At 49.0% G+C, this 57,204-nt stretch carries 58 protein-coding genes and 1 riboswitch (2 of these 59 only partly in view); of the genes, 23 read left to right on the top strand and 35 right to left on the bottom strand.

Annotation, left to right across the window (positions count from 1 at the left end; all coding sequences use genetic code 11):
• On the top strand, positions 1–159 hold the 3' portion of the coding sequence (locus J6600_RS05690; protein WP_007409123.1) for a hypothetical protein. The gene continues 60 nt to the left of window position 1, outside the view; only the last 159 of its 219 coding nucleotides appear in the window; its start codon lies beyond the left edge, outside the window; the stop codon is at positions 157–159.
• Positions 160–187: 28 nt separating this feature from the next.
• On the opposite strand, the gene J6600_RS05685 is transcribed toward J6600_RS05690, so the two are convergent.
• From J6600_RS05685 to J6600_RS05670, 4 genes are all read right to left on the bottom strand, one after another.
• Entirely contained in the window at positions 188–379 is a 192-nt protein-coding gene (locus J6600_RS05685) for a ComZ family protein (RefSeq protein ID WP_003155061.1), read from the bottom strand.
• 12 nt (positions 380–391) lie between these two features.
• A complete protein-coding gene (locus J6600_RS05680; RefSeq protein ID WP_072177123.1) occupies positions 392–1,345 on the bottom strand; it encodes a BMP family ABC transporter substrate-binding protein in 954 nt (317 codons plus the stop codon).
• Positions 1,346–1,435: 90 nt separating this feature from the next.
• The gene (locus J6600_RS05675; RefSeq protein ID WP_032863798.1) at positions 1,436–2,002 is read right to left on the bottom strand and encodes a Rossmann-fold NAD(P)-binding domain-containing protein; all 567 of its coding nucleotides are present in this window, start codon (positions 2,000–2,002) and stop codon (positions 1,436–1,438) included.
• An 82-nt stretch (positions 2,003–2,084) separates the two neighbouring features.
• Entirely contained in the window at positions 2,085–2,819 is a 735-nt protein-coding gene (locus tag J6600_RS05670) for a lipase family protein (RefSeq protein WP_209388093.1), read from the bottom strand.
• Positions 2,820–3,079: 260 nt separating this feature from the next.
• Between J6600_RS05670 and J6600_RS05665 the strand changes: the two genes are divergently transcribed.
• Complete coding sequence (locus J6600_RS05665) at positions 3,080–3,265, top strand: YjzD family protein (protein ID WP_007409129.1); 186 nt, start codon at positions 3,080–3,082, stop codon at positions 3,263–3,265.
• A 36-nt stretch (positions 3,266–3,301) separates the two neighbouring features.
• On the opposite strand, the gene J6600_RS05660 is transcribed toward J6600_RS05665, so the two are convergent.
• From J6600_RS05660 to J6600_RS05615, 10 genes are all read right to left on the bottom strand, one after another.
• Positions 3,302–3,481, bottom strand: a complete 180-nt coding sequence (locus J6600_RS05660) for a YjzC family protein (RefSeq protein WP_003155070.1) — start codon at positions 3,479–3,481, stop codon at positions 3,302–3,304.
• 75 nt (positions 3,482–3,556) lie between these two features.
• A complete protein-coding gene (gene argF / locus J6600_RS05655; protein WP_209388092.1) occupies positions 3,557–4,528 on the bottom strand; it encodes an ornithine carbamoyltransferase in 972 nt (323 codons plus the stop codon).
• Positions 4,516–7,611, bottom strand: a complete 3,096-nt coding sequence (locus tag J6600_RS05650; RefSeq protein WP_209388091.1) for a carbamoyl-phosphate synthase (glutamine-hydrolyzing) large subunit — start codon at positions 7,609–7,611, stop codon at positions 4,516–4,518. Before J6600_RS05650 ends, argF begins: the two co-directional genes overlap by 13 nt.
• Positions 7,604–8,662, bottom strand: a complete 1,059-nt coding sequence (locus J6600_RS05645) for a carbamoyl phosphate synthase small subunit (protein ID WP_095060858.1) — start codon at positions 8,660–8,662, stop codon at positions 7,604–7,606. Before J6600_RS05645 ends, J6600_RS05650 begins: the two co-directional genes overlap by 8 nt.
• Positions 8,663–8,732: 70 nt before the next feature.
• A complete protein-coding gene (locus tag J6600_RS05640) occupies positions 8,733–9,890 on the bottom strand; it encodes an acetylornithine transaminase (protein WP_106067873.1) in 1,158 nt (385 codons plus the stop codon).
• A complete protein-coding gene (gene argB / locus J6600_RS05635; protein WP_209388090.1) occupies positions 9,887–10,663 on the bottom strand; it encodes an acetylglutamate kinase in 777 nt (258 codons plus the stop codon). Before argB ends, J6600_RS05640 begins: the two co-directional genes overlap by 4 nt.
• Positions 10,664–10,677: 14 nt before the next feature.
• Positions 10,678–11,895 (bottom strand): bifunctional ornithine acetyltransferase/N-acetylglutamate synthase, encoded by a 1,218-nt coding sequence (argJ, locus tag J6600_RS05630; RefSeq protein WP_209388089.1) that lies wholly within the window; start codon positions 11,893–11,895, stop codon positions 10,678–10,680.
• A gap of 22 nt (positions 11,896–11,917) precedes the next feature.
• On the bottom strand, positions 11,918–12,955 hold the full coding sequence (gene argC, locus J6600_RS05625; protein ID WP_014417398.1) for an N-acetyl-gamma-glutamyl-phosphate reductase: 1,038 nt from the start codon (positions 12,953–12,955) through the stop codon (positions 11,918–11,920).
• Positions 12,956–13,121: 166 nt separating this feature from the next.
• Positions 13,122–13,664, bottom strand: a complete 543-nt coding sequence (locus J6600_RS05620) for an MFS transporter (protein ID WP_003155082.1) — start codon at positions 13,662–13,664, stop codon at positions 13,122–13,124.
• Positions 13,661–15,097, bottom strand: a complete 1,437-nt coding sequence (locus J6600_RS05615) for an FAD-binding oxidoreductase (protein ID WP_209388088.1) — start codon at positions 15,095–15,097, stop codon at positions 13,661–13,663. The genes J6600_RS05620 and J6600_RS05615 overlap by 4 nt, the downstream gene beginning before the upstream one ends.
• Positions 15,098–15,302: 205 nt before the next feature.
• Between J6600_RS05615 and fosM the strand changes: the two genes are divergently transcribed.
• Positions 15,303–15,725 carry a FosM family fosfomycin resistance protein gene (fosM, locus tag J6600_RS05610; RefSeq protein WP_209388327.1) on the top strand — a complete coding sequence of 141 codons (423 nt, stop codon included), beginning with the start codon at positions 15,303–15,305 and terminating at the stop codon, positions 15,723–15,725.
• 108 nt (positions 15,726–15,833) lie between these two features.
• Here fosM and J6600_RS05605 read toward each other — a convergent pair whose 3' ends face one another.
• Together J6600_RS05605 and J6600_RS05600 are read right to left on the bottom strand one after the other, a co-directional pair.
• On the bottom strand, positions 15,834–16,142 hold the full coding sequence (locus tag J6600_RS05605; protein WP_003155088.1) for a metal-sulfur cluster assembly factor: 309 nt from the start codon (positions 16,140–16,142) through the stop codon (positions 15,834–15,836).
• A 62-nt stretch (positions 16,143–16,204) separates the two neighbouring features.
• Positions 16,205–16,972 (bottom strand): prolyl oligopeptidase family serine peptidase, encoded by a 768-nt coding sequence (locus J6600_RS05600; protein ID WP_007409140.1) that lies wholly within the window; start codon positions 16,970–16,972, stop codon positions 16,205–16,207.
• Positions 16,973–17,092: 120 nt separating this feature from the next.
• Here J6600_RS05600 and J6600_RS05595 point away from each other — a divergent pair, with 120 nt between their 5' ends.
• From J6600_RS05595 to J6600_RS05585, 3 genes are all read left to right on the top strand, one after another.
• Positions 17,093–17,905 (top strand): Cof-type HAD-IIB family hydrolase, encoded by an 813-nt coding sequence (locus J6600_RS05595; protein ID WP_007610550.1) that lies wholly within the window; start codon positions 17,093–17,095, stop codon positions 17,903–17,905.
• 85 nt (positions 17,906–17,990) lie between these two features.
• Complete coding sequence (locus J6600_RS05590; RefSeq protein ID WP_003155094.1) at positions 17,991–18,140, top strand: hypothetical protein; 150 nt, start codon at positions 17,991–17,993, stop codon at positions 18,138–18,140.
• A complete protein-coding gene (locus J6600_RS05585) occupies positions 18,140–18,337 on the top strand; it encodes a DUF3813 domain-containing protein (RefSeq protein ID WP_003155097.1) in 198 nt (65 codons plus the stop codon). Before J6600_RS05590 ends, J6600_RS05585 begins: the two co-directional genes overlap by 1 nt.
• A 36-nt stretch (positions 18,338–18,373) precedes the next feature.
• On the opposite strand, the gene J6600_RS05580 is transcribed toward J6600_RS05585, so the two are convergent.
• A complete protein-coding gene (locus tag J6600_RS05580; protein ID WP_017417434.1) occupies positions 18,374–18,835 on the bottom strand; it encodes a BsuPI-related putative proteinase inhibitor in 462 nt (153 codons plus the stop codon).
• A gap of 14 nt (positions 18,836–18,849) precedes the next feature.
• The gene (locus J6600_RS05575) at positions 18,850–19,692 is read right to left on the bottom strand and encodes a YitT family protein (RefSeq protein ID WP_007610547.1); all 843 of its coding nucleotides are present in this window, start codon (positions 19,690–19,692) and stop codon (positions 18,850–18,852) included.
• A 125-nt stretch (positions 19,693–19,817) separates the two neighbouring features.
• On the opposite strand from J6600_RS05575, the gene J6600_RS05570 reads away from it, so the two are divergent.
• Positions 19,818–20,669 carry a DegV family protein gene (locus J6600_RS05570; protein ID WP_014417393.1) on the top strand — a complete coding sequence of 284 codons (852 nt, stop codon included), beginning with the start codon at positions 19,818–19,820 and terminating at the stop codon, positions 20,667–20,669.
• A 48-nt stretch (positions 20,670–20,717) separates the two neighbouring features.
• Positions 20,718–20,840 carry a hypothetical protein gene (locus tag J6600_RS05565; RefSeq protein WP_003155105.1) on the top strand — a complete coding sequence of 41 codons (123 nt, stop codon included), beginning with the start codon at positions 20,718–20,720 and terminating at the stop codon, positions 20,838–20,840.
• A 48-nt stretch (positions 20,841–20,888) separates the two neighbouring features.
• Here the strand turns inward: J6600_RS05565 and cypC are convergent, their stop codons facing one another.
• The 4 genes from cypC to J6600_RS05545 form a co-directional block, all read right to left on the bottom strand.
• Positions 20,889–22,139, bottom strand: a complete 1,251-nt coding sequence (cypC, locus tag J6600_RS05560; RefSeq protein WP_061862063.1) for a CYP152 family fatty-acid peroxygenase CypC — start codon at positions 22,137–22,139, stop codon at positions 20,889–20,891.
• Between the two features lie 132 nt (positions 22,140–22,271).
• On the bottom strand, positions 22,272–23,921 hold the full coding sequence (locus tag J6600_RS05555; protein WP_209388087.1) for a methyl-accepting chemotaxis protein: 1,650 nt from the start codon (positions 23,919–23,921) through the stop codon (positions 22,272–22,274).
• Positions 23,918–24,895, bottom strand: coding sequence for a BMP family lipoprotein (locus J6600_RS05550; protein WP_209388086.1), 978 nt, complete (start codon positions 24,893–24,895; stop codon positions 23,918–23,920). The genes J6600_RS05555 and J6600_RS05550 overlap by 4 nt, the downstream gene beginning before the upstream one ends.
• 171 nt (positions 24,896–25,066) lie before the next feature.
• Positions 25,067–25,963 (bottom strand): CvfB family protein, encoded by an 897-nt coding sequence (locus J6600_RS05545; protein WP_209388326.1) that lies wholly within the window; start codon positions 25,961–25,963, stop codon positions 25,067–25,069.
• Between the two features lie 99 nt (positions 25,964–26,062).
• On the opposite strand from J6600_RS05545, the gene J6600_RS05540 reads away from it, so the two are divergent.
• The 4 genes from J6600_RS05540 to J6600_RS05525 all read left to right on the top strand — a co-directional run bounded on the left by J6600_RS05540 (position 26,063) and on the right by J6600_RS05525 (position 30,081).
• Entirely contained in the window at positions 26,063–26,554 is a 492-nt protein-coding gene (locus tag J6600_RS05540; RefSeq protein WP_012117263.1) for a YajQ family cyclic di-GMP-binding protein, read from the top strand.
• A 100-nt stretch (positions 26,555–26,654) separates the two neighbouring features.
• A riboswitch (SAM riboswitch) is annotated at positions 26,655–26,776 on the top strand.
• An 89-nt stretch (positions 26,777–26,865) separates the two neighbouring features.
• A complete protein-coding gene (locus J6600_RS05535; protein WP_014417388.1) occupies positions 26,866–28,707 on the top strand; it encodes a bifunctional homocysteine S-methyltransferase/methylenetetrahydrofolate reductase in 1,842 nt (613 codons plus the stop codon).
• Positions 28,708–28,789: 82 nt separating this feature from the next.
• Complete coding sequence (locus tag J6600_RS05530) at positions 28,790–29,230, top strand: GNAT family N-acetyltransferase (protein WP_209388085.1); 441 nt, start codon at positions 28,790–28,792, stop codon at positions 29,228–29,230.
• A gap of 224 nt (positions 29,231–29,454) precedes the next feature.
• Complete coding sequence (locus J6600_RS05525) at positions 29,455–30,081, top strand: pentapeptide repeat-containing protein (RefSeq protein WP_209388084.1); 627 nt, start codon at positions 29,455–29,457, stop codon at positions 30,079–30,081.
• 7 nt (positions 30,082–30,088) lie between these two features.
• On the opposite strand, the gene pdxR is transcribed toward J6600_RS05525, so the two are convergent.
• A complete protein-coding gene (gene pdxR, locus J6600_RS05520) occupies positions 30,089–31,531 on the bottom strand; it encodes a MocR-like pyridoxine biosynthesis transcription factor PdxR (RefSeq protein ID WP_209388083.1) in 1,443 nt (480 codons plus the stop codon).
• Between the two features lie 125 nt (positions 31,532–31,656).
• Between pdxR and J6600_RS05515 the strand changes: the two genes are divergently transcribed.
• Together J6600_RS05515 and J6600_RS05510 are read left to right on the top strand one after the other, a co-directional pair.
• A complete protein-coding gene (locus J6600_RS05515) occupies positions 31,657–32,265 on the top strand; it encodes a LysE/ArgO family amino acid transporter (RefSeq protein ID WP_014417385.1) in 609 nt (202 codons plus the stop codon).
• 53 nt (positions 32,266–32,318) lie between these two features.
• A complete protein-coding gene (locus J6600_RS05510; RefSeq protein WP_209388082.1) occupies positions 32,319–32,813 on the top strand; it encodes a DinB family protein in 495 nt (164 codons plus the stop codon).
• A 45-nt stretch (positions 32,814–32,858) separates the two neighbouring features.
• Here the strand turns inward: J6600_RS05510 and iolX are convergent, their stop codons facing one another.
• From iolX to J6600_RS05495, 3 genes are all read right to left on the bottom strand, one after another.
• Entirely contained in the window at positions 32,859–33,890 is a 1,032-nt protein-coding gene (gene iolX, locus J6600_RS05505; protein WP_017417427.1) for a scyllo-inositol 2-dehydrogenase, read from the bottom strand.
• Between the two features lie 224 nt (positions 33,891–34,114).
• On the bottom strand, positions 34,115–35,140 hold the full coding sequence (locus J6600_RS05500; RefSeq protein ID WP_209388081.1) for a LacI family DNA-binding transcriptional regulator: 1,026 nt from the start codon (positions 35,138–35,140) through the stop codon (positions 34,115–34,117).
• A gap of 35 nt (positions 35,141–35,175) precedes the next feature.
• The gene (locus J6600_RS05495; RefSeq protein WP_025649568.1) at positions 35,176–36,039 is read right to left on the bottom strand and encodes an AraC family transcriptional regulator; all 864 of its coding nucleotides are present in this window, start codon (positions 36,037–36,039) and stop codon (positions 35,176–35,178) included.
• Between the two features lie 122 nt (positions 36,040–36,161).
• Here J6600_RS05495 and J6600_RS05490 point away from each other — a divergent pair, with 122 nt between their 5' ends.
• The gene (locus J6600_RS05490; RefSeq protein ID WP_003155121.1) at positions 36,162–37,529 is read left to right on the top strand and encodes an MATE family efflux transporter; all 1,368 of its coding nucleotides are present in this window, start codon (positions 36,162–36,164) and stop codon (positions 37,527–37,529) included.
• A 35-nt stretch (positions 37,530–37,564) separates the two neighbouring features.
• On the opposite strand, the gene J6600_RS05485 is transcribed toward J6600_RS05490, so the two are convergent.
• Together J6600_RS05485 and asnB are read right to left on the bottom strand one after the other, a co-directional pair.
• Positions 37,565–38,305, bottom strand: a complete 741-nt coding sequence (locus J6600_RS05485; protein WP_110124631.1) for a squalene/phytoene synthase family protein — start codon at positions 38,303–38,305, stop codon at positions 37,565–37,567.
• An 85-nt stretch (positions 38,306–38,390) separates the two neighbouring features.
• Positions 38,391–40,232: an asparagine synthase (glutamine-hydrolyzing) gene (gene asnB, locus J6600_RS05480; protein WP_209388080.1), complete on the bottom strand. Its 1,842-nt coding sequence runs from the start codon at positions 40,230–40,232 to the stop codon at positions 38,391–38,393.
• Between the two features lie 175 nt (positions 40,233–40,407).
• Between asnB and J6600_RS05475 the strand changes: the two genes are divergently transcribed.
• On the top strand, positions 40,408–40,950 hold the full coding sequence (locus tag J6600_RS05475) for a DUF2777 family protein (protein ID WP_209388079.1): 543 nt from the start codon (positions 40,408–40,410) through the stop codon (positions 40,948–40,950).
• A gap of 200 nt (positions 40,951–41,150) precedes the next feature.
• Here J6600_RS05475 and J6600_RS05470 read toward each other — a convergent pair whose 3' ends face one another.
• Both J6600_RS05470 and J6600_RS05465 read right to left on the bottom strand, forming a co-directional pair.
• Complete coding sequence (locus tag J6600_RS05470; RefSeq protein WP_003155128.1) at positions 41,151–41,507, bottom strand: YisL family protein; 357 nt, start codon at positions 41,505–41,507, stop codon at positions 41,151–41,153.
• A 93-nt stretch (positions 41,508–41,600) separates the two neighbouring features.
• Entirely contained in the window at positions 41,601–42,506 is a 906-nt protein-coding gene (locus J6600_RS05465) for a fumarylacetoacetate hydrolase family protein (protein WP_202729492.1), read from the bottom strand.
• A gap of 217 nt (positions 42,507–42,723) precedes the next feature.
• Here J6600_RS05465 and J6600_RS05460 point away from each other — a divergent pair, with 217 nt between their 5' ends.
• The 7 genes from J6600_RS05460 (at position 42,724) to J6600_RS05430 (ending at position 45,078) form a co-directional block, all read left to right on the top strand.
• Positions 42,724–42,939, top strand: a complete 216-nt coding sequence (locus tag J6600_RS05460; RefSeq protein ID WP_014417374.1) for an aspartyl-phosphate phosphatase Spo0E family protein — start codon at positions 42,724–42,726, stop codon at positions 42,937–42,939.
• Positions 42,940–43,128: 189 nt separating this feature from the next.
• A complete protein-coding gene (locus tag J6600_RS05455; RefSeq protein WP_003155135.1) occupies positions 43,129–43,350 on the top strand; it encodes a spore germination protein in 222 nt (73 codons plus the stop codon).
• A gap of 12 nt (positions 43,351–43,362) precedes the next feature.
• A complete protein-coding gene (locus J6600_RS05450; protein WP_007409164.1) occupies positions 43,363–43,599 on the top strand; it encodes a spore germination protein GerPB in 237 nt (78 codons plus the stop codon).
• Between the two features lie 35 nt (positions 43,600–43,634).
• On the top strand, positions 43,635–44,252 hold the full coding sequence (gerPC, locus tag J6600_RS05445) for a spore germination protein GerPC (RefSeq protein WP_014417373.1): 618 nt from the start codon (positions 43,635–43,637) through the stop codon (positions 44,250–44,252).
• Positions 44,249–44,425, top strand: coding sequence for a hypothetical protein (locus tag J6600_RS05440; RefSeq protein ID WP_003155141.1), 177 nt, complete (start codon positions 44,249–44,251; stop codon positions 44,423–44,425). Before gerPC ends, J6600_RS05440 begins: the two co-directional genes overlap by 4 nt.
• The gene (locus J6600_RS05435) at positions 44,425–44,820 is read left to right on the top strand and encodes a spore germination protein GerPE (RefSeq protein ID WP_014417372.1); all 396 of its coding nucleotides are present in this window, start codon (positions 44,425–44,427) and stop codon (positions 44,818–44,820) included. Before J6600_RS05440 ends, J6600_RS05435 begins: the two co-directional genes overlap by 1 nt.
• A 39-nt stretch (positions 44,821–44,859) precedes the next feature.
• Positions 44,860–45,078 (top strand): spore germination protein, encoded by a 219-nt coding sequence (locus J6600_RS05430; RefSeq protein WP_003155143.1) that lies wholly within the window; start codon positions 44,860–44,862, stop codon positions 45,076–45,078.
• 43 nt (positions 45,079–45,121) lie between these two features.
• Here the strand turns inward: J6600_RS05430 and J6600_RS05425 are convergent, their stop codons facing one another.
• The 5 genes from J6600_RS05425 to addB all read right to left on the bottom strand — a co-directional run.
• Complete coding sequence (locus tag J6600_RS05425) at positions 45,122–45,415, bottom strand: hypothetical protein (protein WP_017417418.1); 294 nt, start codon at positions 45,413–45,415, stop codon at positions 45,122–45,124.
• Between the two features lie 15 nt (positions 45,416–45,430).
• Positions 45,431–48,823: an exonuclease subunit SbcC gene (sbcC, locus tag J6600_RS05420; protein ID WP_209388078.1), complete on the bottom strand. Its 3,393-nt coding sequence runs from the start codon at positions 48,821–48,823 to the stop codon at positions 45,431–45,433.
• The gene (gene sbcD, locus J6600_RS05415; protein ID WP_209388077.1) at positions 48,820–49,992 is read right to left on the bottom strand and encodes an exonuclease subunit SbcD; all 1,173 of its coding nucleotides are present in this window, start codon (positions 49,990–49,992) and stop codon (positions 48,820–48,822) included. The genes sbcC and sbcD overlap by 4 nt, the downstream gene beginning before the upstream one ends.
• Positions 49,993–50,056: 64 nt before the next feature.
• Positions 50,057–53,761 carry a helicase-exonuclease AddAB subunit AddA gene (gene addA, locus J6600_RS05410; protein ID WP_209388325.1) on the bottom strand — a complete coding sequence of 1,235 codons (3,705 nt, stop codon included), beginning with the start codon at positions 53,759–53,761 and terminating at the stop codon, positions 50,057–50,059.
• Positions 53,748–57,204, bottom strand: partial view of a helicase-exonuclease AddAB subunit AddB gene (gene addB, locus J6600_RS05405; protein ID WP_209388076.1) — the 3' portion only. Its footprint extends 44 nt past the window's final position; 3,457 of the gene's 3,501 nt are visible here — the last part of the coding sequence; the start codon falls outside the window, past its right edge; the stop codon is at positions 53,748–53,750. Before addB ends, addA begins: the two co-directional genes overlap by 14 nt.

The following is a 57,204-nucleotide window of genomic DNA, read 5'->3' as shown; positions in this document are numbered from 1 at the left end:
GAAAACCCGGAGCAGCCTCAGGCTGAAAACGAAGAAGAGATCGATTACAACCACGTGATGAATCAGCTGGGGTCCATCATGAACTCTCTGGATCAATTAAAGCCCGTATTTAAAGACTTCGCGCCGATGGTGTCCGCTATAAAGAAAAAAATCATGTGAAAAGCCACTTCATGAAAAGTGGCTCTCTTTATTTATTCAGCTCCCCGGCATCAGATCTGCCAAGCTCATACGCTTCCGCCATGACCGATGTAAACAGGTCCATAAACGGCTGAATCATTTCCATAGACAGATCTATGCCGGATTTCTCAAGCTCCGCCTTTGCTTCCGGCAGGTATTTCATTGCGATCTGCATAAATTCAAGAGACTTTTCATGCTGCATGTGTATCCACCTCTATTCATTTGACGGCAGTTCATTTGTTCGGTTATACGTTTTGACAAGGTCTGAGATTTTGTCTTGAAATGCTTTGTCCACCAGAGGGCTGAACGTCCCCATTTCAACGACTCCTTCCCTGAAATCAAAGTTGTGATCTCCGCTCTTGAGCGTACCTTTATTATATTGCTCGGCAATTAATGTATAGGCTTTATCTACGTTTTGCACCGTGCTTGTCAGCACCGTGTTTTTGCCGAGATTCGATTGCTCGGCGACATAGCCGATGGCGTAAAGCCCGTCTTTTTTGATTTGCTGAATGACAGGAACATTATACCCGTCTCCGGCCGGATATACAACATCCGTGCCTTCCGCTTTTAACTTCTCGTAAAGATGCAGCGCTTCATTGCCGTTATCCCAGTGGTCCGTAAATTCAGTATTGACGGTGATATCAGGCTTTTCATATTTCGCCCCTTTGATAAAGCCGTCTACTTCAGGCTGCCACAGAAAGGAGGCGATGACACCTACCTCATTGGTTTTTGACATATGGGCGGCCGTCATTCCCCCGAAAAAGCCCATTGCTTCTCCCATCAGGTGAACGCTTGTGACATTATCGCTTTTCGCCGTTCCGTTTGCGACGACGAATTCCATGTCGGGATAATCCTTACTGATCATATTGAAAATTTCCTCGTATTCATTTCCGTGCCCGTATAAAAGATTGACTCCTTTTTTATGAAAATCATCTATCGCTTTTAAAATATCTTCATCGGATCTGATATTTTCTTTATAATAAACGTCAACGTTAAATTCAGATTGTATCGCTAATAAACCTTTGTAACCTTTTGTCCCCCATACCAAGTCACTGATGGTATCGGGAAAAAGCATTCCGACCTTCTCAATTTTTCCTTTAAACGGAGTTTGTGCGCATCCGCTCAATAAAAGGAGGACAGAAAAGGTCATGACAAGCCTGGTGATCAAGCCATGTTCAACCCCTTTTCAAACTCATAACATGTATAAATTGATATACGTTTATTGTAGCGGTAATGCACATAACATGGAAGGTATTTCTTAAAAAATGTCGAATATTGATGAAAATTGTCTTTTCCACTCTTTAATTTTTTCTTCCGCTTCCGTTTTTTGTGTTTTTTCTTTTATTTCCAGGGTAATAATCTGGTTTTCGTCTTCTGTACCGTCAGCCTCAAGCTGATTCATCAGCCCGCAGACTGCGTCTTCTAAATAGATCCTGCTTTCGCCATCTTCTTTTGCTTCTGTCCAAGGACCGTAAAGGGGAGGAAGAATAATCGCTTTTGCCGTATCCCGCTGACCGTTTTTTTCCCAGTCTCCGTGATCCTCACTGTAAACAATCCAATATAAAGGCTCAGCCCTTTCTTCAGGCAGACACCCGCTCCCGTATTGAACGCAGATACGATCGTATTCCTTTTCACCGATTTCATCTATTATTTGAAAAAGCCCGTTTCTCGCGAGCCACATTAAACGTTCTTCTAAATACAGCTGCCTCGTTTTGTCCTCCGGTTCTGCCAAAATGACATCAACATGCACACCCTCATCCATCAACCGTTCGCACAATGAAAGGCCGAGAAATTCATCTGCTCCAATGATCAACGCTGTCTTCATCACATCTGCCGCCTTTCCGGTTTTTCATTCACACACAAGCCAAACAGCCCTCTGAAAAGAGATGGCTGTTGTATTCTATTCATTACAGGTCTTTTTCATGACTGCGGAAAAACCGGCAGATGGCTCTGTACATACGCGCAGGGTTCTCAAGCAGGTGATACGTGATATCAGTCTTGCTTCCGGTCTTTTCCCGGGCTTCTTTATACGCGTTCGCATGCAGGGTGTACGGGTACGGCGCTCCGGTCGTTCTTTGCCATATATGTACCGGCGCGCGGGTGCGGCAGCCGGTAATGGTCTGATAGCTCAGTGAGCTTGCCTCTTTTTCAGAAACACCGAAGCTTTGTGCCGTTTCCCTCAGAAACTGCTTATAAAAAAACTTATTTTCTTTCTCTGATTCAAAATGGGCTTGAAGATCAAGACAAGGATCTAACATTGCGGCTGAACGGATATGCTCCGGTGAAGACTGCAGCAATTGATCGGCGATGAGGGCGCCCATGCCTTCTGCGAGCAAGTGTATTTTCGGATTGAGGGTTTCTTGTTTCAGCACATAATGAATCAGCTGTCTGGCGTAAAGGGCGGCTTTTTCCGAACCCCAATGCCGTCCGTATAAATTGCTGTTGAAAATGGTGTACCCTCTGTCAAGCATCGTATTTAACAGCTGGTTTCTCCCTTCATGTTCGAGCCAAAAGCTTGAGTCCCGGCTGACAAAGTGGGTTCTGTCCCCCAGAATAAAGATACAGAAGCCGTTCGGCCGATACGGCAGATGGATGACGTTCAGCTCAGATCCGAAATTGAAGAATCTTTCCGTTATCCCCATGCCTGCCCGCCTCCTTTTACTCCTAATCTCTCTATTGGCTATCATATGTAAGAAGAATGAAAACGGATCGGATAAACTCCTATTTGCTGCTATGTTTTGGCTATTATCCCGAGCACGGGAACCGAATTTTCCTTCAGACGGCCTGACAGGCGGGCAAATGTCAGTTTCAGGCGCGCTTTTTGATGAGAAAATGACCTTCCGCCCGCGCTTTATGTATGGTATGATACAACGTAGAATAAAATGAAGGACGAGGTGGAAACGTGCGGTTTATTATCGGTTTTATTTGGACGTTCCTTTTAACACATATGGCCTGTTATTTGGTCGCCTCCATGAACAGCGCGGCGTACAATTTCAAGCAATCATCCGTTATTGCCGTAGTTATTGCGGTGCTTGTCTTTGTTCTTGCGGAGATCATGCCTGTCAAACAGGATGCAAGCCAGCATTAAATAAAAAAACCTGCTATTCAGCAGGTTTTTTTGTGTTCACGGTTTTCGTTGATACGTCCACAATCTGTTGTGGTTTGAAGTTTCAGGGAACATTTCTCCCACTGTGAGCTTGATTTTTTGCGGATTTTTGACCATGCTTCCCGTTTCGCCGATTTCAACGTACACACCGTTATTCGGCGCTTTTTGTCCCGGGCGGAATTGATGCTGCTGTCCCACGTCATTTCCTCCTTTTTCTTTTTTATGTAGTATGCGCTTGTATGCGGAGAAATATCAAAAACCGCTGAATGAGGTTCAGCGGTTTTTTTGTTCATCCTGTTTGTAAAGAAGAGCTTTCAGGAGCGCTTTTTGCGCGTGAAGCCGGTTTTCCGCCTGCTGGAATACCGCAGAGTTCGGGCCGTCGATAATCTCGGACGTGACCTCCTCCTCCCGATGCGCGGGCAGGCAATGCAAAAATGTATAGTCGGGTTTGGCGAGACTGACGAGTGAGGCGTTGACTTGATACGGGGCAAACACGTTCAGCCGCTGCTGCGTCTCTTCCTCCTGCCCCATGCTCGTGAAGACGTCGGAGTAAATCACGTCTGCATCCCGCACCGCTTCCTGCGGATTTTCGGTAAGTGTGATTTTCGCTCCGGAAACAGCCGCCGCTTCTTTTGCGGCATTCACAGCCTCTTCTTCGGCTTCATAGCCTTTCGGCGAAGCAACCGCAATGTCACAGCCCATTTTTGCGCAGCCGATCATTAGTGAATGCGCTACATTATTTCCGTCACCGATATAGGCGGCTTTTACTCCTTTTAATTTTCCTTTTATTTCTTGTATCGTTAACAGATCCGCGAGTGCCTGACACGGGTGATACCGGTCGGTCAGCCCGTTTATGACAGGAATATCTGCATGCTCAGCAAGCTCTTCGACTTTTTCATGTTCAAAGGTGCGGATCATTATGGCATCAACGAATCCGGACAGCACCTTCGCCGTATCCGCGACCGTCTCCCCCCGCCCAAGCTGCAGGTCGCTGCTTGAAAGAAATAGTCCCGTTCCCCCGAGCTGGGCCATTCCCGCTTCAAAAGACACACGTGTGCGGGTTGAAGATTTTTCAAAAATCATCGCCAATGTTTTCCCTTGGAAAATCGGCTGTATCGAATGTTGTTTTAATAATGAAGCTTCTGTCAAAAGCGCATTGATGTCTGACGGGCTGACATCTTTTAAGGAAAGAAAATCTTTGCCGTACAAATGGGTTAATGTGTTTTCCGCTTTTATTGTGTGCATGATGCCACTTCCTTTTGATAAAGATCTTTGAGCGATACAGGCTGAGGTTTGCCGGAGCCGCTTGCTAAAAATGCCTTTACGGTTTCCGGTTCAGTAAAGACCGTCACACCGTGCGTCATGGCTTCAATCCGTTGTTTACGCGCTTCTTCAGAGTGATTGAAATTGATGTGGACCGCTTTATCCTTTCGCTCTGCCCATGCCGGGAACGCATCTTTGCATACGGTAAATCCCGCCTCTTGAGCGTGACGTTCCAATTCCGCATCACAGCCTTCCAGATAGATGCTGCCTTTTTTCTCCCAGACGTGCGCGTAGATTTTTTTCAGGGCGCTTTCTGCGTCAAACGCGACACACATGCCTTCTCCGGTCGACTTCATTTCCGGCCCGGGCTTTACGTCCACATCCTGAATGGCGTGCGAAGAAAAAACCGGGAATTTCACTGCCGTTCCGTGCTGATTTTGAACCTCGGGCTTGATGTCTTTAAGGGAAGCGCCGGCCAGCAATCTGGCGGCAAGCGGGATCATCGGCACCCCCATCACCTTAGACACGACAGGAACTGTGCGGCTTGCCCGCGGGTTCACTTCAAGAACGAGAATATCCCCTTTGTCATCAATGACAAACTGAATGTTCATGATGCCTTTAAAAGCCAGTTTTACCGCGATTTTTTCGGCGGCCTCTTTTATATTCCGCTGCATATCAGGTGTGACAGACGGACCCGGAAGAATCGCAAAACTGTCGCCCGAATGGACGCCGGCGCGCTCAATGTGCTCTGTGTAAGTCGGCACGAATACTTCATGTCCGTCGGAAATCAGATCGATCTCCAATTCTTTTCCTGTAATGTACTGATCGATCAAAATCGGATACGGCATGCCCGCTTCATTTTCCAGCAGTTCTGACATTTGCGCTTCTGAATCAACGATGATCATGCCCATCCCACCGATGACATAAGACGGACGGATCAGCACGGGGTAGCCGATTCGGCTTGCTTTTTCCGTTGCTTCTTCTTTTGAATAAGCGGTTTCGCCTTTGGCATGTTTCAGGTCAAGATCATCAAGCAGCTGATAAAACAGATCCCGATCCTCCAGCGCATCAAGGGTTTCAAAGGATGTTCCGAGCAGCGGAATGCCCGCTTTTTCCAGCGGTTCAGCGGCATTGATCGCGGTCTGCCCCCCAAATTGGACGATGGCAAAATCAATGTTTTCATGTTCCGCCACGTTCAAAATATGTTCTGTCGTCAGCGGTTCAAAATAAAGCCGGTCGGCGATTTCATAATCCGTGCTTACTGTTTCCGGATTGTTATTGATCATAATCGTTTCATACCCCAGCTTTTGCAGGGTCAGAACGCCGTGGACGGCGCTGTAATCAAATTCCACTCCCTGACCGATGCGGATCGGGCCTGAGCCGATGATGAGGGCGCGTTTTTTCTCTTTTCGGCTGATATCTCCGTCACTTTCCCCTAGATAGGTGGAGTAGAAATAATTCGTCTTGGCATCAAATTCAGCGGCGCATGTATCTACGATTTTAAACGACGGGACGATGCCTGATTTCTTTCTGAGAGCACGGATGTCTTCTTCCGTTTTTCCCGTGAGAGATGCGATCATGACATCCGTGAAGCCCTTTACCTTCGCCTGCTTTAAAAGCGGGACAGACAGATGATCCCCTTCTTCCATCAGCTTGTTTTCCAATGTGATGATATTTCGGAATACATGGAGAAAAAACGGGTCAATTTTCGTTTTGGCATGGATGTCTTCTATCGTTTCACCGCGGCTTAACAGTTCCATGACGACGAAAAATCTCCGGTCATCCGGCGTTACCGCTAATTCCCACAGCTGATTGATCGTACAGCCGCCGAGTTCAGGCAGGCGGGTGCCGATCGTTTTCAGCTCAAGGGAGGCCGCCGCTTTTTGAATGGCCGCTTCCATATTTCTTTCGATCGCCATGACCTCTCCCGTCGCTTTCATCTTCGTTCCGAGCGTGCGGTCGGCATGTTTAAATTTATCAAACGGCCAGCGCGGGAATTTGACGATGACATAATCAAGCGCCGGTTCAAAGCTTGCATAAGTAGAGCCCGTCAGCGGATTTTTCAGTTCGTCGAGCGTATAGCCGACGGCAAGTTTCGCCGCCATTTTGGCAATCGGGTAGCCGGTCGCTTTTGACGCGAGGGCCGATGAACGGCTGACACGCGGGTTCACTTCAATGACATAGTACTGTTTGCTGAACGGATCCAGCGCAAATTGAATGTTGCAGCCGCCGACCACATCCAGCGCCGAAATAATCGCCAGGCTTGCTGAACGCAGCATCTGATATTCTTCATCCGTTAACGTCTGGGACGGTGCGACGACGATGGAGTCTCCTGTATGCACGCCGACGGGATCGATGTTTTCCATATTGCAGACGGTGATGCATGTATGATTGCTGTCGCGCATGACCTCATATTCGATTTCTTTAAATCCGGCGATGCTTTTTTCGACGAGGCATTGGCTGATCGGGCTTGCTAACAGCGCCTGTTTAATAAGCGTCTGAAACGCTTCTTTCGTTTTTGCGATTCCGCCTCCCTTTCCGCCTAACGTGTACGCCGGTCTCAGAATGACCGGAAATCCGATAGACTCAGCGAAACGGAGGGCGTCTTCTTCATTGTCGACGATTTCGCTTTCCGGAACGGGCTGATCGAGCTCTTTCATCAGGGCGCGGAACTGCTCCCGGTCTTCGCCTTTTTGAATGGTTTCCACCGATGTTCCCAAAAGCTTGACGTGATGCTTCTTCAGCACGCCTGCTTCTTCAAGCTTAACGGCTAAATTCAATGCCGTCTGGCCGCCCAAATTGGCAAGCAGACCGTCCGGTTTTTCTTTTTCAATAATGGCCTCGATGCTGTCGGTTGTGAGCGGTTCAAAATATATTTCATCGGCAAACGCCTCATCCGTCATAATCGTTGCCGGGTTATTGTTGACTAGAATAACGCGGTATCCTTCTTCTTTCAGAGCCATGCAGCCCTGCGTTCCTGAATAATCAAATTCAGCCGCCTGGCCGATGATGATGGGGCCGGAGCCGATGACTAATATGCTGGAAATGGTTGTATCTTTAGGCATGAGCGATTTCTCTCCTTGCTGGTATCACTTTCTCTAGAAATTCATCAAATATCCACTCGCTCTCAGCCGGGCCGGGATGAGCTTCAGGGTGGAACTGGACGCTTAATACGGGAAGGCGCTTATGAATGAGCCCTTCCACCGATGTGTCATTGACATGGTGAAATCTGATAGACAGCTCGTTTTCGTCAATTGATGCTTCATCGACGACATAGCTGTGGTTCTGGCTTGTCATAAACACCCGTTTCGTTTTCCGGTCAATGACGGGATGGTTGGCACCCCTGTGGCCGAACGGCAGCTTATACGTATTTCCTCCGAAAGCGAGGGCAATCAGCTGATGCCCGAGGCAAATGCCGAGTACGGGGAAATCACTGAGTAATGATGTAATCCGGTTCATGTACGGCGCAATCGCTTTCGGGTCGCCCGGGCCGTTTGAGAGCACGATTCCGTCAGGCTGAATGTCATAAACGGCGTTCATCTGCTGATACGGAATGACCGTTACTTTACAGCCGCGCTTTACAAGTGACGAGGCGATTGATTTTTTATAACCGAAATCAATGAGCGCGATATGCCGGTCTCCGTTCCCCATTGACGTGATGTCTTCAGACTGCGCCAGCTCCGCCGGGTTTTCTGTTCCGGATGCTGCGGGAATTTCTCCTGTTGTTGACACGGCAGCGTTCATCGTGCCGCCGGAGCGGATGGTTTTGACGACGGCCCGTGTGTCCACTTCGGTTAAGAGCGGGATGTTCCATTTATTTAAATACTCTCTCAAGCTTGAAACTGCTTCATGGTGAGAAAAATGTTCACACGCTTCATAGACGGCAACAGCCTTGACTTGAGGAATCTTACTTTCAAGGTCTTTTTCATTAATTCCGTAGTTTCCGATCAGCGGATACGTAAAGACGACGATCTGGCCCTTATATGACGGGTCTGTAAGCACTTCCTGATAGCCCGTCATTCCGGTGAAAAAAACCGCTTCGCCAACACAGCGGGCCTCTTTTTCAAGTTCACCGCCGAATGATGTTCCGTCTTCCAATACTAAATAGCCTTTCATCTAAAGCCCACCTCTTGATGAATAATTAATTAAAAATATGAGTTTTTATACTCTTATATCGAAAAAAAAATTACCGTTTCACTGCCGAATGCGCTTCGATCGCTGCTTTCAGCATACTGACGGCCGACAGCATTTCTTCTTCAGAAACTGTAAGCGGCGGCAGCAGCCTAATGACATTCGGTCCGGCCGGAAGCACGAGAAGTCCGCGTTCCTGCAAATCTCCGATAATGCCGGACACGGGACCTGCGCATTCAATGCCGATTAATAACCCTTTTCCGCGGATTTCTTTTACAAAAGGCCCTGTCAGTTCACGGTTCAGCTGCGCTTTTAAAAATGATCCTTTGTCTGCCGCCTCCTGGAGAAAGTCCGGCTGAAACACAATGTCCAAGGTTGCTTTCACAGCTGCCATGGCGAGCTTATTGCCGCCGAAAGTCGTACCATGCGTACCCGGCGTAAAGACGTCTCCAAGCTTCTTTTTGCCGATCACGGCTCCGACGGGAAAACCGTTTCCAAGCCCTTTCGCAGCAGTGATGATGTCCGGAGAGATGCCGAAATGCTCATAGCCGAATGCCTTGCCCGTCCGGCCGATTCCGGTTTGAATCTCGTCTGCGATAAGCAGCGCCTGTTTGTCTTTGCAAAATGTCTGTAAGGCTTCGATGAATTCCGGATCGGCGGGATTGACTCCCCCTTCTCCCTGCACCGTCTCAAGCATGACTGCGGCGATATCATCCTCTTTTGAAAGCGTGCTGAATGACGACGGATCATTGAACGGAAGATAGTGAAAGCCTTGAAGCATCGGTCCGAAACCGGTCTTGATTTTGTCTTGTCCGGTGGCGGCCATCCCCGCATAGGTCCGTCCGTGAAAGGATTGATGAAATGTTACGATTTTTGTCTTTCCCGTTGCTTTACGGGCAAGCTTAATGGCGCCTTCATTCGCTTCGGCCCCGCTGTTGCAGAAGAAAACGAGATCCCCCGCGCTATGTTCGGCAAGCTTTGCCGCGGCTTTTTCCTGAAGATCATTTTCAAACAGATTGGAAACGTGCCATACGCTGTCAAGCTGTTCTTTCACCGCTTCTGTCACCGCATCATGACAATGGCCGAGATTGGAAACGGCGATGCCCTGAATAAAATCGAGATACGTTTTTCCGTTTTCATCCTCTGCGATTGTCCCTTTCGCTTTTTTGATATCGATGGGCCAGCGGCTGTAGGTTTGAAATAGACTGCTCATGACACGCTCTCCTTTTCTTTGACGATTTTTGTTCCTTGGAAGGCTTGATCGGTGAAAAACGCTCCTTTTCCGTTTACGATCACCACTTCCTCGACATCTTCACTCAGTGCCGATAATGCCGAGTTTACCTTCGGAATCATCCCTCCTGAAATCACGCCGTCATCTATGAGGGCCTGAATCTCTTGCGGCGTCAAAGTATCCAGCCTGTTCTCTCCGTCCATAATTCCTTCAACATCCGTGACAAATAAAAGTTTATCGGCGTGTAAGGCTGAAGCGACGGCCGATGCCGCGGCGTCTGCGTTGACGTTCAGCGTTTCGAAATTACTTGTCATGGAAAGCGGAGCGATAACGGGAATGATGCCTTCTTTCATTAACGCTTGGATGATTGACGGATCGGTTTTTTGTATTTCGCCGACTTCTCCGTATTTGTCTTGATTAAGGTAAGATGCTTGAAGGAGACCGCCGTCCTTTCCTGATATTCCCGCGGCTTTCAGCCCGTTTTTCGCGAGTTCGGTTACGAAAAATTTATTGATCGTCCCTGACAAGACCATTTCCGCTGTTTCCAGCACCGGTTTGGTCGTTTTCCGCTGTCCATCGACAAATTCCGTTTCAATCTGCAATGTTTTCAGCATTCTTGAAATGTCCGGGCCGCCTCCATGCACGACGGCAATGTTCCAGCCCGATTGCATAAGCTCTTTTACATTTTGAAAAAAATCGGCTGATAACTCGCGGATTATGCTTCCGCCACACTTAAAAACGATGGTTTTCTTCATGCCGCTCCCCTTTGTTATGTGCGATAGCTCGCATTAATTTTGATATAATCATAGGTTAAGTCACAGCCCCATGCCCGGCCGCTGCCGGAGCCTTCCTGCAGGCGGACTGCAATCGTAATCTCATCACCTGATAAGTACTCCTTGGCATCAGTTTCCGAAAACGGCTGAGGTTCGTTGTTTTTAAACAGACACTGGCCGCCGAGGGAAACTTCCACTTGTTCGGCCGTTACGCTTGCCGCACTGTGCCCGATTGCGCCGATGATGCGCCCCCAATTGGCGTCTGTGCCGTAAACGGCGGTCTTCACAAGGCTTGAACCGACGATTTTTTTGGCGATAATATTCGCCTCAAGGTTATTTTTCGCGCCTTCGACTCTGGCTTCAATTAATTTCGTCGCTCCTTCACCGTCTCTGGCAATATCTTTGGCAAGGTCTTCGCATACAAGCTTTAATCCCTTTTTAAAAGCCGGCCAGTCAGGGTGCTGCTCCGTCAGGCAATCATTCCCCGCGCAGCCGTTCGCCATCACAAGCACCATGTCATTCGTCGATGTTTCTCCGTCAACGGTGATTTGGTTAAATGAAACATCCGTAATCTCTCTGAGCACGTTTTTGAGCGCCTGTTCTTCCACGGCCGCGTCCGTTGTGACAAAGCCGAGCATTGTCGCCATGTTGGGGTGGATCATGCCGGAGCCTTTCGCCGCTCCGCCGATCGTGATGATGTCTCCGCCGATCACCAGTTCATAACACGTCTGTTTCGTCACTGTATCCGTCGTCAAAATGGCTTCTTCAAATGCTCCGGACACGGACGGCGCTTGACCGAGCTGTTCAATGCCCGCTTGAATTTTTTTCATATCTAAAAGCTCGCCGATCACCCCGGTTGACGAAACCGCAACAAGCTCCGGCTCAATGCCGAGCTGGCTCGCGAAGCCGTCCCGCATTTCATAGGCGTCCTTTAATCCTTGGTCTCCCGTACAGGCGTTGGCAATCGCGCTGTTGACGATAACCGCCTGAAGCACACCCTCTTTTTTCAAGCTGGCTTGCGTCACTTTCAGCGGCGCTGCCTGAAAATGGCTCTGCGTATATACCGCTGCACTGACTGCAGGCGCTTCGCTGATAATCGCTCCGAGATCTTTTTTTGAATAGCGCAGACCGCAGTGCACGCCCTTTGCCTCAAACCCTTTCGGCGAGGATACGCCGCCTTTTATTTTCGTGATTTCCTCACTCAGCTGAATCATATTTTTGAATCCCTCTTTCATTCTATGGATAGACTGGCGTCATCGTAAGTCCCGTTTCTTCCTGCCAGCCATTCATGATATTTAAATTTTGAACCGCCTGCCCTGCGGCGCCTTTCATCAGATTATCTATGACAGAAACGATGGTGGCACGGTTTGTTCTTTCGTCCACAGTGACACTGATATCACAAAAATTGCTGCCGTATACCTCTTTCGTCGCCGGAAATTCACCTTCCGGCCTGATTCTGACAAAATATGAATCTTTGTAGAATTCGGAATACAATTCTCTTACCTGTGCAGCAGACATACCCGGGGGAGCCTCCGTATACATCGTCGCCATAATGCCCCTTGTCATCGGCGCCAAATGAGCGGAAAACGTGATCGGGCCTGTGCCGGGCTGCCAAGCCGCTAATTGCTGTTCAATTTCCGGAGTATGCTGATGCTCATTAACCTTATAAATTTTGAAATTATCATTCAGCTCAGAATAATGAGTGCCCATGGATGCTTTTCGGCCGGCGCCGGATACGCCTGTTTTCGCATCAACAATCAGAAATGAATCTTGTAAAAGCTTATTCTTCGCCAGCGGGGCGAGCCCGAGCAGCACAGCCGTCGGAAAACATCCCGGATTGGCAATCAGCTTTGCAGTCTGAATCTCTTCTTTTTGCAGTTCAGCTAAACCGTAAACCGCGCTTTGAATCGTTCCTTTCGGAGCGGCCTTCCGCTTATACCACTTTTCATACACGGCCGGGTTTTGAATCCGCAGATCGCCGGATAGATCAATGACCGGGATGCCCGCCTCCGCCAGCTTGGGCGACCACTCTCCGGAGACGCCGGGCGGCGCGGCTATGAACATGACATCAATTTCGTTTCGGATCGTTTCTATATGAAGCGGCTGAAGTGATTGTGACGCTATATTCCTCAAATGCGGATATGAAGCGGCATATTCTTTCCCTTCGTCGCTCGATGAATATAATATACAATCCTCTGCATAAGGGTGATGGTTAAGAATCCTGACAAGTTCGGCGCCTCCATAACCAGTAGCGCCTATAATACCTATTTTCAACGGGTTCACCTTCTTGGTTTTTGTGAAATTATTTAACATTATAACATGAATAAAAATTAATTCAATTGTATATTTAATATTTTTTCATTCGTTTTCCATCTGTTTTCGCTGACAAAAAACCCCCTCTCGATCGAGGGGGTTTCATAAGAAAAACAGGCTGATCGGATCAGCCTGTTTTTTTCAGCATCATCAGCCCGCTTATAAAAAACAGTACGGAGCTGGCGTAAAAAATAATATAAACCGTAAAGAAATCAGCGAGAAACCCGCCGAGAATAATGGCAGCAGCTGAAAATACGGCCGTCCAGAAATGATAGCTGCCGACTTTTTTTCCCCGCTCCCCGCCGTCGGTGTAATCGGCGATCATGATTTTCTCGCCGTGTTTTTGCATCGCGCCGAACAGGCCCAAAAGCACCTGCACAACATAAACCTGGTGCACGCCGGTAATGTGCGGGAGCGTCAGAAGAAGCACCGCCATCCCCCACGAATTTGCCATAAGGAACCAGCGGGGGTCCAGTCTTGCCGACAGCCGGCCGAGCAGCGGATGAATCAATGCGCCGCTCAGGCCGAACAAGCCGTATGAGAGACCGAATTGCGTGTAGCTGGAACCGATGTTTTTAATAAATAAAATATAAAACGGAAAGATCAGGCTGCCGGCAAAAAAGACACTGCTCTGAGACAGGATCAGCCATTTTAAATGGTTGTGTTTCATGATTTGTACCTCTGATAAAAATAATTCATAAACAAGTCGTCCGGATCATATTTGTGTTTTTTCTGAAAGAACATATCGCTTTTCGGATATGCCTCGCGCATCTGCTCTTTCGTTTGATACAGCATATACGGGAGATAATAACTGCCGCGGTGGCGCAATGCCGTATCCGTCATTTTTCTGACAATCCGCGCCGCACTCGCCTGGCTGTCTTTTGAAAACCCTTCATTGATTAAAAGGACGAGTGAAAACATGTCTTCCTTTGCGTATGACAGATCGGCTTTTTCATTTTTTTGCACGTAGCGGATCGTAATATTTACGAGATTGAGATCTTCATGTGACAGCGTCTCGCGTAAATCATGAATGTACGGCGCAAATTCGCCGACGGGCACGAAGTATTCTTGTAGCACGTCGGTGTTGTCCGTGTTTTCATATTCCAAAAATTTCGACTCTGACCGCATGACATTGTTCCTGGAGACTTTCACGCCGTTTTGGCTGAGAAAATAAGACTGCTGGGTTGACCAGAACCAATTTCTGCCCCAGTCATACCGGCGGGAGAGGCCGAGCGCGAATTTCGTCAGCGCCGGATGCTCATCTTCTTTCAGTTCATTGTGCCGCTTTAATTCTTTCTGATTGTCTGAGAGCGTGTAATCAGTCACATACATATCGCGCAAAAAGCCTTTATCCCCTGTTGCGATCCGTGCGAGATGCATGCGCACGGCGGGGTTGCGCTGAACATGCTGCGTAAAATATTGACTGTATGTATCAGCGTTCATGCGTTTCGTTTTCATTTCATAAAGCTCATCATCCGTCAGCTCAATATCCGCGTCAAGGATGACGCCGAACAGGCCGTAGCCGCCGATGACGGCTGAAAACAGGTCATCTTTCGGAGTAACGGTGATGACTTTGCCGTCCGCCTTTAAAAGATGAAACGATTTGACCGTATCAATCAGCGAACCGTACCGGATATCCCGGCCGTGGGCGTTGGCGCTCAGTGAGCCGCCGATCGTAAAAATGTTTTGCGATTGCATGACTTTTACCGCGAGCCCGTACGGATTGACATAGCGCTGAATATCATTCCACGTCGCTCCCGCCTGCACTCTGATGATTTTTTTCTTTCGGTCGAGACCGAGTATTTTGTTGTAGCCCGTCATGTCGAGAACGATACCGTCTTCATAATACGTCTGGCCGCCCATTGAGTGCTGGGCGCCTGCGATTGAGATCTTCAGATGCTTTCTCTTTGCTTCCTTAATGGTTTCGATCAATGTTTCTTTCTCTTTTCCTTTGACCGTCTGCTTAATTTTCACGGGCATGAGACGGCTGACATCCGTCATTGTCCCTGCCTGCTGCTCCGGCTCTTTGTGAAAAGCGGAAACAGCGAACAGCGCCGTATAAACAAGAATGCTAAGGATAATGAGAAGTAATTTTTTCTTCATGGGTTCCTCCCTCGCATGCAGCCGGTCTATTATATCATGCCTTACGTCCGTTTTTTTCCTTTTTAACCCGATACCGGAAAACACACGGCATAAAAAATCCACAGAAATCCTTAAAATGATTTTTTAGTCAGTATATAATCGATATATATGCAGATGTATTACCAAAGGGATTGTTTAAAACAAACTTGTAAATGAGGTGGGGAAAATAAACATAAAAGGAATCAATCATCTTCTTTTTTCTGTTTCAAATTTGGAAAAATCTATAGAATTTTATGAAAAAGTATTTCATGCACAACTCCTGGTTAAAGGGCAAAAGACAGCATATTTTGATCTGAACGGGCTTTGGCTTGCACTTAACTTAGAGGCGGATATACCAAGAAATGAAATACATAAATCTTATACGCATATGGCCTTTACAATTGACCCAAAAGATTTTGATGCAATACATCAAAGGCTAAAAAATCTAAATGTAAATATATTAAATGGGCGTCCCAGGGATAAACAAGATCAAAAGTCAATTTATTTTACTGATCCCGATGGGCATAAATTTGAATTCCACACAGGCACACTCCAAGACAGACTGTCCTATTACAAAAAAGATAAAACTCATATGAAATTTTATATATAAAGGTTTGTTTGCGATCCAAAACAAACCCTCACTGTCGCTTATATGCAGACAAAAGAAAAGCACCTCCAAACTTTAGGATGTACCTAAAATCCGAGGTGCATTTTCTTATTACTGAATCCCTAATGCGATTTTTGCGTAGCGTGACATTTTGTCTCTTGTCCACGGCGGATTCCAGACGATGTGGACCTCCGTCTCTTTTACATCCGGAATGTCGGCGAGCGCTTTTTTCACCTCGTCGACGATGATCGGAGCGAGCGGGCACCCCATTGATGTCAGTGTCATCGTAACGTGCGTCAGGCCGTCGTCATCCATATCAACGTCGTATACAAGGCCGAGATTGACGATATCGACGCCGAGCTCAGGGTCAACAACCTGCTCCAAGGCGCCCATGATGTTTTCTTTTAATGCTTCTTCCACGTTCCATCACTCCTTTTTCCTCAGTATAACGTAAAAGCGGGTTTTGTTAACACCTTTGTGCTTTATAAATGCTTATCGAACCAGGCGACGGTTTCTAAAACGGCGTATCTCGGGACTTTATGGTCAGCCCGTTCGTCTTTCAGAAACTGAAGATGGTCAGGCCGGCTGCTGTAATGAGGTTTAATCGTTTCATAAAAGCCGCGGGTCGGTGCGTACGGAACGACTTTGTCTTGAACGCCGTGCCAGAACAGCAGCGGGCGGCTCCGGAGTTTTTCCGGTTCCAGACTGAGATCGAACGGTTTGAGCCGCGCAAACAGTTCATCGACCTGTTCTTTTGTGACGTCAATGTCGATGTCCTGCTTTTGAATGTGGTCAATCTGCTGCTGAAAAAACGCCGTATAGTTCGGGCTTCCCATCAGGCTGACGCCGGCTTTGACCCAATCATACGCGGCCATCGCGCCGAATGTCGTAATTCCGCCCATTGACGTGCCCGCAAGACCGATCCGCCCGTCTTCAATCAGACCGCGCGCTTCAAAATCCTTTTTCAGCACGTCAAGCTCCTCGATTTCATTTAATACAATGTCCCAAAAATGGACGGCGAGCTCTTCTGCTGACAGCTGTTCAGCGCGTTCACCGTGGTAAAGAGCTTCCGGCAGCACCGCCCTGAAGCCCTTTTCAGCAAGCAGGTAAGCGAAATGAAGATTATGCTCCTTCGCGCTTGTAAAACCGTGAATAAAGAAAACAAGGGGAGCGGGACGGTCCCGATTTTCTTCTTTTACAATATGTAAAAACGGAATGCCTGATACGGTTTGATGATCAATAAGAATCACGTTGACTCCCTCCTTAGGATAACCATAATCATAAGTGTAACATGTAGACAATAAAGATGGTAAAAAGCTACACTGTACATAAGAGAAAAACAGCAAATTACATGACAAAAGGAGTTATTTATGGAGACAAAACCTTACCTCATCGCTTTAGATCTGGATGGAACCTTATTAAAAGATGATAAAACCATTTCCCCTGAAACGGCGCGGACGATTCAGACGCTGAAAGAAGCGGGTCATCATGTCTGCATCTCAACCGGCCGCCCTTTCCGTTCCAGTTCGATGTATTATGACGAGCTCGGGCTGACAACGCCGATTGTCAATTTTAACGGGGCATTTGTCCACCACCCGAAAGACGAGTCATGGGGACGATACCACACGTCCTTATCTGTCGATGTGGTCAGACAGCTTGCCGAACTTACAGAGACCTATCAAATACATAATGTGCTCGCTGAGATCATTGATGATGTGTACTTCCATTATCATGATGAGCATTTAATTGAGGCGTTTCATATGAATACGGCGAATGTCACATTCGGCGATCTGCGCGAAACAGTCCAAGAGGATGTGACGTCCGTATTGATTCACGCGAAGGAAGAGGACGTCGCGGACATACGCGCGCATTTATCCGATGTGCACGCCGAGGTCATTGACCACAGAAGATGGGCGGCTCCTTGGCATGTGATTGAAATTATTAAACACGGGATGAATAAAGCGGTCGGCCTGAAGAAAATCAGCGACTATTACCAAGTGCCGAGAGAACGGATCATCGCGTTCGGCGACGAAGACAACGATCTTGAAATGCTCCGATTTGCCGGGTGCGGCGTAGCGATGGGAAACGGCACGGATGAAGTCAAACAGGCCGCCGACCGCGTCACGGGATCAAATGAAGCGGACGGAATCGCCGAATTTTTAAAATCCTATTTCTCCCTGTGAGGTTTTGCCGCTCATAACAAAAAGCCTTCCGCCCATACTAAAACAGACGACTCATCTCGTCTAAATATGGAAGGGGGACATTGCAATGGGTAAACGAAACAAATCAAAACGGTTTATTCAGCAAGGCAAGGACTCTGTCAGTCTTCATGACGCAAGATTTCCATATCGGTCTACATTAGAGGAAGCACAGCATGATGCAGCAAAAGATTCGGCTGAAAGGCAGGTTGACTTTTAATGAGAAACGAACTGTTTTCTCAAGCCAAGTCATTTGTCCAGCAGGCCGTCATGATTGCTAACGGTTTCGAAGACGGCGATCAGGAAAAAGCTGTCTCACGCGCCAAAAATGCCGTGTCTTCCGCGTACGCCAATTCGACGGATGCAGAACGTCAGCAGCTGCACCAATTTCAGGATCAGCTGGAGAAATTGCAATAAAAAAAGGCGCCCCGTTTACACGAGGGCGCCGCTTTTTTATTTCACTTCAAATGTTTTTACCGTTTTCAGTCTCTTTCCGATCTGATCGGACTTCCCTAAAAACGTCACCGTCACCGTGTATGTTCCCGGACCGGGCACGTTCTTCCACACATCTGAAAAGTCATACGTTTCATTCGGCATTAAAGTCACGGTTTGAAACGCCTGAGTAAACATTCTGTCTTTTGAATAGCGGTACAGTTCTTTGTGATGTTGGTCATGTACGGTCAATTCGAATTTCTGCCCAGAGCTGAATGTGAAATCGATCGGGCTGCCGCTTTTGTTTTTTAAAGACATTTGAAATTCGATCTGCTGATCCGTCTGCACAGGGTTTACGGCTAATTCCGCTTGCTGTTCATTCATCTCTCCGGATACCTCCTCAGCGGGCTCCTTCTGCCCGGATTGACTGCTGCACCCGATCAATAAAATGACCGGTAATAACAGGCCAAACAGCCACTTCATTCTATCCGCTCCTATCAGTCTTTTCTGAAGAAACCAAAGATCCCCGTCGTTTGCACGATGTTTGTGAAGGCTTTCGGGTCGACTTCTTTCACGATTTTCTCAAGGTCATACAATTCGTACCGCGTGATGACGATGATCATCATTTCTTTCTGTTCGTTTGTGTAAGCGCCTTTTGCCGGCACCGTCGTAATGCCGCGGACCATTTTCCCGTAAATCGCTTCTTTGATTTCATCGGCTTTTTTCGTAACGATCATGGCGGTCAGTTTCATGTGGCGGGTGTGAATGGCGTCAATCACCCTTGTTGTGACATACAGAGCGACAAGGGTATATAATGCTTTCTCCCATCCTTGCAATAATCCTGCCGTCAAAATGATAATCCCGTTCAAAATGAAGAAATATGTGCCGACCGGTTTATCCTTCCATTTGGCCAGCACCATCGACACGATATCAAGACCGCCTGTCGAAGCGCCGAATTTCAGCGTTAAACCGATGCCGATAGCTGAGATGACTCCTCCGAATACGGTATTCAGAAGAATATCGTGCGACAGTCTCATTTCCGGGAGAATTCCCATAAAGACGGACGTCATCGCTACGCTTAATATGCTGTATACGGTGAATGATCTGCCGACTTTCAGCCACCCTAACACACCGATGGGAATGTTTAAGAGGAACATGAGAACTCCTGTCGAAATATAAAAGGGGGCGTATTGATCAACGACGCTTGACAGCAGCTGGGCGACACCGGTAAAACCGCTGGCATATACATTCGCCGGTATCAGGAATAAATTCAGTCCCGCCGCATACAGAAACGCGCCGATGACGACGATTGCTAATTTTTTTGCTTGTTCTAGTACCATGGCTTGCTCCTCCGCTCATTTTCATTATTAGCTTTTCCCTTAAAACAAAGTTTTGAACACTATTTTGCCACATTTATATGATATAGTTGGCATCACTCTCACCAATCGGAAAGAAGGGAATTATGATGACAGTTCACCTTATTGCTGACAGCGCCTCTGACCTGCCGAAATCTTATATTGAAGAAAACCGGATCGGGTTCATTCCGCTGCACGTAACACTTGACGGAAACGAATATGAGGACGCGGTCACCATTCAGGCGGATCATATATTTCAAGCGATGCGGGACGGGAAAGTTCCGAAAACATCCCAGGCATCACCGGATACGATAAAAAAAGTATTTTTACAATACGCGGAACTGGGAGAACCGGCGATATACGTCGCCTTTTCCTCAGGTCTTTCCGGCACCTATCAGACGGCCGTAATGATGGCCAATGAAGTAAAAGAGGAATTTCCCGATTTTGATTTACGGATTGTAGATTCCAAATGCGCTTCATTGGGCTGCGGCCTCGCGGTGATGCACGCGCAAACACTCTGTGTTAACGGGAATACAATACAAGAAATCGAAACGTCTGTAAAGAGCTTTTGCGCACGGATGAAACATATATTTACGGTCGATGATGTCGCTTATCTCGCGCGGGGCGGCAGAATTTCAAAAACGTCCGCTTTTGTCGGGGGGCTTTTGAACATCAAACCGATTCTGCATGTGGATGACGGCAGGCTCGTGCCGCTCGAAAAATTGCGCGGACAAAAGAAACTGTTTAAACGGATTATAGAAATGATGAAGGAAGAAGGCGGCGATTGGGCGGATCAAACCGTGGGAATCAGCTATGCAGATAACGAGGAGACGGCGCTTCGGATGAAGGAAATGATTGAAGAAGCGTTCCATCCGAAAGAGATCATTCTTCATTCAATCGGCTCTGCGATCGGCGCCCACTCCGGGCCGGGCACGCTCGCGATTTTTTTCCTGAAGCCATAATTTCAATGCGGGCGGGCATCCTAACGGACAGAAGGGAGGCTTTGCCGCATGAAAGATGATGACAAAAAACCGTTGGACAATAACGCCGTAAATCAGAAAAAGAACCGGCTTGCCGAAAAAAACCGGCAGGCGGGAAAAAACCAGAATTCCAAAAAACCGGACCATCTGTAAAAGCAAAACAGCCCTCTTGTGTATGAAGATAGAGGGCTGTTTTTTGTTCTATATGCGTCTAACATCACTTATCACGAATCCGCTTTCAGGCAATGCCGGCATTCTGGACAGGCTGAAGCTCAAATCTTGGGACGGAACATCGTACTCTATTTCATTGGCAAGAAACGCAAGGGAAGTTTTCATGACTTCCACGGTCATTCCCTCACCCGGACAGCGGTGGCCGTTAGCCGGATCACCTCCGCCCTGGGGAATGAAATCAAATTTATTTTCCTCCCGCCCCTGAAAACGTTCCGGGCGAAATTCATTCGGATTCTCCCAGAGCCGGGAATCATGGTTTGTCCCATATAGGTCAAGCATGACGGATGCACCCTTTTTAAACTCACAGTTCTTCCATACGAAATCTTTTTTCACAACGGCTCCTAAAAACGGGGCAAACGGGTAATACCGCCGAACTTCATGTGCAAATCTTTCGGCCTCCTGATCATCTCTCGATCTCAGTTTGCCCCGATATTCAGGGTAATCATGCAATGCAAGAGCTGAAAACGTAATGAAGTAAGAAATGGCGGCAATCGGGCGCAGAACATTAATAAGCTCAACAGCAGCCATGTGAGAATCAAGTCTGTTCCCGTCAAGTTCTGTATGAAAAGCCATTTCATACAAGGCTGAGCCCTCCGGCGTTTGCAGCTTGCCGGACCGCACATCCTCAATGACCTCCTCTATCCATTTCTCCGTTTTCAGCCTCGCCCTTCTGCCTTTCCAATGACGCGGTCCGACAGCGCCGAATGCGTCTACCATATCGGTGAAATCCTCTGCCCGCTCTTTCACTTCTGAGTCTTTCAGCGGGACGCCGGCCCACTCACAGGCAGCCCGGCACAGCACTTTCTTCGCTTCATCAAAAAGGACAATTCGGTTTGAACCCTCCCACATTTCCGCAGATGCTTTCCACTGTTTTGCCACCGCTTCCGCAAGCCGTTTTTGCCGGGGCGGCGTCATCAGCGACATAAATAGAAGCTTCCTGTGCTTATGCCGTTCACCGTCCATTGCCTGGATTGCCCCTGTTCCGAATAACGTTTTCTGCACCCGTTTGGGGAGGGCCTGCTGCCGCTGAAATCGTTCTGTGTCATAAAAAAGCTTTGCGGCTTCCGCTCCGCTCATACAAATGAATGTCTTCCCTAATAAACGGGCGCGAAACACATCTGAGCGATAAGTCTCCGCTCGGTTTTTCACAAATACATAACCATCGCGTAATAAAGCCAGACTATTATCAAGACCCTTTTCATGCGGAATTTGTTCATCCATCCCGATTCCTCCCTTCTTTTTTCACCTTTCACGAAAAAGAATAAATATAAACACATGTATATTCAGTATTTGTGTTTCATTCAGAAGTTACTCATGTCAGGCTGCAAAAATCAGGGGCGGGGCAAAAGCCCGTTACAAAGTAAACCGGCGGACCTGATCGTTTAACCGCTCTGTCAGGCTCACCAGATTATTGACGCTTTCCGCCATTTTATGAAAAGAAGACAGCTGCTCAAGCGCGGAGGCAGAAATCTCTTCGCTTCCTGCAGCCGTTTCCTGAACGACGGCGCTGATGCTTTCGGCATGATGCAGCACTTGCTCACCAAGCTGTTTCGATTCGATGATCCGTCCATCCAATTGAGTAAGCTCCGCTTTAATATGGGCGGCTTTTTGTTCAATATGGGCGAATGATTCTGACGTTTTCTCCATCAGCTCCTGCTGTCTGTCCGCTAAAGCGACGCCGGTCGTGACAGCTCCGGTAATAGACGTGATGCCGTCTTCAATTTGCTTTACCATATCGAAAATCTGCGCTGTCGCTTTGGCTGATCCGTCTGCGAGCTTCCGTATCTCCTCGGCAACGACGGCAAATCCTTTTCCGGACTCGCCTGCTCTGGCCGCCTCGATTGCGGCGTTTAATGACAGCAGATTGGTCTGGCCCGCAATGTCAGAAACGGTCTGCGCCATCATACTGATGCCTGCCGCATGTTCTATGAAGAGATCGGCGGCTTCGGAAATCTCTTTTGATGTCTCATTGCTTTTATCAATGGCTTGCTTGGTCTCGGCTAAAGCACCGCGCCCCGCAGCCACCGCCGCAATCGTCTCTTCGCTGCTTCTCGTCGTTTGTTTTGAACGTTCGGCGTTCGCCTTTGAATGTTCATCCATTTGTTCAATGAATTGCACCGCATGCTGCAGATCTTCTGAAATGGTTTGGGAGCCTTGGGCCATTTCTTCCGTTGACACGGACACCTGCTCGGTCATGTCCTTCAGCGTCTGGTTTTCCTTCGTCAAACCTTCCGCAAAAGTCTCGACTTCACGGCCGACCTCTCCGATCGCCTGAATTAAGGTGCGGAGCTGTTCAGCCATCATTCCGAATGAGTCATTCAGCTCTTTCAGTTCGTCCTTCCCTTTATAATCAAGCATTTCAACAGCAAGGTTCCCTCCCGCAATACGACGGGCATTTTCAGCCATACGGCGTATCGGCCCTGCAATTCTCTTCGTCAGCCTGATGGAAGATATGACGGTAACAGTAAGTATCACGATGGTCAGCACGGCTGCGCTGTAAACGATAAACTGAATCTGGTCAGCCGTCTGCTTCTGCATGTCTTCATAGTGATCCCGGCTTTTCAGATTCAGCATATAAATATCATTCAGAAGACCGTTGATGCGGGCCGCCGTCCTTGTCGCTTCAGCCGGGCTTTTCGAATCAAGAGCAGCGTCCGCCTCCGCCTGCCACGATTCGTATTTTTTGGCGAGTTTGTCATAAGCGGCTTTGTCCGCATCGTCCGTCATCGTTTTTTTGAGCGCCGCCAGTTTGTCTGAGCTGCTTTTCATATAGCTTCGCACATCTTCTTTCTGGGCGTCTGCGAGCGTATAGGAATAGCCGGTGATGCTTTCTTTTAACGTATTAAGGTCAGCTTTTGCTTCCTGGACGTTTAACAGCGCGTCCACTTCATCTTCATTTGAAGCCTGAATCTTCATCATGTTTACGATGGTAAAGCCGATGATGGCGGCGAAGCAAATCATCGTAACGGCTGCGTTAACGAGCAGCCTTGTCCGTAATGTCACTTCAGATCGCCTCCTTTTTCAATCAGACTGTTTTTCATATCCGTGATCTTTTTCGCCAGCCCGCCTGCGTTTTTGACAACTCTGATCTTAGCTAAGTCCATGCCATTTTCCTTCAGTCCGTAAACGATCTCACCGCTTTTGATCTCCTTGTTGTCTTTTAAATCTTTCGCCAATTCATAGATGACATGGTCGACATTTTTCACTAAAGAAGAAATAACGGCGTGCTCGGCGGTGTAATATTGATCGCTGTCAACACCGATGGCGTATACTTTTTGCGCCTCCGCTTCTTTCAGTGCGCCGACTCCCGTGAAGCCGGCCGCCGTAAACAGGACATCGGCTTTTTTTCGGATCATGTTTTGGGCGATGCGCTTCCCGAGCTTATCATCATCAAACGTACCGCTGATGTCCGACAGCACGCGGATTTTCGGTTTGACTGATTCCGCGCCTTTCAGATAGCCTTTTTTAAACCGTTTAATGACGTCGGCATCGGAACCGCCGATAAATCCGATCGTGCCGGTTTTGCTCGTCATGGCCGCCAGCGCTCCGGCTAAGAAGCTTCCTTCATCCTCTTTAAACGTGACGGAGGTGACATTATCCAGGTCTGATACGGAATCAATCAGCACAAACCGCTGCTTCGGATATTTTTTGGCGACCTTTTCTAAATCCGCCTGCATGCTGTAACCGAGCCCCACCACAAGATCATTGCCTTCCCGGACAAGCTGGGTCAGTCCTTTTTCGTATGTACCGGTATCTTTTATTTCCCGATAGTCAAATGTGATGCCGAGCTCGTCTCTCGCTTTCATCAAACCTTGAAAGCCTGAATCATTAAATGATTGGTCGCCGAGGCCGTTGTCTGTCAGCATGATGCCGATTGTTTTCGTTTTTTCGGCCGCCGTTTCCTCAGATTTGCCGGCACATCCCGCCGTGCTGAGCGCAATCAGCAGTACAGCCGCAAATATCGCCATTTTTCTCATTGAAACTCTCCTTTTGTTTTTTTCTATAGTTATATATCGGTTCGGATGTCAGAATATTTTATTTCAATAAAATATGTATGTTCGGCAGGGTGTTAAACAAATGAGGAATATAGCAGCTTTTGAGAAAATAAAAAACATCGGTTTTGGTTCACCGATGTTTTTGCAGAACATTTATTGTTTTTCGTATGTCCAGCCGTCTTCCTGATAGACCTTGCCGTTTTTCATCAGATGCCCGAGCGCCCGCTTAAAGGCGGCTTTGCTTAAATGAAACCGTTCGCGGATATCGTCAGGATGGCTTTTGTCTCCGTAAGGCATCGCGCCGTTTCTTGATCTCAGATAGGTCAGAATCTCTTCCGCGTCAACCGAAAGCGCATCCTGCTTTCTCGGCAGCAGGGACATGTTGACGGAGCCGTCTTCCTTTACCTCGATGACACGCCCTGTCACGCGGCTGCCGAGTCTCGGCTCTTCTTTTCTTTCTGAAGGGTGAATAAACGCGCGGATGCCTTCATCGGTAATCAGAAAAGATCCTGATGCGATCAGTCTGTACACCGTGCCTGTCAGGTCTTTATTCATGACGTCTTCCTCTGCATCCGTAAATAATTCACTGATGATATCCTCAGGCGCCGGCTTGGCAAACATGCGCCCGCGGCTTGTCACCTTCAGCATGCAATACAGTCTGTCTCCTTTTTGCGGCCAGACGGATTTGTACGGAGGCAGGTGCTCCGTTGCGACGAGCGCGTCTTTTGACAGGCCGACGTCGACGAATACGCCCATATCCTCCACAGCGTCCGTCACTTCCACCCATCCGTAGTCATAAAAGCTGATGAGCGGCTTTTTCATCGTCGCCGCGAGTCTTTCCTGAGGATCGACGTAAATAAATACGTCCACTTCATCTCTGTCTTCGATATCCTCTGTGATTTCACTGTTATGTAAAAGAACCGTATCCTCGCCGTCGGTTAAAAAATAACCGAAATCGGTTTGGTGATCTATACTAAGCGTGAGCTGCTGCCCTGGTCTCATGTTATCGTCCTTCCTGATTCGCCCGTATGAGGCTGATGTTTTTCTCATTTTTTCCAATATGCATAAATTCATGCTTTATGCTGTTGGACATTTCTCTTTATTCTACTATAATCAACTCATAAGTGAAATGTTATAGGAGGTTTTCTCATGGCAAAAGAAAGTTCTTTTGATATTGTATCCAAAGTTGAATTTCCCGAAGTGCAGAATGCGATTCAGATGACGCTGAAAGAAATCGGCACGCGCTATGACTTTAAAGGATCGAAAAGCGATGTAACTTTAGAAAAGGAAGAACTTGTCCTGATTTCTGATGACGAGTTTAAACTGAATCAGCTCAAAGATGTGCTGAGCGGCAAGCTGATCAAACGGGACGTGCCGACGAAAAACATTGAATACGGCAAAATCGAAAATGCATCGGGAGGCACGGTGCGCCAGCGCGCGAAGCTTGTCCAGGGCATTGATAAAGACAACGCCAAAAAAATCAACGCGGTGATTAAAAACTCCGGCTTGAAGGTCAAGTCGCAGATTCAGGACGACCAAGTGCGCGTCACCGGAAAAAATAAAGATGATCTGCAGCAGATTATCGCAGCCGTCCGCGGAGCAGACCTGCCGATTGACGTTCAATTTATTAATTTTAGATAAATTATGTGATTCCTATTGATTATTGTCTCTATTTTCGGTAAATTTGGAGAAAGGGATTTTCACAGTTAAGTTTTGGAAACCCATGACAATTACATGAACGTTCTTATCAAGAGAAGCCGAGGGACTGGCCCGACGACGCTTCAGCAACCGGTGTAGTGGTTTACCCAAACCATGACCAAGGTGCTAAATCCAGCAAGCTAAAAACAGCTTGGAAGATAAGAAGAGAGACAAATGATTACAAAGTCTTCTTCTTAAGAAGACTTTTTTTATTTCTCTTTTTTCCTTGCTGAATGTGATGAAGGAGGCAAACAATGGGACTATTACAAGACTTAGAAGAACGGATTTTAATCGGAGACGGCGCGATGGGCACTCTCCTCTATTCCTACGGCATTGACAGATGTTTTGAGGAACTGAACGTATCAAAGCCCGAAGAAATCAAGCGGATACATAAGGCTTACGTGGAAGCCGGGGCAGACATCATCCAGACAAATACGTACGGCGCGAATTTTATTAAGCTCTCAAGATACGGACTTGAGGATGAAACGAAAAAAATCAATCAGGAGGCGGTCAGAATCGCGCGCGCTTCCTCAGACGGCGCTTATGTATTGGGAACGATGGGCGGCATCCGCACCTTTAACAAAAACGCCTACAGCCTGGAGGAGATTAAACGCAGCTTTCGGGAGCAGCTTTATTTATTGCTGCACGAAGAGCCGGACGGTCTGCTTCTGGAAACATACTATGATTTAGAAGAGGCCCGCGAAGTGCTGAAGATCGCGAGAAAAGAAACGGAACTTCCGATTATGCTGAACGTATCCATGCACGAACAGGGCGTGCTGCAGGACGGAACGCCGCTTCGGGAAGCCCTCAGGTCCATTGCCGATCTCGGCGCTGACATAACGGGAATCAATTGCCGGCTCGGCCCGTACCACATGATTGAAGCGCTCACCGAAGTGCCGATTTTCCGTGACGCTTATTTATCGGTCTATCCGAACAGCAGCCTTCCGTCTTTAGAAGAAGGCCGGCTTGTTTATGATACGGACGATGCCTATTTCCGGGAGAGCGCCGTACAGTTCCGCACTCAGGGCGCGCGCATTATCGGCGGCTGCTGCGGTACGACGCCAAACCATATCAGAGCCATGGCTGAAGCGGTCCGCGGACTTTCTCCTGTCACTGATAAAGAAGTGAAAATCAGACGGGAAGAGGAAGTCATCTCAGTCCGTAATGAACGGACCGAACCTGGTTTAAACGAAATCGCCGCTCAAAAACGGTCAATTATCGTAGAGCTTGATCCGCCGAAGAAATTGAATTTTGACAAATTTCTGCAAGCGGCGGCTGAATTAAAAGAAACCGGCATAGAAGCGCTGACGCTCGCCGACAATTCATTGGCGACACCGCGGATCAGTAATGCCGCCTGCGGTTCATTGCTGAAAGAGCGCCTTGATATCCGTTCTCTCGTTCACATTACATGCAGAGACCGCAACATCATCGGCCTTCAGTCACATTTAATGGGGCTGGATACGCTCGGGCTCACCGACATTTTAGCCATCACGGGTGATCCTTCAAAAATCGGCGACTTTCCGGGGGCTACCTCCGTCTATGATTTAACGTCCTTTGATTTGATCAGGCTGATTAAACAATTCAACGAGGGCATTTCTTTATCAGGGAAACCGCTCGGCAAGAAAACGAACTTTTCCGTAGCCGGAGCATTTAATCCGAATGTCCGCCATCTTGATAAAGCAGTCAAACGGCTGGAGAAAAAAATCGAGTGCGGAGCTGACTATTTCGTGTCCCAGCCTGTCTACTCGGAGCAGCAGCTCATTGACATTCATCATGAAACGAAGCATCTCAAAACACCGGTGTATATCGGAATCATGCCGTTAACGAGCAGCCGCAACGCAGAGTTCATTCATCATGAAATCCCGGGCATTAAGCTGTCAGACAGCATCCGCGAAAAAATGGCGCTCGCTGGTGAAGACAAGCGAAAGCAGAAAGCCGAAGGCCTCGCCATCGCTAAATCGCTTCTCGACACGGCGTGCGAACTGTTTAACGGAATTTATTTAATCACCCCGTTTCTCCGTTCTGATTTGACGTCAGAGCTTGCAGCTTATATTAAGCAAAAGGATGAAAAGCGGGCTGATGTATATTTGCATTGACGCGAAAGAAGCCGCCTGATATGACAGGCGGCTTTTTCATGGTACGATACAGAAAAAGAATCAAGCAAAGGAGGATTTTTTCATGGTTGAAGTAAAACCCATCACCGCAGAAGACACATACGCGATCAGACACAGCGTGCTCCGCCCCCATCAGACGGTTGAGGATTGTAAATATGATCAGGACAGCGTCAAAGGAGCCTTTCATCTCGGAGGTTTTTACGACGGAACATTGATCAGCATCGCTTCTTTCTACCCGCAGAACCAGCAGGCTTTACAGGCAGCGCCCGCCTACCAGCTGCGCGGCATGGCGACGCTTGAGGAATACCGGACGCAAAAAGCGGGAAGCACGTTAATCGCCTATGCGGAACGGAAACTGGCAGATATGGGGGCGGCGCTTGTCTGGTGCAACGCCAGATGTCACGTAAAGGGATATTACGAAAAGCTCGGCTGGAAAAGCACGGGCAGCCCCTTTGATATTCCCGGCATCGGCCCGCATGTGATCATGTATAAAGAACTCGCCTGAAACAGACAAAAGCCCTCTTATCAAGGCTTTGTTTTTATCTTTCAGCGGGCCGGATGACGTTCAAACGGAATGAAGCTTTTATAAGCGCCGCTATTGACGCGATCCCGCTTTGATATTACCCTTTGTTCAGTAAGCAACACGCCATTCGGCAAGGGTGGCAGGGGCGAAAGTGATATCTGTCAATTGCCGGTTTCAGCTATTATGTTTAGAAAAGGGAGTATGAGATGAATACGATCCAAAAACCGAAAATCCCGAAAGAATTGCCGATGCTTTCTTTCACTGAAGCACTTCAGGATGAGGAGCTCAAAGAAGTCATCGTTGAAAACGGCATCGTAAACGGCAAACTGGACGGCCTGCGCGCCGATAAAGTCATTTTCAGAAACACCGTTTTTACGGATGTCTCTTTCAGACATATGGAATGTACGGATGTCCTGTTTGACAAATGCGATGTCTCAAACGCTGATTTCAGCGGAAGCATCATCCATAGAACGGCGTTTCAGCATTCAAAACTTCTCGGCTTGAATCTGGCGGATTCCGCCATGCGTCATGTACGGTTTGAAGACTGCCTCGCACATTACAGCTCCTTCAGCTATTCCAATATGAAGCATGTACGGTTTGACACGTGCGGCCTTTCAGAAAGTGAGTGGAATGATGCCGTTCTTGAATACACAGATCTTGACGTCTGTGATTTGAACGGCGCAAACTTCATCGGCACGTCTCTTTTTAATATGGATATCAGCACGTGCACATTTGATCACCTGCACGTCTCGCTTGATAAGCTGAAAGGATGCCGCATCTCTCCGTCTCATGCCGTGACATTCGCAGAAGCGCTCGGAGCCATTGTGACGTGATCTTTTATTAAACGAAACGGCGGGCGATGTCCGCTATCGTTTGAATGCCTTTTTCCAAGCCCGGTAAGGATGCGTATGAATAGGAAAGACGCAGGCTTTGCCGGTCTTCGGGAAGATAGAGAGCTCCCGGATTGATCAGCACGCCGGCCTCCAAGGCACGGGTGAAAAGCTTCTGAACGGCGATTGTTTGATGAAAAGTGACCCAAATGTAAAAGCCCCCCTCCGGCACACGCCACTCCGCAATATCTTCCGCGTATCTTTCAAGAAAACGCAATGCCGCATCTCTCCTGATTTTGAGTTCCTTTCTGAGACGCAAAAGACGCGCTTCATAGCGGCCGCTTGACAGCCATTGACATGCCGCCCATTGAGATAAAGCGCTGGAGCCGTAATCCGTCTGCATTTTAATATCGGCGAGCCTGTCTGCAACCGGCTCAGGGGCGACGACCCATCCGATGCGCAGACCCGGGCTTACGGTTTTTGACAGCGTGCCGATATACAGTACATTCCCCTCACCGTCCATGGATTTTAACGGAGGCGGCGGTTCTTTATCGATCCATATATCACCGTAAGCGTCATCTTCAATGACAGGCAGACGGTGATTTCTTGCGAGCGCGATGAGTTCCTTCCGCCGCTTAAGGGACATTACCGTTCCGGTCGGATTATGGAATGACGGAATGGTGTACAGCAGCCCTGCTTCGTATTGCCGACGGTAAGCGGGAAGATGATCCGTTTTGATTCCGCTCTCATCCATCGGCACTCCCTTAAGCCTGACGCCCGCTGATTGAAACACACGCAGGGAATGGAGGTACGACGGATTTTCAGTCAGCATGACAGAGTTTGGCTTTAACAGCCCGATTGAAATGAGCTGAAGCGCCTGCAGCGCGCCTGAGACGATTACGATGGATGCCGGGGACGCGTGAATCCCCTTTGTTTTCACATGTTCCGCGACGCTTTGCCGAAGCTTCAGGCTGCCCTTCGGCTCTTCATAGCCGAGCGCAAAAATGTTAGTTCCCGCTTCACGGAACAGTTCGGCCATCTCCTTCTCAGGCAGAAGCTCTTGACTCAGCTCACCCGTCCCCAGCCTGATCAGATCCGGACGCGGCTCGTTTTGATTAATGGCCTGAACCAAGGCTGAATTCGGCTGATGACTCCCCGATGTAACGTATGTGCTCCAATCAAGGGGCTTAGCCGCTGCCATGATGCTCCACGTACTGTTGACGACTTTTGTGCCTCCCCCTCTTTTTCCTTCCAGAAGACCTTGGGCGATTAACTCATCAACTGCTGCCGTCACTGTGCTTCGGTTGACCTGAAGCTCCTCGGCGAGTTTTCTTTGTGAGGGAATTTTCGTGCCGATGGTCCATTCGCCATGAAGTATTTTTTCTTTTATATGCTGTTCGATCTGGAGATAAAGCGGTATGTGCGACTCCCGATCCGGACGCCAGCTGTTCATACGTCATCCCTCCTTCTTTATTTATTATACATTTGGCTGGTGCAAGTGCCAGCCAAATGGACGGAGACATCAGCACATAGTGCGGCTACAATGAGATTTAGTTGACGATTGGAGGGTTTTTCGATATGAATGCCATTCTTCACGGAGTGATGCTCGCTTTCGGCCTTATTTTGCCATTGGGCGCGCAAAACGTGTTTATTTTTCAGCAGGGAGCCTGGCAAAAACATGTGTGGCAGGCGTTTCCCGCAGTGATTGCCGCCGCGGTATGCGATACGATTCTCATCATCGCGGCCGTCGCAGGCGTGTCAATGATTATTGCAGAGATTCCCGTTTTTCAGACCGTCATGCTTATAGGCGGCTTTTTGTTTCTCAGTTTTTTAGGCTGGCAGACTTGGAGAAGCAAACCGCAGGCCGAACAGGCGAAAAAAACGGTTTTCTCGGCAAAAAAACAGGCGGTCACGGCCGCCATGGTATCCCTTTTGAACCCGCATGCGATTTTGGATACCGTCAGTGTCATCGGCACAAGCTCCGCCGCCTATCCGGGAATTGATAAATGGCTGTTTGCCGGTGCTTGTATCGCGGTTTCCTGGGTATGGTTCGCCGGACTGGCATTCGCGGGACGGCTCGTCCAAACGGCGGATACAGGAGGCCGGCTCCTCGGCATCCTGAATAAATGCTCGGCATTGGTGATGTGGGGTGCTGCTTTTTATTTTGCGGCGCTTTTGTTTCGATAAAAGGAATTCGGCCAGGTCATGTTGAATGTACGGAAGGTAGAGGGGGAATTGGAATGTCAGACATTTTAAAGCTGTATCACTACCACAGATGGGCAAATGAGCAGGTTATTCAGCATCTGAAGACCCTGCCCGCGGCAAGCTTACAGCAGAAACTGGATAGTGTTTTTCCGACTGTGAACGCCGTGCTTGTGCATATATACCGGGCTGATTACATTTGGCTTCACGTGCTTTACGGAGAAACTTACGAACAAATCGTCTCGCAGTTTGATCCATTTGAAAAGCTTGACGGAGATTTTGAGGCGATTGAACATAGAATGACTGAACTGAACAAAGAATACAGCAAATTTTTAAGAGAATTGGAGAACACGGAAGGCCCGATCTCCATTTCTCATCCGCGCATGGGAACGCTCCGGACGACATATGCCGATGTGATCCGGCATGTTGTGAATCACGGCACATACCATCGCGGCAATATAAGCGCGATGCTTCACCAAATGGGCTATAAAAGCGTGCCGACTGACTACATTTTTTTCTCATACGAATCATAAAAAAGCAAAGGCCTCCCGGGCCTTTGCTTTTTCACTTCGAATCTATCATAATCCGGCATATCCGAAGGCGCCCGGGGTAAGCTTTACAGGCCTTCCGGTTTTAAACGATTCCGTCGCGGCGATCCCGATTTCTAAGTTAATCGTGGCATCGACGTCTGTCACAATCGGCGTTTCCCCTTTTTTCACACATTCGGCAAAGTGCTCAAGCTCCAGACGGTAAGCGTCTTTAAAGCGGGCTTGAAAATCCGGAATAATTTCGTAGCTGCTGCCTGACTCCGTTAAAATGGTGACATGGCTTTTCCGCAGCGTACCGACCAAGATGCTTCCCGCCGTCCCGATAATTTCGGCGCGGATATCATGCCCGTACGGAGAATTTCGGCTTGCCTCCACATCGCCGGCCGCGCCCGAATCAAATTCAAGATACGTTAATGCCTGATCAACGTCGCCGCACTCCTCCATGAACGGGTGCTTTAAAATTCTCCCGTGCCCGCAGACGGACGTAACTTCGGCATTCATGAGATATCTCGCGATGTCGTAATCATGAATCGAACAGTCAATGAAAAGCCCTCCGCTATGTTTGATAAATTCCGCGGGCGGTGCGCCTTGATCTCTTGTAAATCCTTTATAATAAATGGGCCTGCCGATTTCCCCGGCGTCGATTCTTCTTTTCGCGTCGGCGTATGCCGGATCAAACCGCCTCATAAAACCGACCTGGCAGATGACGCCCGTTTCTTCGATTTTTTTCATGACTTCTTTAGATTCCTCAAGACTCAAGGTGAGCGGCTTTTCAACAAAGATGTGCTTGCCGTTTTCAGCGGCCTTCATGATCATTTCCGCATGTGTGCTTGTCGGTGTGACAATGATGACGGCGTCAATCGTGTGATCTTCCAACAGGTCATACGGATTCTCCGTCCATTTGGCGATTCCTAATTCTTTCGCACACGCTTCCGCCTTTCCCTTCATCGGGTCACAGACGGCCGCAAGCTCGGCTCCCCGAACTTCGCTGACTAAATGCTTCGCATGAAAATACCCTAATCGTCCTAATCCCAGCACCGCACATCTGACTTGATCTGTCATCTATCACCGCTCCTTTTTTCTTGAGGCCGCATGCCGCAATGGCGCAAGCGGTTTCTCTCATTAAATAGAAATCATTATTTTGAAAGCGCTTTATTTATAACCCAAGCTGTTTGCTTTCTTTTCTTGTAATCCGCAGTATATGCGCAAGCGCTTTCTCGAATCTGTTTTAATTTTACAATGCTTTTCTCTCGTTTGACAATGTTTTTCACAGAAAAAAACGCGCCTTATCGCTGCGGGCGCGTTTTTGCCGGTGCCGTAGAATGCCTGATGACGAGTTCCGGAGATAAAATGATTTTGCTTTTTGTTTTTTTCTTCCCTTGAATCTCATCAATGAGAAGTTCAACGACACGCCGCCCCATTTCGCGTATGGGCTGAGAAATCGTCGTGAGCGGCGGTGCCGTCATTTCAGCGAGAATGGTATTGTCAAAGCCGATGACGGACAGGTCTTCCGGCACCCGAATGCCCCGGGAGCGCGCCGCCTGTATCACTGCGCATGACAAGACATCATTAAAGGCGAAAACGGCGGTCGGAAGGTCTCTGTCAAACAGCTCGCCCGCTGCCTGTTTTCCGCTTTCCAGCGAATATTCCGTCGGTATGATCAGCGATTCATCTAGTGTCATCCCCGCTTCCCGCATCGCTTTTCGAAAGCCTTTGATTCTGTCTCTTTCACCCGTCGTCGAACCGTTGCCGACGATACAGGCAATTCTTTTATGGCCTAAAGATATGAGATGCTCAGCCGCCGTATAGCCGCCGAGAAAGTCATCGATAATGACGACGTCCATCGGCGCGAGCGGTTTATCCTGCGTAATCATTGCAAGCGGGATGCCCGATTTCACCATATCATCAAGCACTGTGACGCTGTCATCATGATCAAGTCCCGTCGCGAAAATAATGCCGTCCGCCTGCTTCTGCCGCAGCATCGAAAAATACTTCGTTTCTTTTTCAGGCTGATAATCGGTGCTGCAGATAATGATATGAAATCCCAGTGCACCGGCGCTGTCTTCAATGCTTTTCGCCAGTTCCCCGAAAAACGGGTTTGAAATATCCGGGGTGATCAGGCCGATCATATTCGTCTTTTTGCCCGTCAAAGCGGATGCGTGAACATTCGGATGATAGTCCATCTCCTCCATGACACGGAGCACCATCCGGCGGGTTTTGTCACTGATCCTCCCCGTATTGTTGATGACCCGCGAGACCGTCGAGATGGAGACGCCCGCTTTTTCGGCCACGTCGTAAATTGTCATTTTCATGCTTACCGATCCCTCTTCTGTTCTCTGGTTTTAGGTCAGTCCGTTTTCCGGCTTACGAATTTGCGGTATTCAAGCGGCGAAATGCCTTCAATCTGTTTAAACAGTTTGGAAAAATAGGTTGGGTCCTCCATGCCGATGGCGTCCGCGATCGCCCCCATTTTGTCATTGGTTGCGGACAAAAGACGTTTCGCCTCCGTCATTCTGACTTTGTTCGTATACTGGCCGGGCGTGACGCCGAGCACCTGTTGCATGCAGCGGGTCACGTAGTCTTGGTTGTAATGAAGAGCCGAAGAGAGCGCTTTGATGGTTGTTTTCTCCTGATAGTGCTCCTGCAGGTACCGGGCGGCCTCCCATGCGACTCTTTCCTTTGCGGACGGGATTTGGAACGCTTCTTTCTGAAGATGGAGCAGCAGCTCTTCAAACAGAATCTGCTTTCTGAGCGGCAGATCGGAGTTCTCTGCGCTGTCATCGGTCAGCACACTGAATTGCCCGGCCATAAACTGCGGGCGTCTCACCTTCCCTTTTTGCGGCAGGGACAGGCGGTAGCGGGACGGCTCTTCAAAGCTCCCTTTTTTTCGCCTCAGCTCCGACCAGTTGTTCCCGGTTGTTTCCGTCACCTCATAAGCCGCTCCTTCAAAATGAAGCCACGAATAGGATGTCGTTTCTTCACTGCCTTTTGTTCCGTAATGTTCAAGGCCGGGAGAAAGCAGAATATATTCTCCCGCTTCAACGGAAAAGGCGTTTTCGTCTTCTGTAATGTAGAGGACGCCTTTTTTCACATACAGCAGATCAAACACCGGGAAGACCCGTCTCACATGGGTTTCGCCTTTTTTGAACACTCCTTCTCCCGCAGCGATAAAGACCGGGAACGGAGGAACTGTGAACTCGAGAAAGGACATATTTTCGGCCCTCCTTTTTAAGTCGGATTTTTGCAAGAAGTTTCGTTTCTCTCCCTTTTTATTATAAGAAAATGGAGGTACACTTTTAAACGTTGATTTTGTCAGGAAAGGGGTTAAAAGAAATGAAACAAGCGATTTTAAAACGGGCTGCGTTCAAACAATCCTCTGATCACAAACTCTCATTATACGCGCTGACTTGGCCGATATTTATTGAGGTTTCATTATATATGTTTATGGGAAACGCCGACACTCTTATGCTTAGCCAATACTCTGACAACAGTGTGGCTGCCGTGGGTGTCAGCAATCAGATTTTAAATTTAATTATCGTGATGTTCAGCTTTATCGCAACGGGTACGACAATTGTGATTTCACAGTTTTTAGGATCTAAACAGAAAAAAGAGGCGCAGGAAGTGGCTTATGTATCAATAGGAGCGAACTTTGTCATCAGTCTCGCCATCAGCGCCGCCATATTTTTTGCGGCCGTTCCGCTGCTTCATGTGATGGGTCTTTCCAATGAATTGATGCCGGATGCCAAAGTCTTTTTGCAGGTGGTCGGCGGGCTGTCCTTCATTCAGGCTTTGATTATGACATTCAGCGCCATTTTAAAAAGCTACGGTCATACGAAGGATACGATGTTCGTTACGATCGGGATGAATATTTTAAATATTGCCGGAAACTTTCTTGTCATTTTCGGGCCGCTCGGCCTTCCTGTGTTAGGCGTCGCCGGTGTTGCGATGTCAACGTCCTTTGCGCGGATCATCGGACTGATCGCGATGATTGTGATCGTCAAAAAACGCATCGGACTCGGTCTGACATGGCAAAAGATTTTTCACGTCCATAAAGAGCACTTGCGGAAACTCCTGAAAATCGGGATTCCGTCTGCCGGCGAACAGCTGTCTTACAACATTTCACAAATGGTTGTCACTTATTTTATCGCCATTATGGGCGCTCAGGCGCTTACAACAAAGGTTTATACGCAAAACATCACCATGTTTATCCTGCTGTTCGGAACGGCGATCAGCCAGGGCACACAGATTTTGATCGGCAGATATATCGGCGCCAAACGGTTTGACGACGCTTATGACCGCTGCATGAAAAGTCTGTACTGGGCGCTTGGCATTGCCGCTTTGACATCCGTGATCATGACCTTGTTTTCAAAGCAGCTGATCGGAATTTTCACAAGCAGCCCTGACATTATTGCGACGGCGAGCATGCTGATCGCCATGACGATCATTCTTGAGCCCGGCCGTTCATTTAATGTCATTATTATCAACTCGCTGCGGGCTGCCGGAGATGCAAAATTCCCCGTTTACATGGCGATGATTTCCATGTGGGGTATCGGACTGCCTCTCGCTTATCTGTTCGGCATCCATTTCGGATTGGGGCTTATGGGCATCTGGATTTCATTTATCGCGGATGAATGGGTCAGAGGCATTCTTATGTACAGAAGATGGCGGTCGCGGATTTGGATTCAAAAAGGGATTGCATAAACGCCCGAAGCTTCGTTATGAAGCCGGGCGTTTTTTTATGCTTGCGAAAGCCGTTGTCTCATGTCACCGAGCTCTGACCGGTAATGTGCCAGCAAACCGGTAACGGCGGGCCTTGAGTATAACGGAAACAGCTCCAGCGCTTCAGACGCCTCCTCGAAATACGCCTCGGCCTCGAATGCGATGTACTCCCATACATTCATAAAAGCTTTGTTGACGGTATGGCTCTCCAGCTCTTCTTCCGTATAGCCGAATTGCTTCATCACCTGGCGCGGGAGACGCTTTTTCGCCCGCTCATCCGTATGGACCCCCAGAAGCACCCGGGTCAGCTGAATGGCTGCTCCTAATGAAACGGCTGCATGGCGGAGTTTCTCTTGGTTCCGGCGCGCGCAAACCGGCAGCAGAAGCAGGCCGAGGGCTCCGCCTGTTTGGCCCGCGTACATCAGCAGGTCATCAAACTCTTGATAAGTTACTTTTTCTCTGTCAGAGATTTGGCCGGCGATAAACTCACGTAACGGCTCTTCTTCAAGCGCAAATTGCTGCCGCACATCGGCGAGCGCCTCCCACAAAAAGCCGTCGGCGCCTGTCCCGTTCAGAAAGTCTTGTACCGCCTGTTCAAATCTCCCAAGTTCCTGCACATCAAGCCGGTCAGCTTCGTGAAACAAAGCAAGCACCGCCCATGCGGCCCGCCTGTTTTTTGGCGGCAGTGATGAGAAAGTCCGTTTATATAAAGGAAAGTGCGCCTCGGCAAGCTGGGCGCATGTTTCGTATTCGGTCATGGTATCACTCCTCTGTTTTTTAGTGTACCATATGTTTCACAATAAAAAGACCGATATCCTTCAGCGGAAACCGGTCGCGGCACTGTTATTCTTCTATATCGATACGGTACGCCTCAAACCATGTATGGATCTGGGCAAGATGGGCGATCAGCTGCGGGCCTTTCATCAGCTGGCCGAACCACGGAACCTGAAAAGATGAACCTTCTGTCTCCAGCAGCATTTCCAGCTTCTTTCTGTCAAGCAGGGTGTGAAGCACGGAATCTTTCTGTTGTAAAATCGTTTTCAGCCATTCTGTGACCCCCTGCGTGTATTTCGGGTGATGCGTTTTCGGATAAGGGCTTTTTTTGCGGTACAAAATATCTTCAGGAAGCAGTCCTTCAAGCGCTTTCCGCAAGATGCCTTTTTCCCGGCTGCCATGCATTTTCATTTCCCAAGGAATATTCCAAACGTATTCCACAAGTCTGTGGTCGGCGAACGGCACCCGTACTTCAAGACTTGCGCCCATGCTCATGCGGTCTTTGCGGTCGAGCAGATTTGTCATAAACCAAAGCATATTTAAGTAGAACAGCTGCCGTCTCGCTTTATCTGTTCCCGTCTCACCGTCTAACAGCGGCGTTTCCGCAATGGTTTCTTCATATCTCGCATTCACGTATTCCCTAAGATTCAGCCGTTTTTGCCACTTTTCATCCAAGAGCGTGATCCTCTCCTCAGTCGACCTCATCCAAGGAAATCCGTCTTCTTCTGCCGCGGTGTGAAACCACGGATATCCGCCGAAAATTTCGTCCGCGCATTCTCCGGAAAGGCTCACGACAAAATCTTTTTTAATTTCCCGGCAGAACCATAATAGCGAGGAATCAACATCAGCCATGCCCGGCAGGTCTCTGACGAGAACGGATTCCTCCAGATGTTCAACCAGCTGATCCTGCGTAATCACGCACTTATGATGCTGTGTGCCGTATGCATTTGTCATTTTATCGATCCACGGGCCGTCATCATTCGGCTGAAACGCGCTCGCTTTAAAAAATTTGCTGTTCTCCTCATAATCAATTGAATAAGTATGAAGGGGATCTCTGCCTTGTTTCTCAAAATGAGCGGCGGCTATCGCGGTTATCGCGCTCGAATCAAGCCCCCCTGATAAAAACGTGCAAACCGGCACGTCAGATACGAGCTGGCGTGTCACTGCATCCTGAAATAAGTACCGAATGTGAGCCGCGGTTTCATCGAAGCTGTCTGTATGCTTTTCGCTCTTTACATTCCAATAACGCCATATGGACAAACCGTCCTTTGAGAAAGTGAACGCATGAGCGGGACGCAACTCGTGAATTCCTTTAAACACCCCGCAGCCCGGAGTTCTGGACGGCCCGAGTCCGAATACTTCCGCAAGTCCGCCGCTGTCTGTGCGGGCTTTCACATCAGGATGAGCAAGGATGGCTTTCAATTCCGACCCAAACAGAAAGGAAGAGCCGTGTTCTTTATAAAAAAACGGTTTGACGCCGAGCCGGTCTCTTGCCCCGAACAGCCGCTCGCGCTTTTCATCCCAGATGGCAAAAGCGAAAATACCGTTCAAGCGGTTCACGCACTCCTCCCGCCACTCAATATAGCTGTGCAGCAGCACTTCTGTATCAGAGGTCCTCTCAAAACGGTGGCCCCTCGCCTGAAGCTCCTTCCGCAGTTCCTCCGTGTTATACAGCTCGCCATTATAAATGATCGTGTACGTCTCCTCTTGATGCGTGCAGGCCATCGGCTGGCGGCCGCCTTCAATGTCAACGACCGAAAGTCTTTTATGTCCGAATAAAACATGGGGCTCTCCCCAGACGTTTGAATCATCAGGCCCTCGTTTTGAAAGAGTGTCTATCATATTGTTCATAATATGTTTCTCTTGGACGAGCTGCTTTTGAAAATCGACCCAACCCGCAATTCCACACATGTGATATCAGCTCCAATCCCGTTTCTGTCGGTATCAAATTCGTTTCTATCAGCACTTTACCCAGTTTATGCAAAGAAACGCAGATAGTTGATTTGTCCCACTAAGAGTTGTATGAGACAAGCCCGATTTGGAAAGAACGGAAGAGAAGAAACAAACAAAGGAGACCGGCACGGTTATGAAACGAAAACAGCTTTTCTCAGAAAAAAACAAATGGGGGCGCGGCACCCTGATGATAGAGGACGGCATCTGCCTCGTCGAAAACGATGAAGGCGATATCCTGCTTGCAGACAGTCTAGGAAACGCAGACGTATTGATGAAACGCAGCGGCAGATGGCAGCCGGCACGGATTTGCGGCGGTGCGGCCGAAATCGGCGCAGACACCATCCCCCTGCTCGGCGGGGAAGAAATCCGTTATGAAAAGCCGGTCAAACGGCCGCTGTTAACCTTGCTCGATTCGCTGGACGATGAAACGTTTCTGCTGTTTCTCAGCCATCTTCACGGGTTCGGCCTGTCTGTATATGATTGCGTATTTTCCTACAATCAGGCGCTGTTTTCCGGTGAAGGCGTTTCGTTTTATCACTTCTCGGCGGATGACGCACAATGCGCCCTGCAGCATCACCGCGGCAGCTCGGGTAAACACGACAGATTTGAATGGACGGCATCTGACGGGCGGCGCTCCATTATGTATTCAGCGGCAAAACAAGACGGCACCGCATAACAAACAGAACGGCACTTTTAAATAGGTGCCGCCTGATGTATTTAGCTTTGTTTTTCACGCTGATTGACGCCCGGCGTTTGCTTTTACCCTTTACAGCCGTAGCTTTTGCGGTAACGAGAGTGATTGACGCTGGCACAGTTGCGCAAAATGTATGCGCAACTAAAAAAACCCGGATGCATCCGGGTTTTTCAAGCGACTGATTAAAATACGTGAAAGCCGATCGGCAAGTGAAGGCCGAGCAGCACCGTCAGGACGAGCACGATAATAAAACCGATCCACAGTCCGCCGGTTGATTTGCCTTTTTTCTTACGGATGACGAGCATTTCCATCAGTCCGATGGTAATGATGCCGAGCAGCATTTTTCCGGCGTATTCTCCGTTCCAATTCGCAAAACGGACGAAAAGCTCAGCTCCGGTCAGAATAATAATAATGTAGAATAAGCGCAGAATCATATGCGTAATTTTTGCGCCCTTCGCTTTTCCGGCACCGTACAGCCCGTAGCTGACAAACACCAGGATAAGCGCAACGACCCATGAAGTAATATGCCAATGTGTCATTATGTTCAATTCCCCCTATCAGATCAATCTGCCTCACTTATGGTACCACAACAAGCCGCCCGGAGCATTATCAATCGTGCGAAAGACACACAATTATCCGATTTGGTTCGACAGCGTGCCGATCGGTTCAATTGTAATGTCAATGCGGTCCCCCGGCTTTAAAAATTTCGGCGGCTTAAACCCTTTTCCGACACCGGACGGCGTCCCCGTCGCTATAATGTCACCGGCTTCAAGCGTCATCCCTTTTGACAGCGTCTCGATTAATTCAGCTATCGGAAAAATCATGTCGCCCGTTGATCCTGATTGGCGCAGTTCTCCGTTCACCCGCGTTTCAACTTTCAGGCTTTGCGGATCACTGACGGCCGACTTATGTACAATGACCGGGCCCATCGGGCATGTCGTATCCAGGCTTTTGCCGATAAAAAACTGTTTATGTTTTTTCTGCAGATCGCGCGCTGTTATATCATTTACAATGGTATAGCCGAATATATGATCAAGCGCATGTTCTTTGGAGATGTGCGATCCGCTTTTTGATATGATTACCGCAAGCTCCCCTTCATAATCAAGCTGCTCCGTTACGTCCAAGTGGCTGTTCACTGTTTCTCCGTGTCCTGTAACGGCAGCGGGGGCTTTCGTAAAAACCATGGGATGCTCCGGTATATCAGCCTCACTCCCCATTTCAACGGCATGATCACGATAATTTTTCCCGATGCAGATCACGTTCTTTGAAGGTCTCGGAATAGGCGCGCAAAGCTTTATGTCAGACAGCGCATACATAAATGAACCCGACTCGTCATTCGGTTTTTTCGCCCATTCCGCAAGCTGTCCGGCATGCGCGACAAACTTATCTCCTTTTTGAATGCACTCGATCAGCGAACCCGGAATCGTCTCAAGTTCAAACAATTTTTTTTCAGCCTTTTGCAGATCTAAGATTTTGTCATCATCAATGATCAGACCGACAAATTTTCGGCTGTTCAGTTCCCCTGTCGCAAATTTCATGTTAATCCCCCATCATTTTTAAATCTGGCATTCCTTTATGTATTCTTCCTCCGGGCGGGAAATTCCTCTTTTAAACAGGCTGAAAATAAGTGTAAAAGAGTATCAAAAATTGTCACTTTTTTAGTCATATTGACGAAATAAAACCTTCTTGGACAAAATGGGTTATACTATTATCATCCTATGTTTTCCAAAATAATCGAGAATTGGAGATCACACGATGAACAAAATTGAAGAAAAAAGATTAACTTTATTCGAGACAGCGCAAAAATTCGGAATCAATGCGACGGAGACCATCAGGTGCAGCCAGGAGCTGGACAGCCTTTTAAACGGGTGCCGGGGCGGGCTCATCCAACAAACGAAAGACAGCGGGCTGAACCCGTCCGTACAGATTGAGCACGGCCGCACCGCAGGAAAAAAAGAGGCTTTCTCATAAACGTGATGTGTATATAAATCTGTATCATTTATGTATAAGGCCCGGCATGCGTATAGCGCCGGTGTTTTTACGTCTAAAGTTTTTTCCGCTCACAAAAATGTGCATTTGTCATAAGCTATTTTAGGCAGGCAGCCCAGATAAGCTCCTGGAGTGCAGTCATGAAAATCTTCACGAAAAGGATGTGCTCGTATGCCCGCAATTGTCGGAGCGTTTAAAATTAATGCCGTCGGTACGAGCGGAGTCGTTCATATAGGCGACTGCATCACCATTTCTCCAAAAGCAGAGGTTAAGACATTTGCCGGAGCGGGCAGTTTCAATACCGGAGACAATCTCACACTGACGAATTACAGAAATTCAACGAATGTGTACGATAATGATGTAATCGATCAGCCGATGGCAGGAAACGCATAAAGGAGGCGCCGTATGAATTTTTACGTCAATCAGTCGATCCATATCAATTATATGCGTGTAGAATCTGTCAGCAATTCCTCCATACTGCAAATCGGAAGCGCCGGTTCAATTAAATCTCTTTCCAATCTGTACAATACAGGGAGTTATGTTGAGCCGGCGCCGCCTGTCACCGCGGGGCAGCAGACTGTAACAACAGGGGGAGGTCCCGGCACCTCATCATTTGTACCGCTCCAGCCGCCAAGCCGGTAGTTTAAATGAAGGAAACGAGACGCGAGGTGAATGTCATGTATGATCAATCCGTTTCATCCTACCTGCAGAATTTAAATTCTTTCGTCCAGCAGCAGGCGCAGCAGATTCAGGAGCTCGAACGGCAGCTGAAAGAATTCCAAAATGAAATTTCAACGCTGAAGCAGCAGCCTTCTACAAGAATCGATCGGCTCGAGTATAAATTTGATCAGCTGAAAATTGAACGGCTGGAAGGAACGCTGAATATCGGATTGAATCCGACTGATCCGAATGCCGTGCAAAACTTCGAAGTCGGCCAGACATCTCCGCAGGTCGGAATGATGCAGCAGGAACAGGCGGGCCAGCAAATGCAGCAAATCCGTCAAAACGTCGATATGTACCTGAATGAAGAAATCCCCGCGCTTTTAGAGAAGCTCGAAACTCAGTATGAGAGCAGGCTGGACGAAGCGAACAAATATCATATTATTGAAGATATCAGAAAGCAGATGGACAGCCGGATTCAGTATTATCTGTCCCATGTCCCGAAAGAAGAAAATACGGCGCCCGCGCAATATGCCGAGCAGATTGCCGAACATGTGAAGCGTGATATTGTCAGGGCCGTCGAGCACTTTATTAAGCACATACCTGGTGAAATGAAAGGTGATGATCCGTCATGATTTTTACAGTGATTAACCGGAATATTGAAGTCGGCGACATCCGGTCTACCGGTGTATCCAGTTCTTCCTTATTATTAATCGGCGACACCGATTCCGTCTATCTGTCTTCCATCTTTGACACGCCTCCGGAATCTCTTATTATCGGGCCTTATGTGCCGCTGGCGCCGGAATAATGTTAAAGCGCATTTCACGCCTCCGGAACGCCAAAATCAATTCAGTCGGGATTGCGAGTGTCTTTCAAGCAGGCGATACGAATGAAATCAATATGCGGGTCAAAGTATTGGCCGATCAGCGTAGTCTTGCTGTATACAGAGATGATGAAGGCTCATTTAACAAAAAAGAATACCAGATCTTTCGGCAGCCGGCCGTCATGCCGTTACCGGAAACGGGAGTCCAAAGCGCATTCTGCCATGAAAACCCTTCAATTCGGGTAAGGAATGTGAAAGTTCAAGGGGTATCGTCAGCGTCCGTGGTTCAAATCGGATCGACGTCGATCGTTCTGGGAGATTCGCGGCTGAAACATATTAGGCAGATCTTCACATCAAGCTCACAATCACAGCAGCCCTGACATATAATGACGGTGAGACTTCTATAAAGGGTGTCGTTTATGCCAGCAATTACCGGACCTATAGCTATCAATTCCATATCGGGCGGAGTCGTAAACTTTGGTGATTCCTTTTACCTTTCTCCAAAAAGCTCTTCTAAATCTGCGCTCGGTTCGGGAGCAGGCAATACCGGAGATTTCCTGCTATTAAACAACGTTGTCAATGCGACAAACTATATAGACCCCGATGTCAGCGATCAAAATGTGGTCGGAAACGCCTAAAAAGCAGCCGCTCTTTCAGAAGAGGGCTGCTTTTGGTTCAGCGTTATGTTCGTTCATTTGCTTTTTTTGTTTTTACAAGCTTTTTTGGCGGCTGTTTTCTGATCCATTTCACAAACCGCGCGAGTTTCGGGTCACGCCGCAGCTCTTCTATTCCCGCGAGCCTTGCCGCAAGCTCCTGATTCGTATAGAGCGCGTGAACCTGTTTATGACAAGGGATGCAGAGCATTGCGGTCGGAAGGAATGTCCCGCCTTCTTCCTTAGGCGTTAAGTGGTGCTCCGTCAGCCGCACATGATGACGGCCGCATAATTCACATGTGCCCTCGGCAGAATCGGCCATAATTCCTTCTCCTTTCTACATGATCTCCAATGTGACCCGGGTGCCTTTCCCGCCCGGTTCGGACGGATGAACGATTAATTTTTTCGGCAGACGCGCTCTCAGCTCCTGCACATGGCTGATCACTCCGACGGATAAGTTGTCCGATTGCAGCTTTTCGAGCGCTGTGACAACGGTGTCTAAGAGCCCTTGGTCAAGAGTCCCGAATCCTTCATCTAAGAAAAAGAATTGCAGCGGGTATTGCCCCCGCAGCTGAATCTGGGCGGACAAGGCAAGCGCAAGCGACAGCGATGTCAGAAACGTCTCCCCGCCGGAAAGGCTTGATACGGGCCGTTTGACGCCTCCGTTCGCGTCATCACGCATGACGAAACCGCCTTCTGAATCGACTAATATGGCATACCGCTGCCTTGTCAGCGCTCCGAGACGGGCAGAGGCGTCTCGAGCCACGCTTTCCAGCTGTTCTTCCGCTAAAAATTCGACGAATGTATTGCCTTTACATACAGACTGGAGCTTATCAAGCCTGTCAATCTGTGTCTGCCAGCTTTTCAGTTCGGCTTCAATCTCTTTAAAGCGCTTATGCTGTTTTTGCATAACCGCGTAGGCTTTTGCCTGTGCTCCTTTTTCCTCCATGGCGGCGCCTGACTCAGCCTCTGCCTGCTTCAGCAGAGAAACGGATGCTGTCCATTCTTCCTCCGATATCCGGCGGTCGGCTAATTTATCAGTAACACGGCTGATATTTGCCGATAGCTGTTTTGAGGTGTCCAGGAACTCATCTATTTCTTTTTTCATTTCCTCTGCACGCCCTTGCGGAAGCAGACTTTTTTTGACTTGGTCCGGCTCGGTAAACCCGGTGTCTTTTGACCTCACGCGCCAGTCGTTTTGCGCTTTCTCAAGGGAGGTCTCAGCATCCCTGAGTGACATGAGACTCCCGGATTCCCGGCCTTTTGCGTCATTCAGTGATTGCTGCGCCTGCTTCAGCGCATCGAATAGGGACTGCTCTTTCGATTTTAACAGCTGTAATTCCTGCCGCACCGCTTCCAGCTTTGCGGAAATTGATGTTTCTTCAGCTGCTGTTCCGAGCTCTTGTTCATATCCGTCAATCACCTGCTGCAGGCGCTCAGACGCATAGTGAAGCTCGAGCCGTTCCCGTTCAAGCCGATGCTTCATCTCCTGCAGGCGTTCTTTCTCCTCTTCATGTTCCTTGAGGAATGCGATGCTTGTTTCAATGCGCTTCTCACATTCTTCTGCCTGCCTGTCCTTCTCATCTATCGAAGCCTGCCAGGCGTCAATCCGGTTTGGCGGAATATCACCGCAGACTTCGTTGTACTGATTCAATCGGCTTTCTGACAGCGATTCAAGCTCTTCTAATGAATGTCTGAGCCGGTCGGCTTCTTTTTCCTCGTAGCGGATTCGTTCGGCCAGCTGCTCAGCTTGTTTCACCGTCTGCTGATGCGCGCTGATCAGTCTTGTGACCTTCTCTTTTACCGACAGCATATCCTGTTTCATTTGTTTCCACTCCAAGCGGACGGCGCTGAACGCTTCATCAAGCGGGCGTCCGCTGATGGAGGAAGCGGCTTCCAGCTCCGGAACCCGGGCGCTTTGCAGAAACGGACATTCTTCGGTAAAACGCCCCGACTGTTCTTCTAATGCAACCTTGGCTGTCAGCACTTCCTGAGAAAGAGCCGCCGCCTCAGAAAGCAGCGCTTCAACCTGCTGCAACTGTTCCTGTACAGCCGTATCAGGCGAGAATGTTTCATGAGCGGAACGCGGGCGGTCATGCTGCGTCGAGCCGCATACAGGACAAGGCTTTCCTTCGATTAGTTTTTCCGATAATTCTTTTGTTAATGCAGCCGTTCTCGCTTCCTCTGAGCGCCTGCGGAGATCGGCTTGCGTTTTGTCAGCCCGTTCGGCTGCGGCTTTCAGTGAACGTTCCGTTTCACAGACCATATGGTAAACGGTTTGAAGCGTTTGATAAGCGTGCGTAATGTCTTCCTCTTCCGTTTTCGCTTTCGCTGTGAGCGACTCGCTTTCTCCGTTCAGCTTCTCCACGTTTTTCAGCTGCATTGTCAGATTGGCCCGCTCTTTCGTGATTTGTTCCTGTGTCTGCTGAAAGCCCGCCGCCAGCTGTGCTGCGGTCTGGCATTTTTTCCGTTCATCGGCGGTCACTTGAACTGTTTTCAGCTCTTCTTTCAGCTCATTCTGCCTGTTTTGGCCGCGGGTCAGGCGGTCTTTCACTGCGGCCAGCTGTTTCGAGGCGGCTTCGTATTCTTTCTCTTTTTTGCTGTGTTCCGCATTTGTTTTTTCCGCTTCTTTTTTCGCTTCAAGCAGTTTTTGTTCAATGGCTGAAAGTCTTTGATACAGCTCATCTTCCTTGACAAGCTTCGGCTCCTGTTCGGCCTTATGGGCCCGCCATGCTTCATAGGCTTCATTTTGCCGGGTAAATGTAACGGTTTCCGCCTCTGATTTCCGTTTGGCCAGTTCGTGTTCCTGTTCGGCGCGCTGCTTCCGGCGGACGGCTTCTGTGTAACGGTCTGCGTACGGCTCAAGGGCGAGAGCTGTTTCCGACTCTTTAAGACGCTCAGTCAAATCCGTGATGTACGGGCGTCTTTCCTCAAGCTTTTTCTCCCGGCGCTCATATTCATCTCTTTCTGTCTGCAAGTTCCAAATTTCCTGGTGATTCTCAAAACGCTCTTTTGCCCGGACCCGTTTCTTCTCAGCTTCTTCAAGCCGTTCGTTCGCTTCGTGAAACTGCTGTTCAGCCTGCTTCAGCGCATCTTCTCCTGCGTCTCCGAGGCCGGATTGTTCGGCCAGCATTTCTTTTTTTTTCGCTGCCGCTTCCTGCGCCCGCCGCCGCAATTTTTTGACAAGCCTGTCCCCGTACTGTTCCAGATTAAACAGGCGCTGGAGCATATGTCTTCTTTCCGCGCCTTTAAGCGACAGAAACTCGGCAAACTTTCCTTGCGGCAGCACGACGGCTCTTGTAAAGTCGTCAATGGTCAGGCCAAGAAGCTCCTCTACCTTTTTGTTCACTTCATTCGCTTTATCGGCCAGCACCGTTTGTTCGTCTTTGATTTCAATCAGGCGGCAGAGGGCGGTTTTTACTTTCGTTTCATCCGTTCTCTTAAAAACGCGCTCGACCTTGTAGGAAACCCGGTGGCCGGATTGAAGCGCGAATGTAAATGAGACGGCGAGCTGATCTTCGGCATGATTCAGGATGCCGTGCGTATTATTTGCGGCGCGCTCCACTTTTCCGTATAAAGCGAGTGTCATGGCATCAAGGATCGACGATTTTCCGCTTCCGGTCGGCCCGAAAATCCCGAACACCCCGGCTCCTGACAGTCCGGCAAAATCAATGGTCTGTTCCTCTCTGAAGCTGTGGAGCCCTTTTATCGTTAACAGAATCGGCTTCATGTCGCATCCTCCTCATCATCTGCTGACGCAAGCTCTAAAAACAGCTTGACCATCTCCTCATCCGGCACGCCGCCGCCCGTTTGTTTTTCATAAAACTTCTTAAATCGATCCTCAATTGATGTGTGTTTCACTTCAATCCGGCCATTGCCGGTCTCTTTTTCTTCAAAAACCGGCCTGATATGGATAAAGCCGGGATGCGCCTTTCTCAGCCGATGAATTTCCTCGAGAGAAAGCTGATCCGTCAAATGGATATCAAGGTCGATCCAGGCATTCCGGTCACGCCCTTCATCGAGCCAGCCGTGAACCTCGCTCAGCCCCTGCGCTTTCCATTTGACGAGCGGTTTACCGGAAGACAGGAAAACCTCTTCCCACTTCGCTTCTCCGCCGGGCTTCGCTTCTACCACCGTCACCGATTTGGCATAACCGGCTTCTGAAAAGCTGTATGCGAGCGGAGAGCCTGAATAACGGGCAGCCGTCTTGGCGCGCTTGATCGTTTGCGGACGGTGGAGATGGCCGAGAGCCACGTAAGCCGCATCAGCCGGCAGGCTGTCAGCGGCAACTGTGTAAGCGCCCCCGACTTCAATCGGACGCTCTGAATCGGTCTGATTTCCCCCCGCGACATAAATGTGGCTCGCCGCGATTTTCACGGCATCGTCCCGGCACAGTCCGCACATGTGAGCAAACGCCTCTCTGATTTTGACATCGTAATGATCGCGAAGAAGCTTTTCCTCAAACGTATCAGAAAGCACTTCGTTTAATCTCGCCTCTGACGGATATGCCAGCGCGGCTACGGCTAACAGCTCGTCCGCCGACGGCACCTCAATATGCACGGGTTCTGTCCGCGGATAGCCGATTAAATGAATGCCGCGCTCATTTGTTAACGGAGAAGCCGCCGCCAGCCTGTCGGGATTGTCATGGTTTCCGGCAATGACGACGACCGGTCGTTTTCCGCCGTCAGAAAGCGCGGAAAGACTTTCATAATACAATTGTTCAGCGAGCGCAGGCGGGTTGACCGTATCAAATACATCCCCCGCCATAATGACCGCATCAATATTTTCTTCCTTGACAATGGTATTCAGCTCTTCCAATACCTCGGCCTGCTCGCTCAGCCGGCTTCTGCCTTCCAGCGTTTTGCCGAGGTGCCAGTCAGCTGTATGTAAAATGCGCATACCGCATTCACCTCACTTTTTGATAGAAAAAAAGATCCGCTCCAAAAAGGAGCTTCGGATCTTGTTACAGTGTAAGAACGTGACCTCCATCGAAGAAATAGAGCGCACGCCCTTTCACTTTCGTTTTTGTAATTTGTTCAACCGCTTTTGTATATAATTCGATTTGTGTTTCATACCTTTTTTGCAGAATCGGAGCCGCGCCTTCAAATCCGTTCCGGAATTTCCCCTCTATCCGGTCTGTTTTATAGTCCAGCAAATAGAGGCCGTCCGCCGTTTCGTAGAGGCAGTCAATAATCCCCTGCACGAGCAGCGGTTCACCGGCCGTTTCGGCATCCTTGTACACCTCGCCGGCCGGAAGCGCCATACTGAACGGCACTTCCCGGTCAATCCGCAGCGCCCCGAGAAGGTCTTTCCCGATTTCAGTTCCGAAAAACTGAACAATTTCTTCTATATCAATAGCTTCCTGCTGCTCTTCTGTCAGCAGCTCTTTTTCGTAAAGCATCCGGACCGTCCGCTCCGCTTCTTCGGCAGTCGGCACGTGCGTCAGCGGTATGTGCTGCATCACCGTATGCATCGCCGTTCCTTTTTCGGCGGCTGTCAGCCCTTTTTTCATCATAAAACCGGGACGCCTGTATAAAAGCGTGTCTCCTGACGGTTTGATGAGAGAGCGGCCGCTGTATTCATCCTCGTATTCTTGCTTTCTCTTCAGCTCAGAAACTGACTGCTTCGTTCTGATAGCCGTCAGCTCTCGGTACGGATATTCCCATTCAAGCAGACGGCGCGCCTGATCATCAAATGAAAACGAACCAGGAATCGGCTCGCCCTGCTGAATCGCTTTGAGACGTTTGCTCTTTTCTTCAGCACGTTCTTTTGGATTCTCTTCCAGCAATTCACTTTGCTGCAGCATCCGGATGTGAAAACGCGACGGGTCGCGCGCGATATCCTCAGACGATGAAAGTCCCGGCGTCCTGTGCGCCTCCATGTCACGGTGGCGGATGAGCGCCGGCCCGATAAAGTCCAAATAAGATGACGCCTGATAGCGGTCGAATTCAGAAAGAAGCCAATCAGCCCGGTCTGCTTGCGCCTGCCATTTGGCCAGCTGTTTTTCCCGGTTTTTGCAGGAACCGACGAGAAACAGCTTTTCCTTCGCTCTGGTCAGCGCCACATACAATACGCGCAATTCTTCGGATAAGAGCTCTCTGCGCATCTTTTTCTTCATCGCCACAAGCGGAAGAGTCGGATAGCTGATTCTGAGTTCCGGATGAATGTACTTCGTGCCGAAACCGAGCTCTTTATCAAGCAGATATGATTTGTTGAGATCCATCATATTAAAACTTCTGCCGAGTCCGGCGGTGAAAACGACGGGGAATTCAAGTCCTTTGCTGCTGTGGATCGTCATCAGCCGAACGACATCCTCCTGCTCGCTGAGCGCCCGGGCCGTCCCCAGATCATCGCCGCGCTCCTGCATCCGTTCAATGAACCGCAAAAAGCGGAATAACCCGCGGAACGCCGTCGCTTCGTACGAGCGCGCCCGGTCATACAAGACGCGCAGATTGGCCTGGCGCTGCTTTCCGCCAGGCATGCCGCCTGCATAGTCAAAATATCCGGTATCGCGGTATACTTCCCAAATCAGCTCAGACACCGAATGATTCGTCGAAAATGACCGCCACTTTTGCAGACTGTCATAAAAGGTTCTCAGTTTTTGATACAGGTCATCATGCCTGTCACCGTTCGCTATATATGCTTTCAGCGCTTCATAAAACGGCGCTTTTTTCTTTTCAAGGCGTATCAGCGCAAGTTCATTTTCATCACATCCGACGATGGGCGAGCGCAGCACGGAAGCAAGCGGAATATCCTGATACGGATTATCAATCACCTTCAAGACTGAAAGCGCCGCAGCCACCTCCACGGCTTCAAAGTAACCCGACGTCAAATTGGCGTACACCGGAATGCCCTGGTTTTTCAGCTCTTCCATTAATTGCGGCGCCCACGGCATGGAGCGCAGCAAAATCACGATATCCCGGTACTGGATATTCCGGTGTGTTTTTGTTTTGCCGTCATATACCTTAAACGGAGATGAGACAAGCTTTCGGATCTCCCCGGCTATCGCTTTCGCTTCCCAGTGCACGGTTTCAAAGTCTTCGGCATCCTCGGCGCTGTCTGCGTCATCAGCGCTGTCAATCAGCAGCATTTCCGTTTTTGCCGCGTCATTCGGCGGATACGATGCGCCGAGCTTCAATGCCGCCTGTTCATCGTAGTCCACTTCGCCGATTTTTCCGCCCATCAGCTGCTTAAACAAGAAATTCGTACTGTCCAAAATATCGGAGCGGCTGCGGAAATTTTGGTTCAGATCAATTTTCTGCCCTGCGCCTTCCCCGCTTTCTGTAAACCTTTTATATTTCCCGAGAAACAGCAGCGGCTCAGCAAGTCTGAAACGGTAGATCGATTGTTTGACGTCGCCTACCATAAACAGATTTCCCGCCTCTTCATTCCCGCTTTTAACAAGCTGCAGGATAGACTCCTGCACAAGATTGGTATCTTGATATTCATCAACCAGAACTTCATGAAAATGGTCTTGATAATAAACGGCCGCTTCGCTCGGCACCCGCCGGCCTTCTTCATCAACCGCAGTTAAAATCGCCAGGCAGTAATGTTCCAAATCTGAGAAATCAATAATTGATTTTTCTTGTTTCGCCGCTTCAAATCGTTTTCCGTACGATATCACGAGCTGAACGAGCGTTTCGATGACAGGCTTCATATCTGTTAAACTCTTTAAGTGATCTTGCGGACTTCTTGTAAAGTAATCTGTCTTTAACTTTTCGATCAGTTTCTTCGCGCCGTTTCGCAAATCGGTCGCTTCGTCCAAAAGCGCTTTGTCAAATTCATCACCCTTTACCGCCTTCGCCCGCTTAAATGAGACTGCGGGAACCCGTTCATACAGCGCATCGAAGTCATGCCGGCAGCTGATCAGCTCTTCTATCTGCTGAAGGTCATCCAGAAAATTATCAGCGCGCGGCGCCGGCCCGCCGGGCGCTTTTGTCAGTTCAAGCGCCTTCTCAAGCTTTTGTTTTGCCCCGAAGAGCGCCATTTCAACATCTTCTCTCACATACTGGTAAAACGGAAGCTCTTCCATTTTGCTTTCTTCCGTCACGTCATACAGGCGGACAAAGCTTTGCAGCCACGCTTCCGGGTCAGGATGCGACCGGGAATACTCGTACACCCGTTTGACAAGGTCTTGAAGATCCAGATCATGCCTGTCTGTCGTATATCTGTCCGCAAGCTCAAAAAACGCCTGATCCCCTTTTGCGTATTCATCTTCAAACAGCTCATCAAGCACTTCGTCTCCGAGCAATTCGCCTTCCGTCTGGTCAGCCATCCGAAAACCGGGGTCAAGATCAATCATATAATAATATTTTTTAAGCACTTGCAGACAGAAAGAGTGAAGCGTCGAAATGCTCGCCCGATTTAATAGAGAGAGCTGCCGTCTGATATGCAGAGATCCCGGATTTTTGGCGAGCTCTTTTTCTAATGCTTCCGCGATCCGATGCTTCATCTCCGCTGCTGAGGCGTTTGTAAAGGTCACCACAAGGAGCCTGTCAACATCAACCGGATCTTCCTCCGCGGTTATCTTTCTGATCATCCGTTCCACGAGCACGGCCGTTTTACCTGATCCGGCTGCGGCAGCGACCAGAATATCGCGGCCGGAAGAAACGATGGCGCTCCATTGGTCATCCGTCCATATGCTGTCTTTCGGTTTAGGAATTTGCATCATCATCCGCCTCCTTCTTCAGCCAATCCAGTATAGTGCCGTCTTTTTCCGCTTTCAGGCTGCGGTATTCATTTTCCTTAAGCGACTCATCAAACTGGCATACCGATTGAAACGCACAGTACGTACAAGGCGTCTTATCTTTCAGCTTATACGGGGTAATGGACACAAGCCCGTCCGTTATCGCTTCGCCCGCCTGTTCAAATGTCCGCCGCACATGGTCTGTCAGCAGATGAAAATCCTGTTCGCTGACCGCGGCTGAGTCGGATCTTAAAGACCCGTCCTTTTTCAAACCGGCATTGACGATATTTGAACGCCCTTCCTCCAAAGTCGTGTCCATCAGGCTGATCGCCTCCCGGTCACCGAGGAGAAGGCCTTTCATTTTAAATTTCTTGAAAATTTCCTGCTCGATTTCATCAAGCCCCATCGGCAGACTGGCCTGAATCATCGGATCATGAATATGGAAATACAAAACGCCTGCCGGTGTCGCTTTCATGCCGAGCCAATCCGCGGAATGTGTAATCGATAAGTCAAGATATGTGAGCATTTGCAGAGCGAGCCCGTAATACACCTCAGCCAGATCAAGCCCCCTGTCGCTTGATTTATAATCAACGATTCTCAGCAGCAGGCCTTTTGAGCTTTCCGCTTTATCCACGCGGTCGATCCGTCCGACGAGTTCCATCGTACAGCCGTTTTTCAGCGTGAAAGTGAGCGGAGGCAGCGGCCCGCTTCCGCCGAAACCGAGTTCAAGACCGACCGGGACGAAACCGCTCGCCTTCGCATGCTCGCTTAATATGCCTGAAACACGAGTGACGATCTTCTGCAGTTTTTCCTTCACATAAAAGTGTCTGTTTGAGCTGAGCAGAATCTCTTTTTGCAGCTTTGGCGCAAGCCGTTCCACCGCTTCATAGGAGAAATTCCGGCACTGATCTTTCGTCAGATCGCGCCATTCCAGCTTCTGCTCACGAAGCCGGTCTGAAATCAGCTTCAGGCTGGAGTGAAACAGCTGGCCGATATCCGGCGCTTCCAGCTTGAAAAACTGCCGCTCTTTTAATTGAAGCCCGTGAGATGCAAAATGAGAGAACTGGCAGGCATTAAACGCCTCCATCCGGGAGACGCTTCCTTTAATATGCTCGCCGTAAAGCTGGCGCGAAACAGGCCGTTCAAGACGCTTCGCCTCATTGCGGAAAAACAGGCTTGAAAACAGCTTTTTCGCACGTTGGTGATCAGACTCTTTCATCAGCACATTGTATGCGCTCCACCATACGTCACTGATCTCGTACTCTCTTGTCCACAGCCTGAGCTGACTTGCCGTATATGTCTGAGCCACCTGTATATTGACGAGATACTGAAGCTGCTCTTCTTCGCTTACCTGCTCGGGATCAGCCGCTGACAGCTTTTCCTGATGATCGGGAAACAGCTCGCCAAGCCTGTTTACAACGATTGACGGCAGGAGCGTTTTTCCTTCCGCATCGGCAATCGGGTATGACACATAAAGACGGTCAGACGGACTCGACAGCGCCATATAGATGAGAAAATGCTCATCAAGCAGCCGCTCACGCCCCGCGGAAGACAGCTCCACTCCGACCGCTTTCAGCCACTCCCGGTCATCATCAGACAGCACGCCGTTTTCATCCGGGCGCGCCGGAAGAACGCCGTCATTGGCCCCGATGACGAATGTGCAGGACGTGCCGTACATTCTTGAGAGATCCATATTCCCTACAAATACTTGGTCAAGCGCAGGAGGAATTAAAGAAAAATGAAGCGATTCCGTTCCCGTTTCAAGCATTTGCTGGAACAGCGCCAAAGATATTTCATCTTCACCCATCATGCCGGCAAACTCCTCGAGAAGCTGGATAACGGCATCCCACGCCTGGCCGTGCTGCTGCGCTTCGATCATGTTTCCGGCCTCTTCGGCCCGCTGCCTTTTTCGGTCCAGCTTCAGGGGAACATCGGTATCTTCCAAAAAGAGATAAAGAGCCTCCGCCATGCTTTGAACCGTTTTCGCCTTTTTCATCCGGTTTTGAAGCCGGACAAGGGGCGCGGCCATCCACTCTTTCGTCTCATTCAGCATTTGCTCCATCTCTATTTCCTGATCTGTCTGCGCGAAATCCTCATCGAGCGATACGAAGCGCCTGTATACAAACCGCTCGCCGCTCGTCCAGCGCTCCCCTTTAATGCCGTAGGCGATACAGTAGTTTTCAAGCTGATCAACCTGCTCTCTTATTTTCTGCTCCGGCTGATCAAGCGGGAATAACAGTTCGGTTTTCGCACAGCGGAACACCGCTTCATATCTCCAGTTCCCCTTCACGACATCCAGGCTTGAACGGATGAATTCAATAAGCGGGTGATGCTGCATAGAAGCTTTTCCGTCAATAAAATAAGGAAGCCCGTAATCGGCAAACACTTCCTTCAGCAAATCTTTATAATCTTCCGGCTGACGGATGAGAATCGCCATATCTTTGTACCGGTATCCTCCGTCCCGGACAAGTGATTGAATTTCCCGGGCAATACCTTCAAGCTCAGCTCTTCTGTTTTGCGCCTGCATGACGGTAAAAGCTTCCTGTCCGCCGGTATACGCCGCGGCGGGACGCACATCGTACTGCGATTCTATACAGGCAAGCTCCGGCACATGCCGATGCCGCTTCGTGCCATGCAGTTCCTTGCAGGAAATCTCGGCATTCAATTCCTTTGCCGTCTGATAAAGCTTATAGTATGTGCTTCCCGTCATTCTGAACAGATCGAGCTCATCCGGTGCCTCTTCCGCCGAAGGGCTGTCCGCCGTCAGCGAGAATGTGACATGTTCAGCATGCATGATCAGCTGCTCCAGCACCCTTAATTCCTGCGGCGTAAATTGATAGAATCCGTCGACGTAAACACGGGCGCCTTTTACAACGTCCGCCAAAGGAATCTGCTGAGCGAGCAGCGTCAAATAGTCCTCTGAATGCAAATAGTGTCCGGCGAGGCTTCTTTCCATCTGCTGATATAAAATGCCTAAATCATGAAGTTTTTCGGACAGCATCCGCTCTCCGCGATATTCTGACGCCGTTCCGCTTTCCGCCATGCGGCGGACGTCTTCAGGCTCAATACAGTACCGCTTAAACTCTGTCAGCATCCGTTCCACCTGCTCAGTGAACCCGGTTTTGTCACTCGCTTTTTGATACACTTTAAACTCGTGCTTATGTTCTTCAATCAGTTTCCTTAAAAGCATCTGCACACCCGTCGTCGTCACAAACGGGCGGTTCATGCCCCCGGTATGCTGAAGCACGCGCCACGCCAAACGCGAAAAACTGAACACTTGAGCGCGTATCATGCCGCCGATATCCGGCGTTTTAGCAAGCTCATATTCCATTAAAAACGTCATTTGATCCGGGACTAGAAAAATGATCGGTTTCCCGAACGGCTCCCGGCGCAGTTCATCTTGAATGCTGTCGATAATCAGCCTC

The organism is Bacillus sp. LJBV19, assembly GCF_017797845.1.
Taxonomy (GTDB): domain Bacteria; phylum Bacillota; class Bacilli; order Bacillales; family Bacillaceae; genus Bacillus; species Bacillus velezensis.
Note: the sequence above shows the minus strand (reverse complement) of the source record. Positions and strands in the feature narration are given on the sequence as shown.

Bases quoted from the DNA above. Each gene is read 5' to 3' on its own strand.
- J6600_RS05685 (WP_003155061.1), bottom strand. From the start codon at position 379: ATGCAGCATGAAAAGTCTCTTGAATTTATGCAGATCGCAATGAAATAC.
- J6600_RS05675 (WP_032863798.1), bottom strand. From the start codon at position 2,002: ATGAAGACAGCGTTGATCATTGGAGCAGATGAATTTCTCGGCCTTTCA.
- J6600_RS05670 (WP_209388093.1), bottom strand. From the start codon at position 2,819: ATGGGGATAACGGAAAGATTCTTCAATTTCGGATCTGAGCTGAACGTC.
- argF (WP_209388092.1), bottom strand. From the start codon at position 4,528: ATGCACACAATAAAAGCGGAAAACACATTAACCCATTTGTACGGCAAA.
- J6600_RS05650 (WP_209388091.1), bottom strand. From the start codon at position 7,611: ATGCCTAAAGATACAACCATTTCCAGCATATTAGTCATCGGCTCCGGC.
- J6600_RS05645 (WP_095060858.1), bottom strand. From the start codon at position 8,662: ATGAAAGGCTATTTAGTATTGGAAGACGGAACATCATTCGGCGGTGAA.
- J6600_RS05640 (WP_106067873.1), bottom strand. From the start codon at position 9,890: ATGAGCAGTCTATTTCAAACCTACAGCCGCTGGCCCATCGATATCAAA.
- argB (WP_209388090.1), bottom strand. From the start codon at position 10,663: ATGAAGAAAACCATCGTTTTTAAGTGTGGCGGAAGCATAATCCGCGAG.
- argJ (WP_209388089.1), bottom strand. From the start codon at position 11,895: ATGATTCAGCTGAGTGAGGAAATCACGAAAATAAAAGGCGGCGTATCC.
- J6600_RS05620 (WP_003155082.1), bottom strand. From the start codon at position 13,664: ATGAAACACAACCATTTAAAATGGCTGATCCTGTCTCAGAGCAGTGTC.
- J6600_RS05615 (WP_209388088.1), bottom strand. From the start codon at position 15,097: ATGAAGAAAAAATTACTTCTCATTATCCTTAGCATTCTTGTTTATACG.
- J6600_RS05595 (WP_007610550.1), top strand. From the start codon at position 17,093: ATGGAGACAAAACCTTACCTCATCGCTTTAGATCTGGATGGAACCTTA.
- J6600_RS05590 (WP_003155094.1), top strand. From the start codon at position 17,991: ATGGGTAAACGAAACAAATCAAAACGGTTTATTCAGCAAGGCAAGGAC.
- J6600_RS05585 (WP_003155097.1), top strand. From the start codon at position 18,140: ATGAGAAACGAACTGTTTTCTCAAGCCAAGTCATTTGTCCAGCAGGCC.
- J6600_RS05580 (WP_017417434.1), bottom strand. From the start codon at position 18,835: ATGAAGTGGCTGTTTGGCCTGTTATTACCGGTCATTTTATTGATCGGG.
- J6600_RS05575 (WP_007610547.1), bottom strand. From the start codon at position 19,692: ATGGTACTAGAACAAGCAAAAAAATTAGCAATCGTCGTCATCGGCGCG.
- J6600_RS05570 (WP_014417393.1), top strand. From the start codon at position 19,818: ATGACAGTTCACCTTATTGCTGACAGCGCCTCTGACCTGCCGAAATCT.
- J6600_RS05565 (WP_003155105.1), top strand. From the start codon at position 20,718: ATGAAAGATGATGACAAAAAACCGTTGGACAATAACGCCGTAAATCAG.
- cypC (WP_061862063.1), bottom strand. From the start codon at position 22,139: ATGGATGAACAAATTCCGCATGAAAAGGGTCTTGATAATAGTCTGGCT.
- J6600_RS05550 (WP_209388086.1), bottom strand. From the start codon at position 24,895: ATGAGAAAAATGGCGATATTTGCGGCTGTACTGCTGATTGCGCTCAGC.
- J6600_RS05545 (WP_209388326.1), bottom strand. From the start codon at position 25,963: ATGAGAAAAACATCAGCCTCATACGGGCGAATCAGGAAGGACGATAAC.
- J6600_RS05540 (WP_012117263.1), top strand. From the start codon at position 26,063: ATGGCAAAAGAAAGTTCTTTTGATATTGTATCCAAAGTTGAATTTCCC.
- J6600_RS05535 (WP_014417388.1), top strand. From the start codon at position 26,866: ATGGGACTATTACAAGACTTAGAAGAACGGATTTTAATCGGAGACGGC.
- J6600_RS05530 (WP_209388085.1), top strand. From the start codon at position 28,790: ATGGTTGAAGTAAAACCCATCACCGCAGAAGACACATACGCGATCAGA.
- J6600_RS05525 (WP_209388084.1), top strand. From the start codon at position 29,455: ATGAATACGATCCAAAAACCGAAAATCCCGAAAGAATTGCCGATGCTT.
- pdxR (WP_209388083.1), bottom strand. From the start codon at position 31,531: ATGAACAGCTGGCGTCCGGATCGGGAGTCGCACATACCGCTTTATCTC.
- J6600_RS05515 (WP_014417385.1), top strand. From the start codon at position 31,657: ATGAATGCCATTCTTCACGGAGTGATGCTCGCTTTCGGCCTTATTTTG.
- J6600_RS05510 (WP_209388082.1), top strand. From the start codon at position 32,319: ATGTCAGACATTTTAAAGCTGTATCACTACCACAGATGGGCAAATGAG.
- iolX (WP_017417427.1), bottom strand. From the start codon at position 33,890: ATGACAGATCAAGTCAGATGTGCGGTGCTGGGATTAGGACGATTAGGG.
- J6600_RS05500 (WP_209388081.1), bottom strand. From the start codon at position 35,140: ATGAAAATGACAATTTACGACGTGGCCGAAAAAGCGGGCGTCTCCATC.
- J6600_RS05495 (WP_025649568.1), bottom strand. From the start codon at position 36,039: ATGTCCTTTCTCGAGTTCACAGTTCCTCCGTTCCCGGTCTTTATCGCT.
- J6600_RS05490 (WP_003155121.1), top strand. From the start codon at position 36,162: ATGAAACAAGCGATTTTAAAACGGGCTGCGTTCAAACAATCCTCTGAT.
- J6600_RS05485 (WP_110124631.1), bottom strand. From the start codon at position 38,305: ATGACCGAATACGAAACATGCGCCCAGCTTGCCGAGGCGCACTTTCCT.
- asnB (WP_209388080.1), bottom strand. From the start codon at position 40,232: ATGTGTGGAATTGCGGGTTGGGTCGATTTTCAAAAGCAGCTCGTCCAA.
- J6600_RS05475 (WP_209388079.1), top strand. From the start codon at position 40,408: ATGAAACGAAAACAGCTTTTCTCAGAAAAAAACAAATGGGGGCGCGGC.
- J6600_RS05470 (WP_003155128.1), bottom strand. From the start codon at position 41,507: ATGACACATTGGCATATTACTTCATGGGTCGTTGCGCTTATCCTGGTG.
- J6600_RS05465 (WP_202729492.1), bottom strand. From the start codon at position 42,506: ATGAAATTTGCGACAGGGGAACTGAACAGCCGAAAATTTGTCGGTCTG.
- J6600_RS05460 (WP_014417374.1), top strand. From the start codon at position 42,724: ATGAACAAAATTGAAGAAAAAAGATTAACTTTATTCGAGACAGCGCAA.
- J6600_RS05455 (WP_003155135.1), top strand. From the start codon at position 43,129: ATGCCCGCAATTGTCGGAGCGTTTAAAATTAATGCCGTCGGTACGAGC.
- J6600_RS05450 (WP_007409164.1), top strand. From the start codon at position 43,363: ATGAATTTTTACGTCAATCAGTCGATCCATATCAATTATATGCGTGTA.
- gerPC (WP_014417373.1), top strand. From the start codon at position 43,635: ATGTATGATCAATCCGTTTCATCCTACCTGCAGAATTTAAATTCTTTC.
- J6600_RS05440 (WP_003155141.1), top strand. From the start codon at position 44,249: ATGATTTTTACAGTGATTAACCGGAATATTGAAGTCGGCGACATCCGG.
- J6600_RS05435 (WP_014417372.1), top strand. From the start codon at position 44,425: ATGTTAAAGCGCATTTCACGCCTCCGGAACGCCAAAATCAATTCAGTC.
- J6600_RS05430 (WP_003155143.1), top strand. From the start codon at position 44,860: ATGCCAGCAATTACCGGACCTATAGCTATCAATTCCATATCGGGCGGA.
- J6600_RS05425 (WP_017417418.1), bottom strand. From the start codon at position 45,415: ATGGCCGATTCTGCCGAGGGCACATGTGAATTATGCGGCCGTCATCAT.
- sbcC (WP_209388078.1), bottom strand. From the start codon at position 48,823: ATGAAGCCGATTCTGTTAACGATAAAAGGGCTCCACAGCTTCAGAGAG.
- sbcD (WP_209388077.1), bottom strand. From the start codon at position 49,992: ATGCGCATTTTACATACAGCTGACTGGCACCTCGGCAAAACGCTGGAA.
- addA (WP_209388325.1), bottom strand. From the start codon at position 53,761: ATGCAAATTCCTAAACCGAAAGACAGCATATGGACGGATGACCAATGG.